Here is a 41248-nt window from a genome sequence, read left to right on the forward strand (position 1 = left end):
CACAGCAATCGTTTGGGGGTTTTGTGTTGCCGAATCTATCTTCCTTTCTCTCTGCTTAAATATCTGCGGAATGTGGGCTACAAAATATTGCTGCAATGGCAAACTTAGGCAAAGGACAGAAAGGGTACATATTTATCGGCGTGTCTGACAAAGAAAAAGATACTCAACGTATTAAAAGGTTAGACAATATTGTATCCCCTCGGTTTTACTCATTTGGTATCGTGGGTTTAGAGAGAGAAGCAGGTCTTAAAGGAACTGACATTGATGATTACGTTCTTTTCATTACTAGAAAAATTCGTGCTTCAAAATTACCTGAATGGTTAAAAACAGCGGTTAATACAAAGGTAACTCCCATCACATATATGGATCACACAGTATTAATGATTGAAGTAAGGGCTGGTGATGAGCCAGCATGGTATGAAGGTAAGCTGTATATCCGTGATGGACATGAAAAGAAATCGCAAGATGTACCGCAAGAAGTAGCTGGTGAGCAGATATCAGCAGTTTACAATCTCTTCAAGTAAATAGACGAGATTGCCCCCACCTTCATCAAATCAATCTACTTGAATGCGATCGCCCTCCGGGAAACTACAGAGTACGATCGCTTAATTGAACAAAAACAACCCCGGATCGACGTGAAAAAACCTCCCCAAAGCCTCAGCTTGTTTCTTGCTGATTTCTAGCCGATCGTTAATTACCTCAACTACCGCCTCACTCGAACCCATAATTTCTACTAAATCCTCTGCTTCTAGACTCCGAGCATCCATCAAATGCAGCAGCCTTGACTTTGGCGTTGATGTATTAAGTTGATAGTGCCGCTCTTCAAAATCCTCAATCAGTTTTACCAGCAGTTCCAACAGCGCATCTTCTTCTGGAGTCAGATTTGGACGTGAGAGTAATTCTTCAACAATTTCCAAAAATATCTCATTTTCCTCTTCAGTTTTGATAATTCGAGGCTGATATTGAGAGAGCAAGCTACTGTAAATTTTTAGGTCAAAAGTAATAGTCATTTTTCCAGGTTTCCTTGTCATACTCGGCGTGAGTGAAAACGTATTTTATATAAATAATTTGCTTTTCATAGTTAATACTCGCGATTAAGCGATATTTATTTCCTTTGATATTAAAAACTGTAAAATTTCCAACTGCTTCAGCTTTGAGATAAACAGCTTGAACTTCAACAAGATTAGTCCAGGCTGCTTTACTGGCAATTTTATACCAGTCATCGAGCGCTTCGCAGGAATCAGCGTGACTTTGGCAGTAGTCTCTTAATTTTTTCCGACTGATAACGTGCATTTAGCTATCATTATGATATTTTCTAGATGTCTGAATCCCGTCATCATCTATTATATAGCGCGTCTAAATCATTTCAAGCAAATTTTTATTGGCACTTTGATGGACAAGCTTTTCTCATCCCGCGCAAGCTAAGAGTTACTTTGAGAAGCTTTTTATAAATGCTGTTTAAGTGAGAAAAGAACGGACTGTAGCGATCGTCAAATTCAGATCCAGCGGCTTACTCAAATAACCACAAGCGCCAGCTTCCAAACATCGATCGCGATCGCCAGGCATCGCCATCGCCGTCACCGCAATCATCGGTACTGACTCCCAGACAGGATCTGCTTTAACTCGGCGCATCAACTCAAAGCCATCAACATCCGGTAACTGAATGTCCATCAAAATCAAATCCGGCAGCAACTCCGGGGCCGCAGAGGCGGCGAGAATACGATCGGCCATCGCCTTCCCATCCGCGAGTATCTCTACCCCATACCCCTCCAATTCCATCACCTCAGAAATTAACATTTGGTTAAAAGGCTGGTCTTCGACAACCAAAATCCGCTTCCTGGCAATTGGTAAAGCAATCGCAGAAGCAGGAACTAACTTCGTATCCAAAGCACAAGAAGCAAAGTTTCCCAACTGTTGACGCATCTCCGTTAAAGGCAGCCAAACCCGGAAAAGACTTCCCCGATCGCAAACAGATTGAAAAGAAACAGTTCCCCCGTGCAATTCTGCCAATCGCTTAGTCAAAGCCAAACCCAAACCTGTACCTTCGTGCCTCCGAGTCAGGGAAGAATCCACCTGTTGAAAAGGTCTAAATAACAAGTGCCAGCGGTCTTGAGGAATGCCGATGCCGGAGTCTTTCACCTCAAAACAAAAATAAGGAGTGCTGGCATTTACAGGAGAACAATCCGGTCGGTAGTCGCCGTCTATTTCGCTGCCGTAGGCCAGACGCCCGCTGAGTTTAACTTGTCCCTGTTCGGGGGTAAATTTGATGGCATTGGAAAGTAAATTAATCACAATTTGTCGCACTCGCCGTTCGTCGAGCCAAACTTTAGTAATACGGTTGTCGAGTTCTAAAGACAAACCGATTCGCTTTTTGTCTGCCCGCGGTTGCATCATTTTCAGGCAGTCTGTCGCGAGTTCTTGAACGCGAACAGGCTGTAAGTTTAGTTCTACTTTACCCGCTTCTATTTTAGAAAGATCGAGAATATCGTTGATTAGCTGCAATAAGTGCTGACCGCTTTTTTCGATCAGTTCTACATAGTTGATTTGTCGATCGCTCAACTGTCCGGCTGTTTGCCGCAGCAGCAAGTCAGAAAAGCCCAGAATGCTGTTCAGAGGCGTCCGCAATTCGTGGGACATCGAGGCTAAAAACTCAGATTTCAACTGAGAAGAATACTCTAATTGTTCGTTAACTTGGCGCAGGTTTTCTTGTGTCTGAGCCCGCTCGATCGCCGCCCCCAGAGTCCGGCAAGCAGCCTCCAGCACTTCTTGGTTGAGGGCGGTTTGCAGTTTTTTGACGTTGCGGGACTCCAGCGTCAGTACGCCGATAATTGTACCGTCGGTGGCTGCGATCGGAAAAATGCCCAGTTGTCCGATTCCCGGATGCCGAAATTCCGGCACGGCATTGGGATGTTGGGCATAATCCTCTACGAACAAAGGTTTACCAGTTTTCACCACTTCCCACAGCAAACCGATGCCGTAGGGAATACCTTTGTCGAGCAATTCTTGCATTGCTGCGACAACTGGTTCCCCGTAAGTAGCCAAAAATTGACTAGAAATTTGGTTGGAAATCGCCGCCGCTTGCCGGTCGTTTCCCTTGCCGTTAATCACCTTGACATCTCCGAAAGCTGCATTCATTGCCTCTACTAAATAGGTGAGGGCAAACTGACCTATTTCTTGCAAACTGTCAGACTTTTGCAGGCGTTCGGTTAAACCTAAAAGAAATCTCAGCCGCCTGACTTCTGCGTTCAAACTAGCTTGGGAGTTTTGATATACCGTAACGTCTCGAAAGGTAAACAGCCGTCCGCCACTGTTGGTAATCGTGGCGCACACCTCCAAACAAACGGCATTGGATTGCTCGAAATAAAATGATAAGCTTTCATGCTTAGATGTTTCGAGTGCTTGCTGAAAGTCTTGCCACTGTTGAACAGATAAGTAACCCCGATCGACAATTTCCGCAAACAGCAAGTGGCACTTCGGCTTTGTTTCCAGCCATTCTGGGGACAGTTCCCACATTCCGGCCAATTTTTTGTTAAACAAAACTAAGCAGTCAGACGAGTCGAACAGAGCGATCGCATTGTCTACTTGGTTGAGAATCAGTTCTTGGTCTGCCCTCAACTGGTGCAAGTCTCTCTCCATTTTCTCTGTGTGTGTAGCTCTTAGTTTCGTTGTCATAACTTTCTAGGGATATGGCAAGAGTTATTTTATAACCCCTTACTTAAGGTGACATAATTTTAGGTTTTTGGGCAGTGAGGGGGATCGATCGGCCTTGTGATCTGAGACACTTGCTGGTTTCCGATGGCGATTGGAACCCGCTTTGAATTGCGTCGGCTACATTGCTTAATCATCAGGCAATAAGGAGGGAAATCCTTATGACAGAAGCAGATTTTTTTAATAACAATGCTGTCGAAGTTGATGGCATCTGGCTTAAATTATTGTGTCCAACCCTGTGCTAAATTGACCCATCATAATAAAAACTAATTCCGGCGATAAGAAATCAGCATATAGCAATCCTAAATAATTGGTGAATTTCTTACTCGATCCCAGCGGGTTCTGGGAGGGTTGGGGTGAGGCAAAAAAAATACGACTCCTGCAAGGATTGCTATATGTCAAATGCCATCATGACCTTACCCTTAATTTTTATTAGCAATAACTTGGTTATTTGAATTAACTGCTCAAGCAAGTGTTGGATTCAAAAACATAGGGATAAGGCGCGCCTGGAGCAACCGGAGACAGTGATATCAGTTTCAAAAAAGCAACTATATGCCCGTGATCCCAACCCATACACAATCAGTTATTACCAATAATTTAATCTAAAATTGTGCGACCGCTCCCTCACACCGAAGTCGAAAATCTACAATGGTATGAGTTATTACGATCGTGCTTAATTGTAAGGCGCGCAGTTCGCACCCTACAAATGTGAGTTAGAGCGCAAGTATTGTTCATGTTTCTAATGCTTCTTAGGATTTTTCGGAAAAGGAATGCCCAAACTTTCGTGAAAAACAAGCTGAGTTTTATAAGTCAAGCGCCGGTTAACTTGTTTGATAATTTTTTCCAAAAGCGCATCGCCAGTTTTTTCTATCAAAGGCTGAGACATCGATCGAATAAACTTGGGAAAGCAAACCCCCACAGCCAAATCCAGCTTCCACGTAGCGCTGGTAATCGCAGGCGGTAGCTTAGCACGTTCCGAGCTCGGCCAATCGGCGGCAAACTCCTGAGACGGTATCTCCACTAGCTTCATTGCCGATCGAAAATCCACTTCATACCCAGGCGAGGTATAATCCGGAACCGGAATAGTCTTAATTAAATAGCAGCCTTCAGCGTCCGGCGGCAGCAACTCTAAACCAATTCTCGCTTCAACACGGTAGCCGAAAGCCCCAAAACGCCCTATTAATAAATCGTAGCCGTTTTCGCCAAGCGGCTGGGCCTTCATCGGCGAAGCGCACTGGCAAAACCAAGTCTTGTGGTTGTTCAAATGCTTCGCCACCGTCTCCGCATCGGCGTACATCTCCATGCTGTCTTCAAAATGCGTGTGAAACCAAATCGGCTCAACTTCCTCTGCTGCATCCGCGCTTCCACTTTCGGGCTGTCGGAAACTCGCATCTGAGTAGTAATTTTCGTCAGAAGCTTCAACAGTTTGATATTCAGCGGAATCCTGCTTCATCGTATGCTCTCCTGTTATACACGCCAATCGATCCGGTTGGGGATGTGTTAAGGGAGTTTCCTCCCTACAATTGAGAAATTGATAGTAACAAAACTTACCCTAATCCAGCATAACTCGACTTATGAAAGCATTTGTAGCAGGAGCCACAGGTCAGACTGGCCGACGCATCGTCGCAGAATTAGTCAAGCGAGGTATTCCCGTGCGCGCCTTAGTCCGAAATCTAGACACAGCTAGACAAATTTTACCACCAGAGGCTGAGTTAGTGACCGGGGATGTATTAAATGCGACTTCCCTGGGCGATGCTATCGGCGATAGTACGGTATTGCTGTGTGCGACAGGGGCGGCCCCTGGTTTTGACCCGACAGCGCCTTACAAGGTGGATTTTGAAGGTACTAAAAATTTGGTGGATGCAGCTAAGGCTAAGGGCATTGAGCATTTTGTGCTGGTGACTTCTCTGTGCGTCTCTCAGTTTTTTCACCCGCTGAATTTGTTCTGGCTGATTCTGGTTTGGAAGAAGCAAGCCGAGGAGTATTTGCAAAAAAGCGGTTTGACTTATACGATCGTCCGTCCCGGCGGTCTGAAAAATGAGGATAATTCAGATGCGATCGTCATGACTGGTGCGGACAAAATGTTTGAGAGCAGCATTCCCCGCACTAAGGTAGCCCAAGTGTGCGTGGAGGCGCTGTTTCAGCCGGCTTCTCGCAACAAGGTTGTGGAAATTGTGGCGAAGTCGGAGGCTCCGCAAAAGAGTTTTGAGGAGTTGTTTGCCAGTGTGATTTGATTGAATTAGCCTCGCTTGAGTTCGGTGCGTCAGAACAAAAACACTTTGATTTGGATCTGAGATGTTGCACCATTGTCAAGAACAGGCAAGATGCCTGTTCCACAAAAAGTGCATTTTCTTGTGGGGTGGGCATCCTGCCCGCCCAAAAAAGGCTTATCGAGAATGGTGCAAGATGTGATTTGGGTCAAAGATTGGGGGTGACGCACCCTACAACAATTTTCCGATCGCCAAATCTGGCAAAATCTTAATAGTTTTACCATTCGCCGTTGAAATTTCTCTCTCCCAGCATGAAAACTCTCAAGTGGCCAGCTTGGTTCCCCTATCCGATTTCGTGGTTAAGGGCATTTGCTCTCGCTCAGAGTTTTAGTTTTGTCCTTCGCAGGGGCATTCCTTTTGTCAGCGACGATATCGGCTTTCTGACTCTACTGCTGGCGGCTTGGCTGATTCAGTTGCCTGTGTTTTTTGTGTTTCACTTGTTCGCAGTCAAAATCTTAAATCCCTTACTAATTATGCTGCCGGGGCGCTTTCGCGTTGCGCGCAAGTTCAAGCGCAGGCACACTGGTATTCGATCGCACTTGCGAGAAGGCTTGAATGCTGTTGTAGTGATTTTTTTTGCCTTTAATCTGTCGCTGTTGGTGCAACTTGCGATTTTTTATTGGCCAGCGCGATCGATCGATCCCGCCCAGTTATTAACAGGAATATCTACCCTGACAAATGTTGCCATAGCAGGTGAATTAGATTTCTGGCTGCTCAAATTGGCGGGGGTTTTATCGAGTTTAACGCTGTTAGCGGCCCCCCTATATCAATACGATTTCCGGGTGCGCCGGATGCGGGTGGCTCGAAAATTAGCCGAAATTTCGGAAATGGAAATGACTTGGCTAGAAGCTGAGAAATTTGGCCGTCGAAAAAGAGGTTTGCTAAGGCAATCGGAGATTCAAATCCTCGGATTTATACTTTTAATCGGCGCTGTGATTGGCGGCGGTGTTTTTGTGGTTGACAGTTTGCGGGGAAATCAGCAGTTGTCGCAGTCGGTAAGTGGAGTGGGCAAATTGCCGCCGCTGGCTATGAAAACCGGCGATCCTTACATTCGGGCGCTGATGCGAACTATTTCTGCTAGCGAGTCGAATGTTGCTCGACCTTATCACGTTGTTTACGGTGGCAAATATATATTAGATTTGAGCCGCCATCCTGACTGGTGCGTGAAGATTGTTAATGGCCCGAATCGAGGCAAGTGTACTACCGCTGCGGGCAGGTATCAATTTCTGACTACGACTTGGAAGGAGAAGGCTAAACGCTATCAGGCGCGTCGTGCTAATTTTTTATTCTGGGAAGATTACAGTTTTGAACCAGAAGATCAGGATGCTGTGGTTTATGCTTGGTTGAGCGATCGCAAGTTTTGGAAAGCTGATATTCCTGAGATGTTGCGGCAGGAAAGATTAACCGACGTGTTGCGGATGCTTTCGGGAACTTGGACGAGTTTGGGATATGGAATTGAGAACAATTCTATGAGTTCTCGTTTGCCGAAAGTCTACCGGGAAATGCTGCGGGAAGAATTGGAAAATGCTGGTTCTTAAGGAGTTAAATGTTGACGGTTGACTGTTGACTGTTAACTGTTAATGCCTGTTATTGGTTATTAACCAGCCAAAGCTATTAAGAAATAACCACTAAAAAGTAACGAATAACTAACCCTTCAAGTTTGGTAAAAATGCTGTCAAACATTTGTACAATTCTAATCCCGGTCCAGCTTGCAGCGGATAAAGCCTGTCGAAATTAATGGGGTTTCCCGGTGCTAATTTCCACTCGGTTTTCTGTGCTGTTTTTGGGGAAATTTCGATCGCTACCGTGATGTTAATAATGTTGTTCTGCTGGGGGATTCCCCGGAAGCAGTAACTTTTGCCCGTGCGTTTGTCTGAATCGCTGCCGGTGATGTATCTGTCTTGTTTCCGAAATTGGATTTCTCTGAAAGGTCGATCGATCGCAAAGGAGTCTCGGTAGCGGTAGTCTCCGTCGCGCAAGCTTTCGACAGTCGGCCTGATTTGACTTATAAGTGTTGCTGCACTAAGAGTTAGCATCATTGATCCGGGTTCCTCTTGTGAAATCGGTGATTTTGCTTTTCCTGCGTGGTGTCTATGTCGTTGTGGGCGATCGGCTCAAACAAACGTGCGGCGTGTAACCAATTAATAAAAGTTGTTAAGCTGTTTAAGTTGATCCCTAGCTATCGTGAATAATTATTTCATAGTTTTATCTCTGTCACCTATCTGAGTAATAATAGAAACATACAGCAAGCCGTGAGAAAATTTACGGGCATATTTTAGGAATTAATTGACGATACTTAGAGGATACTGCTATGTTTTGCGTGACGGGAGAAACAAATAATTTAGGGCGGGTTGAAACCGGAAATTCCCAACGGCGAGGATCTTTAACCTCTGCGTCTAAAAGTACCCGTATTCTCCGATCGCGAGTTTACAAAGATGAGGCTTTGGTGTCTGCTACCCTTGCGGGACTGCCAAGTCTTTTGGCATCCCTCGAAAGCTTTCGCGATCAGTAGAACTTGGCATTTTCTATTGCTATATATGGTACATGGAGATTTGTGATAGTGGCTGTCAACCAAGCACGGGATGTTTTGATTGCACCTACCATCTTCCTTGATTTGAGTAGAGTTTTTCTGTACTAAACTCTTCCGGGACGCTGAAACCTGGTTGTTTATACAAAAACATTTTTACAGCCCTTTGTCATGGTATGAAAAATGGTATAAAAACCAGGTTTCTTGGTTTGTGTCCGTAAGTCTTGTGTTAACAAAATTTATTTGTTAGTGTCATCGGGTGCGATCGATGCCTCTACCTCTTGGGATGAACGGCTTAACATAGAGTCGTGCACGTGTTCGTTGTGCTGCCTTTCTTGAGCCATTAATTCTCGGGCTTTTTCTTCAGCAATTCCCTCGCCATGTGTTTCTAGCTCGTGGGAGGAACGGTTGAGCATAGATTCGTGCAAGTGTTCGCTATGCTGCCTTTCTCGTGCAATTAGTTGTCTAGCTTTTTCTTCCGCGTTCATGAGAAATTTCTCCAATTGCTGGTTAGAAGCGATTCTTATATTAAGATGCCACAATTTGAGGGTAAATGTAGCAAGATTAACATAAAATTTTACAAAAAAATGTATAAAAAAAATGTATAAAAAAAATTGAGTTTGCTGGCCGTGGGTATAGAGAGCCGTGGTTGCCGAGCTAATTATTGCCAGACGCCGGAAAAGATATTCTTGACTGCGATCGCAATTCGATTTAAGTCTTCCTTCAGCAGCGGTGGCCAAGAAACTCCTCTGCGGAGTCCAGCTTCAAATTGCTGCAAACCTTCTACTGACAGTAAATGCAGTGCCGAGATTAATTGTCGATCGAGCATTGGAGATTCTTGCAGCCCGTCAAACAATATTTTTAAAGCTAATAAAATCGATGTCACCTGTCCGGGTACGGGCGGTTGACCTTGTTTGAGACGCATCAGGAAGGCGTCGGGATTTTTCTTGGTTTCCAGAGCGGTTCCTTGGTCGATCAGAAAACTGCGGGCTGTTTTGTAATCCATTTGACGTGCGATCGATCTCCTGCAATTAATTAGCTGGCATTATATCACTTTTTGTCTCGCTCAATTTGGTAATATATTTCCATACAGGCTAAACTACAGCTACTGGTGAGGCCCGCCCATAAGCAAGCTACAGCTACTGATAGAGGCGTAGCATTCATCCCACAGTCGCCTCGATCGAAGTGAAACGGACAGGGAAAAATCAAACAATGGCAAAACACCAAGGAAATAGCAGAAAATCCAAGATTTATCGCTACTTGTGGCTGCTTTTTTTGTGTCTGAGCTTTCTGTTAGTTCCGCTTATCAAAAAAATAGCTGCCGATACGCCATTCCCCCCACCCGCTCCTATTGCAAATAATGCTACTTTTGGAGCGAGGATTCAAAGGACGATGGGGCTACTTGCGGCTAGCACTCCAACAGACCGCCGCCAAGTACGCATCCTATTCTACGGTCAATCCATTACTCAGCAAGATTGGTGGAAAGATGTAGTGAAGGATTTGAGACAGCGATTTCCCTATGCAGATTTGATTGTGGAAAATCGGGGAATCGGAGGATTTGACGCCCCAATTTTAATCCGTCCCAGCGAACACGATTTGTATCCTTTTTATCCAGACTTGCTCATTTTTCACGTCTACGGAGGCGGTGAAGATTACGAAGCCATAGTTGCCAATGTCCGCAGCCGCACTGCTAGCGAAATACTCTTGCATTCAGACCACATCCAGTGGCTGCCCACAGGCAACAGCGACGATCCAGAAGAAGTCAAAAGATACGAATGGCACAACACTCATTCTACTCAATGGCTGCCTGAGTTAGCCGATAAATACGGCTGCGAAATCGCGGAAATTCGCGAACCTTGGCGCAGGTATTTGAAAGACAATCGCTTGCAACCACAACAGCTATTAAGCGACAGCGTTCACCTCAACGATTGGGGAAATTTTCTCCTAGCTGCTCTCATAAAACCGCATCTGCGATACAAACCAAATTCTCCTCAACCGCCGCAGGATTTAGTGAAAACCTATACGGTTGGCAGCGATGTTAAGTGGCAAGATGGCAAGTTGGTTTTAGAATTTGAAGGAAATAGAATAGATGCGATCGCCGATAAAACCTTCAACGGCAAGGCAATGTCTGCTAGAATTGCGATCGACGGCAAAAAACCCTCAGAATTTCCTGAACTTTACAGCATCACCAGACCTAGCGCTAGTCCTGGCGTTCCTTGGCCGGCAATCATCCAAGTATCTAGCCAAAAACCGCTAATCGTCGAAGATTGGAAAGCTGTAATTACTGAGATTAACAGCGACGCCAGCAAGTTTAAATTTGACGTTGTAGGTTCTAAAACAGGTTACGACGGCAGCGGTACAAATGACGAAATGTTTGTCTCAAACTCCGGCCGCATCGTTATTGAACCGAGAAACTGGTGGCTTAAAAATTCTTATGAATACTCTAAAAAACCGACGCCTAAAGGCTTTGAGATTTCCTGGCAGGTGCGGCCAATGTTTGTTGATTCATACGTTCCTCCACAAATTGCAGATTCAAGCCGCGAGTATTCTACAACATTGGCTCAGAATTTGAGCAACTCCAAACACACCCTTGAAATCGTCCCCGAAACAGATAGGGAAGTTCCAATCGAGGCAATTCAAGTGTATCGCCCTCCTTTCTCCAATCTAAAATCTCAAGTTGAGAGTTTTAAACCGCAGATATCAGCGGATGAAAACCGATGAACGCTGATGCAATTTTATCAGCGTTTATTTGCGTTCATCTGCGGTTTAAAAAATCTTCATGTTAATTTTTTTATAGCAATCGCCTTGGTGGCGCAGGGCGTTGATGATTGTTCAAACCCTTAATATTCAAGCATCTTGACTCCTGACTCCTGCTATAATCGCCAAGATTATCAAGTTCTAGGAATCCCCAACTCCTGAGACATCAACAGCGATAAACATAAATCCGCCATAAAAATCAACACCCAAGAAGTTACCACCGCCGCCGTGGCAGCTTGGCCTACTCCTTTCCCTCCGCCCACCGTCGTCAATCCCCAACCGCAACCGACAAGGGCAATTATCAACCCAAAAATAAAACTTTTAATCGCCACAGTTACTAAATCCCAAGGCGCCAAAAAAGTCCGCACTGATTCCAAAAATACTGACGGTTCCAAATTATAAAAATTAACCGCTACAAATAGCCCGCCCAAAATCCCCACCGCTACCGCAAAAATTGTTAAAATCGGCAGCATGATGCAGCAAGCTATCACCCTCGGCACTACTAAATAATCAACCGGATTTGTTCTTAACATATACAGGGCGTCTATTTGTTCCGTCACCTGCATTTCTCCTATCTCCGCCGCAAAGGCCGAACCTACTTGTCCCGCCACCACGCCCCCCGTTAAAAGCGGTGCTAATTCCCCACAAAATGCCACAGCAAAAGGACCTCCCACCGCCTCAACCGCCCCAAAGCGAACCAATTCTCGGGCGGATTGAAAGGTAAAAATCATGCCCCCAAACAAGGCTATTAGCAGCACGGATCGGAAAGAATCCAGGCCTACTGTTACTAAATGTTCCATGATTTTGCGGTGGTCAATTTTGCCTTGGAGTATGCGTAGCAGCACTTGGCCGCCCAGGAACAACGTCACAAAAAAACGCTGAAACCACCTGTTATTGAAGGTTTCATCTAAATGTCGATCGTGCTTTTCTTGGTGTTTTTTAACCACTGACTGAGGGCTCGCGATTAATTGCAAACAGGGCGAAGCACTGCCACCTACTGATTTTTGGCAATCCTACAGCAATTATTGCACGATTTGTCAATATATATTTTCAGTCTGCCTGCCCTGCGGTTGGTACGCTATACCATTTTAGACTTTAGATTGGCAGTGATTGATTCTGTGGTAATCATCACTCATTTCCCAATCTAAACTCTCAAATCTAAAACCCTCGGACTACTCCGCAAGTAATAAGTCGATAAACTTATCCAACTCTTCATTATTCTTGTCGGCTTGATCCTTGCCAATTCTCAGCAGGTCTGATATTTTTTCTTCCGAGGCATCATCAATGGGCAGCGGTTGTTCGTGGCTCAAATCGGGAGTAATTCTTAAATATTGATTCGGTCTTTCAACCGCATCATAAATTTGAATGAGTTGATAATTTACAGTTTCCGCAACTCCAGTCATCATGATATTAATTAAAGGCTCAACCCACTCAACTTGACCCCAATTTTTGACTTTTTCGTAGGAAAATTTTTTCTGAGCTTCTCCAGTTCCCAAGGATAAAATTACCATATCTTTGGCTGTCGGGCTTTTTTCGGGGCTATCGTCAGGAATTCTGAATTTATTTCTAACTTCAGCATAGGCACAAAGTGCGGGATTGTTTGCGAAGACTCCCCCGTCAATTAAAGCATAGCATTCATTGCTAAAAGAGTAGATTTTAGAAACCTCAAAATAAGAGGGAGCTGCCGATGTTGCTCTGGCGATATCTCTAAGGAAATAGTCTTCTGCGGGACATTGTTGACCATCTATTTGATCGAAAAAGTGAGCTTTTCTCCTTTCGATGTCGTAACTGGAAATTAAACAAGGTTTTAGCAGTTCGCTGAGTTTGCAATCTCTAAAATGTTCCCAAAATAATTTTTCTAAGGGATCGCTGGGATATTTCTCATCTCTCAAACCATTTATAGATCTGACTTTTTGCCAAAATGAAGTCTGAAAAACGTCGCGCCCACTCTTAATGGAAAAATTAACAGCGTCTTGGGCTGCCCACCGAGGCCTGCTGGGATTTTCGGCATCGGGACACAAATAGATGCAAGTTAAAATTCCTCCCGCACTCGTGCCCGCGATTAAATCAAAATAGTCAGCTATTCTCGCATCTGGATTGCCACTTTTTTGTTGCAGCTTTGACTCAACGCTAACTAAAATTTGCGCGGGAATAATTCCTCTAATTCCGCCTCCATCTATTGATAAAATCCTGGTATATTTAGCCATAACTGTTGTCTATTCCCGACGTTTGCTCGTTTCCTAATTTCAAATCCCTAAGCCTCGGGATTCATGCACCGCTCACTCTCAAGTCCCAAATCTTCAATCTAAATTTAATTGGCGGGCTGCGATCGTATAGCGAAAAATGTATTCTACAATTTCTACGTAATTGTAGGCAGCGGCTGGCGATTCTGCCCAGACTGTGATGCCGTGATCGCGAATTAACAAAGCGGGTACAGAGGGCGTACAAGTGGCAAAGAATTCACAAATTTCCTTGGCTATCTTAGGGACTTCTAAATAATTTGTAAAGAGGGGTATCGACACTTGCGGGTTTTCCTCCCACACCCCCAAACCTTTCACCATTTCGATCGGGGGCAAAGGCACTGCATCTCCTGCTGTTAGCCGAGAAACTAAATTTGCCTCGATGGAGTGGACGTGATAGCAAGCTTTAGCGTTTGGAAAACAATTGTAAACGGCTAAATGAATGCTGGTTTCGGCCGAAGGTCGGCTGTCGGCCACAGGTTGTTCGACAATTGCGCCGTCTGAGTTTATTCTGATAAAATCTTGTTCAGTTAATTGCCCTTTCGCGCGGCCACTAGCAGTAATCCAAAAACTGCCATCTGGTAAGCGGGCTGAAAGATTGCCAGCAGTCCCAACCATCCAACCGCGATCGTAAAAATGTTTGGCTGCTGCAATTAAATCCGATCTCAAATCGCCACTCATTCTTTACAAATCCTCAGTTTTTAATCTACTTTTTACGTTAATAGGAATTGCGCTGGCCTATCTAAACCTAGGGTAATCCGTACAAAGCTTACCAATACATATAGCTCTAAACGTAGGGCGAGCCATCAGCATCTTACTAAATACACATACCGTCTAGTGCGATTTTTTGGTCGAAATTCCTAATATAGTTTCAATTCCATTTTTGGGACAAATTTTCCAAGACATCAAAAAAATTATCCCATTTAGTATAAGGCTTTTGCTGTTCGTCTAGATACTCGGCAAGCCGATCGCGCGCAAACACCGACGAAGCCTGCAAAGCCATATTAAAATCCGTCAGCGAATCTCCAATCGCCACCTGTTCTTCGGCCGGGTGCTGCGCCATCACCCGCACCTTAGACACCAATTCCTCATCTCCTTCCAACTCAGAATTGACTTGCAACCGAGGGCCACTAGCGTCCACATCCACAGCGTAAATAACGCTCGCCCGGTTGACCAAATCGCCCATTACCGTCTCTACCATAATCCGAAGACCGCCGGACACGATCGCAAAATCTACCTTTTTCTCGTCCAAAAAATCCAGCAATTCCAACAATCCCGGCCGCATCAGCCTTCCCCTAGAAAATTCCACAATTTCCCCGTAACATTCAGAGGGAATAGACTCTAGTAACTGCCGCACTCCCGATCGCAAACTCAGCCTTCTAGCGTATATTTCAGGCATTAGTTGAGACGACAATTCCGGTGCGAAATGCTTGAGCATTGCCACAAAAGTTTCTTCAACGGTTATCGTACCGTCAAAGTCGCAGAATACCACCCGTTGCTGATTGTTCGAGATTGAAGATTTTTGCTTGTCATCGGTCATTGTCAGTCGCACCTTTCGAGAACGGGAAAAGTTTACACAATTCATCGTACACTGTCGAGCGATCGAGCGCGACTGCCCAAAACTAATAGTGACGAGCTGTTTGTTGGCAAATTCCCCCCAGGATTTTATGCAGATTCTTCGAGAGAATCTTCCAGAGAATCTTCCAGGGAATCTTCCAGGGAATCTTCCAGAGAATCTTCCAGAGAATCTTCTAAGTCCTGCTGTTGGTTTGTTGTCTTTTGGGGGTTAGACTTAGCCGGCAAACAGATTAAATTATCATCCTCAGTATTAATCAAACCTTTCGATCGCAACTTACCCATCAGCCGCGTCACCGTCACCCGCGTTGAGCCGATGGCGCTACCAATTTGAGCGTGAGTCAAGGCCCAAGGCAGGCGGTAGCCCCGAACCACATCCGGTTCGCCGTCACCTACGTAAGGTTCGCCGAACTCCTCGATCAACAAAGTGAGAAATCCCAACAGTCGGTCGATCGTCCGGCGCTGTCCCAAAGTGCTCAGCCAGAGAAGTTTCCGCTGGTGTTGGTAGCGAAACGCATCCAAAATTTCCCTACGAAAGTGAGGCCAATTATCCAAGTCGTGCCAGTACATCCACACTACGTGAGTTTGATCGGCATGAGCGTAAGCTTGGAGAGTAAAAGGAGACTGAGCAACCAGTTCAAAGGGCTGGCCAGCGCCGACGAAGCCCAAAAAAGCTTCTTCTGTAGTTTTGTCAGCGGATTTTGACTTCGCCCCTGCAGCGCTAACTTGAGCGCTGCCTACGAGCCGCACAGAACCTTTCTGAACTAAATACAGCAGTCCGGGTCTTGCGGGAATCCGCTCGTCTTTGCTAAAAGTCCGGCAGCGGTAGTGTTCCTGGGCCCAGTCGATAATTCGCTGCCAAGTGATAAAAGGTCGATCGATAGTCTCTAGAGGTGTGGAAGTTGATTGCATAAGTGAGGCTCTGGGATATATTTAATAGTGAGACAAACAGTTTCTGCCAGCAGTGCGATACAAAGTGAGATAACCAACCCCCGATCGAGCTTGTACGCTTCTTACCTGTGCTGACTTTTCTGTGTTTTACCGAAAAATTAAATGTAGCAAAAAATACATCAAAATGGTAGAGATCAGCAAAAAATTTGTCTGAAATAATTGTATATTTAGCCCCAAAATCGCTACAAAGCCCATTAATTCGATTTAGCCCCGTCCGAGGGAGGCGATCGACTATCCCTGACATCCGCATTTTAACGTACAAGAAAAATGCAAGCGGTCACAGTTGATAGTTGCTTTTACGGTAGGATGAGCCGATATGGATACAGCAAAGATCTCACAGTGCCCGGAAGTTACAGTGAAGTGTTTCTTGCTTTCAATGTTCCAAAGCGCGATCGCCCAGCAGGGAACACTGGTCCAAATTCCGTTAAATCCCATAGGTGGCAGCCTTTTTAAGAACAGGCAAGATGCCTGTGAAGCGAAGAGTGAATTGGATTGTGGGGTGGGCATCCAGCCCGCCCATAACAAGCTTATTGAGAAGGGTGCAATAATTCCGTTAAATCGAAGTAAAGATAGCGCGCGGGTGCTGTACGTCTCTGCGATCGCCCTGAAATTGGCTAAAACTTGGCAGCAGACACCGCAGACAATCGCCGCCGAGTTGGTCGAAACACTCGAACCGCTGTGCTACCCAGATTTCGCCGTTAAAGTAGCGCCGGGGGGAATGATCGAGATGGAGTTGACTGATGCAGGTTTAGCCGTCTGGTTGCAGCGTTTAGCTCAAACGAACCTTCCAGTTTCAGGATCTAAAATATTAGATTCTGTTGTGTGTGCCGATCGACTGTTTCCCATTCAGTACAGCCACGCGCGCTGCTGTTCCCTGCTGCGAATGGCCCACCGCGATCGGATAATTGCGATCGCCCAGCCCGATGTGGCTACAGCGCCGCAAATTTGGTCCCTAGCGAGTCCAAATCCTATCCCTTGGATTGACGAGGGCGATCGACTGCGGTTAGTGCATCCAGCAGAACGCCGTTTAATATCGCAACTGTTAACAGTGCTAGACAATTTATATCCTACTTTTGATGTAAAAAACCGCGAAAAACCTGTCAATTATTTCAAATTAGCCGATAGTTTGAGCGAAGCATTTCAGATTTTTTACAGCCAGTGCCGAATTTGGGGTAAAGTTAAAATAGAACAGCGCCAACTCGCCCAATCCCGCTTGGGCTTAATATTAGCAACTCAATCTTTGCTGCGATTTATTTTAGAAGAGTTATTGAACGCTCTTGCTCCTTTAGAACTTTGATTTTGTTCTCATTTTTAGCAACCTTTATTCATAATAAAGGTTGGTTTCCGAAAGTAACCTTGACTTCTTCCATCTGAAAAGCTATCTATTTTATATGGTTCATCCTGAATAATCCAGTAACCTACGGTCGCAGAAAAAAATATAAAAACTTAGCTATTTATATAATAATTAATAATATTTTGGTAATTTGGGCATTCTTATTTTTTCTAATTTATTTAAGTAATCTTTCTTTTGGCTTTTGATAGAAATGATTTTTAGCTTGCATCTATGGCTGTGCTCCTTAAAATACTTAACTTTATATTATACAATTAAGCTGCGTAGCAGCTCATCTATTGGCTATCCAGTATGCTCGAAACACAAGAAGAAGATTACACCTTAGTGGGAACGAATCCTATCCCTCTTCAGGAAATCCAAGAGGATATAGCCTTACCAGAGACGGTACTTCTGACCAATCCGCCTCTAAAATTTTCCAAACCGGAAACTCGGTTAAGCCTCAGATCGCTAACTTTGGAGAGTGTCTTCGCTACGCTTTTTTACAGCATCATCGGCGGCGCGTTGCTCAGTAATTTCTTGCTGGATTTAGGAGCTGGCCCAGTCGAAATTGGTATGCTCGCCTCCATTCCTCAACTGGTAAATCTGCTCCAACCGTTCGGAGCTTATATAGGAGACCGACTGCAGAGCCGCCACTGGTATTCAATATGGATTTTCGGACTGTCGCGACTGCTGTGGCTGATTATCGTGCCAGCCATTTGGTTGGGAGGCTCATTTCAGCTCGCTGGAGATCGGCTAGTGCAGTTGACATTGGCAATCATCTGGGTAACTCAAGTCTTAGAATCTTTAGGTCGTGCTTCCTTCTTGAGCTGGTTGGCGGTTTTAGTACCTCAGCGGTTGCGCGGGCGGTATTTTGGCTTTCGCAATAGTGCTGTCAGCTTGACGAATCTCATTGGTGTGCCGTTGCTGGCTCTAGTGGTATCGAACTGGCCCGGTGGAAGGCTCCAAGGTTACAGTGCCGTCTTGGTTTTAGGAATTGTGCTTGGCATCATCAGTCTAGGTTGTCAGTTCTTTATGACCGATGTGAACCCAAAGCTTGTACACGTCACGCATTCAGATAGAGGCGAAAAATCATCCATTGGAACAATTTTTAGCTTTCTCAAGGAACCCAATTTTTTAAAGTTTTTGCTTTACTCTGCTCTATGGAGCTTTGCCGTTAACGTCAGCGCTCCCTTCTTTAACCTCTATCTGCTGGATAACCTAAGTATAGATGTCAGTGTGGTAACGCTCTACAACAGCTTAGGAGCGGGTGCTAACTTACTGCTGCTGGTTTTTTGGGGCAAACTGGCTGACCGGGTTGGGAACCGCCCGATCATGATAATAGTGGGAATCTTGGTGGCTCTGACCCCTCTGCTCTGGCTAGAAGCTGGAACGGCTCCAATTTTTATATGGGTGTGGTTCCCGCTTTTGCACATCATCGGCGGTGCAACGTGGGCGGCGATCGACCTGTGCAGTGGTAATCTGATGATGTCGGTGGCACCACTACGCAATCAGTCGATATACTTTGCGATCGCGGCGGCGGTTCCTGGTGTCACTGGGGCAATGGGAATAACGCTTGGTGGCTTTATCGCCACTTTGACTAATCTCGGTGGCTTGCCAGGGGTGTTTGCCCTCTCAGCCGTCTTACGAGTGGCGGCTCTCCTGCCCTTGGTTTTTGTTGGCGAGCAGCGTTCTGTGTCTTTGGGTAAGTTTTGGCTGCTCTTGTTGCCACCTTGGTGGAGAAAAGTGCCAATTGAACCTGGAAACATCAGGTTTCAACCATTAATAGTTGAACAGTTTGACTCTGGGCCTGAAAGCTCAGGCGATCGCTCTTCAACTCTTGATTGATTGTAGTCCGACAATAATTCAGAAAAGAGTTGATTAACCATTTTTAAAGTGTTAAAATCCTCATCATATCATCTAAGATGTGACGGCTGTTAGGTCGCTTTTTTTCAGAAATATAAAGTCTGGCAATTCGGGATAAGTTTTGTATGGCATCTAATTATTTTTGGGTGCCTTCAACATTTTTTACGATGGCGATCGTTCGTCGCAGCTCGATCGCCAGTTCTCACCCTCGTCAATAGCTCCTAGAACGACGATGCTCAATTTAATCACTTGACGAGCGGCTGTTAAGGGTTCTTCAAATTCTGGCATTGTAAAATAGCGAGAGTTTTATTCAGTTTTTTGAGGATAAATCTCATGGTCACACTACCACGTGTAGCCTCACCCAGGCGTCAAATTCATCGATGAATATCGTAAGATAATGCCTGCATCTAGTTTAAGGCGTTGCAGGCGAGATTTGCTTTTTTTCAGGTTTTGCGATCGGCAGCGTTACTGTAAATTTACTGCCGACGCCTTCTTCACTGATCAAAGTAATTTCGCCACCGTGCAAGTCCACGCATTTTTTAACAATGCTCAGCCCCAGTCCAGTACCGGGAATTCGACCGACATTTTTAGCCCGGTAAAATGAATTAAACAACCGTTCTTGGTCGGCGACAGGTATGCCAATTCCTGCATCCAGTACCGAAAAAATCGCCTCGGTTTCAGTAAGTTTTAATTCAAAGATTACTTCGGTATTAGGGGGAGAATACTTAATAGCATTGGACAGCAAATTCCCCAGAATGCGCCGGAGCAAGCTTACCTCCAAACACGCCATCGCTGATGGATTGTGATTTACAAAAATCAGCGTCACCCGGTCATTTTCAGGTTTCAACTTCAGGCTGTTCTGAAATTCCCCTACCAACTCATTACAAAACTTTGTTAAGTCTATCGGTAGCAAGGAAAACCCAGTTTTTCCTGACTCAACACGCCCCAGCAGCAGCACATCATCTAATAACAAATCTATGCCTTTTGCTGCTGCTTGAGTTTTGTCTAGAAGTTCTTGGGTTTTCTCCTCTGTTAATGTCAACTTGTACTTGCTAAGAAGTTGTGTAGTGCCGATGATGAAATTCAAAGGATTGCGAACGTCGTGGGCAATCATGTACAGCAGAGATGTTTTCATCTCGTTGAGTTCTTGGGCTGTTTGCAGAGTGCGATCGAGTTGGTCGTGAGACAATTTGAGAGTTAAAGACAACTGGCGCGATCGCAGCAAAATCTCCACCCGCGCTTGCAATTCTATCTTCTCGATCGGAGCGATAATCAAATCGTCAATACTTTGCCAAATAAATTGCGTTGCCATCCCTACATCCGAGCGGGATGTAATCAAAAGAAAAGGCAAGCATACCGGGTGTTCTGCCTGTTTTTGTGCTGCTACCCATTGCCAGTGGCGTTTCAGGGCAAGACCGTCTATTATCCCCAGGTCAAAAGATTGATTAAATGGTAAAAAATCCTCACTATCTGTTGAGTTGGGCAGCAATACCTCATAATAAACTGCTAGCCATTCTAATAACAAGCGGCGATTTTCTTTCTGTTCGACAAGCAATAAAATTTGACTCACGCACTTTCTCCTAGCAAGCTGTGAACAATTCCCAGCAAATCTCTAACGATCAAAGGTTTTACCAAGATATTCCGAGCCCCGTGACAGAGGCTTTCGTGCTGAATGGCAGCGCTTTGTTTGGGCGAGAGTATCAGAAAAGGGATTTGGTGATTTCGCAGTTGTTCGCAGCACTCCCAAATCCGGCGGTCGAAACCAGAAATATCTACTAAAGCCATCCCGATCCTAGCAGGCTGACTGATAGCTTGTGCAACATCTTCAAAGTTATAAGCCGCGATCATCTGGTATCCTTCTTTATTAAGAAATTGTGCTAATAGTTCCAAGTTTCGCTGATTGCGGTCTACGGCTAAAATTATTGAAGTGCCAGTCATTTATCAGCTTCCTGTGAATACGGGTTATACCATTTTAGATTTGAGATTTGAGAATGGGGAGTGAGCGATTATATATGGGTTGGGAGGTCACCTAAACTTAGATTTTTTTTATCTGGTATTAGCTTACTTTTCGGCGAGCTATTACATAGGTTTTCAGTTGAGTGAAGTACATATGCTGGGGTACAGGAAACGGCCGCGTGTCCTGTGCCCCTACTGTATTTCATAGAATTGAAAACTAAACTACGATAAAAGTCGAAAAATACACAAATTTACCAATATATTTAAGTTTTCCAGGACTTAGGCTAGTTGTGAGGTGCGCGGTGCGCCCCCTACTCATTAGTAGATTCACGACTCCAAAATTAGCTGCACTTGCCCCAAAACAGCAGGACAAACCCCGATTCAATCTTCATCCGCTCCCCCCTCAACCCATACCGGCGCCGAACTCAAAATGCCGCGCAGCCCCCGTATCGGTTTGCTGACTTTGATGCCGTAGCGAGTAATCTCAAGTTCTCGCAGAGTTCTCTCGAAATTGCTGACTCGTTTTTTAATTACTCCGATCGCCTTGCGGATTTCTGTCCTATTATGCAGTTGGCGTTCCATATAGCGTATAAACAGAAGATTATCCGCCAAATAGCTAATCCCGATCTCGGTCAGCCGAAAATCTCCGCTAATGGCTTCTACCTCATTAATCAAGATAACGGTGACTCCCATATTCTTCAGATACTTACACAAAGCGTGCAAATTGTTCACCAAATCTTGCCCCTGCATCGAAAGCTGATAGCCAGAAATACTGTCAAGCATCACAATCCGCGTCTTTTCCTGCTCCACCTCCTGGCGAACCATACAGGCAAACTGATCTGGCGAGTACAGCAAAGGTTCCACGGGTATCACCGAAAGACTTCCTTGCCCCATCATCGCCCCAACCGGGATGTTAACTGATTCGCAGCGCTGCAGCAGAGTAGAAGTTGACTCCTCAAAAATGTAAACTACCGATCGCTCCCCCCTTCCTGCAGCTTCCTTCATAAACTGAATGCCCACCGTCGTTTTACCAACGCCGCTAGGCCCGCTAATCACCGTCACAGTCCCCCGTTCCAGCCCCCCGTGCAGTAGTTCGTCAATTTGTGGAACCCCAGAAGAAATTGCTTCAGCCACAAAATCCTGTTGATAGTTGTCCGGCAGCAGTCGCGGATATACCTCCATACCAGCCTGAGTCAGGCGCAGCGAATGGCGGCCGCTGCGGAAGTTGGAGCCTCGCAGCTTGGTGACAGAGAGGGCGCGTCCTTCTGTCAATAGTTCTAAATAAATTACTCCGTCGCTGATGAATTGCAAATCGTCGTCGGGAGAACTTGATGTGCCTTCGGAGGTGAACACCACCGTCGCCCCCCCTTCCACCAAAAACCGCAGAAAAGACAAAACTTGCTTGCGAAACTGAAACTCATCTGCCGCTAAGTAGCGAAATTGAGTGATTGCGTCCAAAAACACCCGTTGTGGCTTGACAGCTTGGACTCGCTCGATAATCTTTTGTGTAGTCGGTTCTCGCTCAACCTCGGAGGGGGAGAAAATGTCATAAGTCTGAACTTCTGTAAAGAATTCTGACGATGGACTCAAATCCAGGAACGCCATCGCTTCCATATCAAAACCGAGACTTGCGGCATTGGCCCGCAATTGCGCTTCCGGTTCTCCTAAAGTAATAAACAGGGGGGTTTCTCCCAGAGCCACACCTGCTGCCAAAAAGTGAAAGCCCAGTGTAGTCTTGCCAGTACCCGGGCCGCCGCGCACCAGATAAGAGCGTTGAGAAATTAGGCCGCCGCCAATCACTTCGTTGAGACCGGTAATTCCCAGAGAAATTCGGTTTTGAGACATTTGTTTTTTCATGTTTTGAATATCGGGCCCGTATTAATATTTAATGGTTTTAGGCAGTGTTTTGATAATTTTTTTTACCGGGCGTCTGATAACCTTCATGAAATCTTTTTCTACCGAAAATTACGTAAGCATACAAGAATTAGAAAGTATTGTCGGGGCTGCTGGCATCTGTCGCTGGCAAGATACAGAGCCATTTTGGCAAGAACGGGTAGAAAAAGCAGTTGCCCCGGACACGAAAATAGATTGTACCGTTTACCCGAATACTCAGGAAGAACTGGCGGCTGTTATTGCTTGGGCGCAGCAACATCGCTGTGCAGTCTTGCCTTGTGGCAGCGGCAGCAAACTTGATTGGGGCGGTTTAGTCAAGGGAGTCAAAATTGCCGTGAGCACCGCGCGGCTGAACCGGCTTGTAGAACACGCTGTGGGCGATTTAACCGTAACTGCAGAAGCGGGAATGAAGTTTGCGGATTTGCAGGAAATTTTAGCCGCAGCAGGTCAATTTTTGCCGATCGATCCAGCATATCCGCAAGAGGCAACTTTGGGCGGCATTGTCGCTACTGCTGATGCGGGTTCCTTGCGCCATCGCTATCGGGGGGTGCGCGATTTGCTGTTGGGAATTACCTTTGTGCGATCGGACGGTAAAATTGCGGTAGCCGGGGGTCGAGTTGTTAAAAATGTCGCCGGCTACGACTTGATGAAACTGCTTACTGGTGCTTACGGCACCTTGGGCGTCATTTCTCAAGTAACTTTCCGAGTTTATCCGCTGCCTGAATCATCGGGAACCGTAGTGCTGACAGGGGAAATAAATGCTTTGTCCCAAACGGCTCAAATCTTATTATCCTCTGCTTTGACACCAAGTGCCGTTGATTTGCTCTCACCTGAATTAGTTGCAAAATTAGGCTTAGGAAAGGGCACGGGATTAATCGTCAGATTTCAAAGTATCGCAGAAAGTGTTAAACAACAATCAGCCCGCTTACTGGAAGTTGCCGAAAAGTTGGGTTTGCAAGGCAGTAGCTGCTGCGAAAATGATGAGCATCAGTTATGGCAAAGATTGCCAGAAACAATGCGGGATTCTGCCACAAAGTCGGCAATTATTTGCAAAATAGGAATCCGACCGTCGGAAGCTGTAACGGCAATTAACGAATTGCCCGTACAGGACGCTTGGATTCATGCAGGCAGCGGTTTGGGGGTTTTGCGGTTTGAGACTGCGACGGCCCAAACGCTGTTGCAGGTACGCAGAGGGTGCGAAGCTAAAGGCGGTTTTCTGACTGTTTTAGCAGCGCCGACCGACATCAAGCAACAGTTAGATGTTTGGGGCTATACTGGAAGTGCGATCGATTTAATGGGCCGGATTAAACAGCAGTTTGACCCGGAAAATCTTTTGAGTCCCCATCGTTTTATAAGCGGTATTTAGTTTAAAGTTTGTAGTCAGGACTTGATTCGTTCAGGACTTCTGTAAAAAGTGGTTTTACACGCTACTTATAGCGGGAAATTTCGCGCTGCAAACCTACATATAAAGGTTCAGGATAAATTCCATTAAGCTGACTAAAGTCCTTGCTACGAAGAAAAACAATTAGGTAATATATATATGCAAACTTCAGAAAAATCTCCAGTTCCCAGCGACGATTTTAAACCAGCCAAAGAAAGTAATTTTTTAGCACAAAATCCCCACTTACAAACCCTGGAAATCCCCGGTTTCGACGCCAACAATCCGCCAGATCCAAACTTAATCGATACTTGCGTACACTGCGGCTTTTGCTTGTCCACTTGTCCGAGTTATCGCGTACTCGGCAAAGAAATGGATTCCCCCAGAGGTCGCATTTATTTAATGGACGCAATTAACGAAGGCGACGCACCTTTAAACGCAGCCACCTCACAGCATTTCGATACTTGTTTGGGCTGTTTAGCCTGCGTTACAGCTTGTCCGTCGGGAGTTCAATATGACAAATTAATTTCCGCCACTCGCCACCAAGTTACTAGAAATCAGGAACGCACTTTTTCCGACAATGTAATTCGCACTCTGATTTTTAATCTCTTCCCTTATCCTCACAGATTGCGGCCTTTGCTTGTACCCCTGTTTATTTATCAAAAATTAGGACTGCCAAAACTTGTTCGCAAAACAGGTTTACTGAAAAAAGTCTTTCCCCGCTTGGCGGCGATGGAATCAATTTTGCCGAAAGTTACTGTCGATTCTTTCCGGGATAATTTACCAGAAGTAATTCCGGCACAAGGGGAGAAACGCTATCGAGTCGGCGTGATTTTAGGCTGCGTGCAGCGGCTGTTATTTTCGCCGGTTAATGAAGCTACGGTGAGAGTTTTGACGGCTAACGGTTGCGAGGTTGTGATTCCGAAAAGTCAGGGATGCTGTGCTGCTTTGCCGGAACACCAAGGGCAAGCGGAACAGGCGAAAGCTTTGGCAAGACAAATGATTGATAGCTTTGAAAATACTGGCGTTGATTTTGTGATTATCAACGCTGCTGGGTGCGGTCATACTTTGAAAGAATACGGTCACATTTTAGCAGATGACCCGCAATATCGGGAGAAAGCTGAGAAATTTGCTGCTAATGTTAAGGACGTGCAAGAGTTTTTGGCAAGTGCGGGAATTACGGCCAAACTCAATCCTTTGATTGAGGGAGATTTGACAATTGTTTATCAGGATGCTTGTCATTTGTTGCACGGGCAAAAGATTAGTTTGCAGCCGCGTCAGTTGCTGCAACAAATTCCTGGTGTCAAGTTAAAAGAACCTGTGGATGGGGCTTTGTGCTGCGGGAGTGCCGGGGTTTACAATATGCTTCAGCCGGAGATTGCTGATGAATTAGGAGTCCAAAAGGTGGAGAATTTGCTGAATACTGGCGCGGAGTTGATTGCTTCTTCTAATCCGGGTTGTTCTTTGCAGATTAAGAAGCATTTGGAGTTGCAGGGAAAGGAAGTTACTTTGATGCACCCCATTGAGCTTTTGGATTATTCGATTCGGGGCGTGAAGTTGCTGAGGAAGTAGTTTTGTAGGGCGGGTGGTGTCCGCCCTATTTTCGATGCGCTCTTTTGTGAATGAGATTTTTTTTAATGAATTGCATGAATTCACAGGCGGGGCGCCGGTTCCACAGAGGAGCGTCGGGTGAAGAGTTCCAAATTTCTCGCCCTGACGGCGAACTGTTTGCAAGTTAGGAGGAGGTTTCTCGCAGGTTGGAACAAGCCGAACAGCGGGCAGAACAAGCCCAACAGCGGGCTGCTGTACTGGCAGAAAGACTGCGAGCGATGGGAATTGACCCGGAACAATTGTAAACTAGATGGGGGAAAGACCGATCGCACTTTTAAATTTTAGCAAAAGTGCGATCGGCATAATAACTAATGACTAATAACTAATGACTAATGACTAATGACTGATCACTAATGACTATTTCCCCTCTTCTAACCTTAAAAAATGCACCTGTCCCGAAGCTTCCGCCGCCACAATTGTCACCCCATCAGGTGCAATAGCGCAAGCTTTCAAAGCACTATCTCCCCTGAAACTAGCAATTACTTCTCGAGTTAACAAATCCCAAACTTTGAGAGTATTATCGTCGGAAACAGAAATTGCCTTTGTTCCCATAGTCGCCACAGATGTTACCGCATCAGCATGACCTGTCAAAGTAAAAACTTCTTTTCTACTTGACAAATCCCAAACTTTCAAATTGTGTTCCCGCCCGCCAGAAATTGCCCATTTGCCGTCCGCTGTAACTGCGACAGCATTCACAAAACTCTCATGACCTTTGAGAGTGAAAAGTAGATTTTTGACGGCTAAATTCCATAAATTTGTCAAAATATTCTTTTCTTTCCCCAAACTCCAAACTTTCAGAGTTTGGTCGCCGGAAGCCGAAATTACCCGATTGCTGTCGGGAGTAACTGCCACCGCTTTTATCCCGTCTTCATGACCTGAAAAAGTAAAAAGTTTCTCTCCTGTTTCTAGATTCCAAACTTTAATAGTTTTGTCTGCCGAACCGGAAATCGCCATCGTTCCGTCTGCCGTCACTGCCACAGAATTTACCCAGTCTGTATGACCAGTGAAAGTAAAGATTTCTTTTCTGGTTTCTAGATCCCAAACTTTCACAGTTTTGTCGCCGGAACCCGAAACTACTCGCTTGCTATCCGGTGTTATTGCGATCGCTTTTACCCAATCTTGATGTCCCGAAATAGTAAAAATTTCCTGTCCGTTTTTGAGATTCCATCCTTTAATGCTGTTGTCTCCTGAACCGGAAATCGCTTTCGTACCGTCCGCCGTCACTGCTACAGCATTTACCCAGTCATCGTGACGTGCAAAGGATACATTTTCTTTGCCTCTTTCTAAGTGCCAAACTTTGAGAGTTTTGTCAGAGGAACCAGAAACTATCCGCTTGCCGTCGGGGGTAACAGCCACAGCATTCACTGGGGCGATGTGATTGGTAAAAGTGAAAAGTTCTTCTTTTGTTTCCAGATTCCAAACTTTGAGCGTTTTGTCGCCGGAAGCCGAAATTACCCGTTTACCGTCGGGACTGACTGCCACAGCTTGAACGAAACTGCTGTGTTTTCCTAAAGTGAAAAGTTGCTTTCTTTCTGACAAACTCCAGACTTGAACAGTTCCGTCGTAACTGCCGGAAATTATTTGTTCGCCGTCGGGAGTAACTGCTACACTTTTTACCCAGTCTTCATGACCCGTGAGAGTAAAAAGTTCTTTTCCAGTTTCTAGGTTCCAGACTTTCATGCTGTTGTCTCCGGACCCGGAAATCAACCGTTTGCTATCAGGAGTTACTGCTACTGACTGGACAAAACTGCTATGACCTTTGAAGTTAAAAATTACTTCCCTAGTTGTCAAATCCCAAACTTTAATACTGCCATCCCAAGAACCTGAAATTACTCGCTTGCCGTCGGGAGTTACTGCTACTGCTTCTACGGCAAAAGTATCGCCTGCAAAGGTAAATATTTCTCTCCCAGTTTCTAAATCCCAAATTTTAATGGTATTGTCCCAAGAACCGGAAATTACTTTAGTGCCGTCGGGGGTGACAGCTACAGCATTGACGTAGGTAAGATGACCTTTGAGGGTGGAAAGTTCTTCTCCTGTTTCTAAGTGCCAAATTTTGAGATTGTGGTCGGAGGACGCAGAAATTGCCCGCTTGCCGTCGGGGGTAATTGCTACAGCTTGTACCCAGTCTGTATGTCCGGTGAGGGTACGCAGCAATCGCCCGCCAGGAGGAGTAAAGCTGGGCGTTAGCGGTCGCAGCCAGGGGGATGTTTGGTGTTGTGCCTGTGCTAGCAGTGCTTGAATTTCTGGACTTTCAAAGCACATCAAGCGGGCTATTAGTTGGGTGGCTAGTTGGCTTTTATCTGTGGCTAGAATGTGGGCAGACAGCCGAATTGCTTCTTGGATTAATTTGAGTTGGTCGGCTTTTTGGTCTGAGATAATAATATCGGGAGTTGTTGCTAAATCGTAATCTTCTATTAGCGCCTGTACTCCCGATGCTGACAGCTTGGCTTTAATAAAATTGTAATCTGTTAGTAAGCTGTATAATTTTTCGGAGTCTGAAGTCGCTGCTAGCTGACTTGGCAGGATTCCCAGGTAGTGCCTCTGTTCTGCGGGCTGCATTTTATCCAGCCCTTGTTTAAACTCGGTCATAAATTTACGGATGTGTTTTTAAAATGTATGCGATCGCTAGCTGCACCCTACCGAAAAGCCGATCGAGAATCTTTTCTCTTGACTTAGCATGACATATTTGAATGCTATGTGCTACGGGCTTGCTGTCCTCGGTTTGGTGATGGTTCGATGAATTGCTGGTTTTTTAGTCGAAGTCTGCTTTGAGAATTTTCAAGCAGTGCGATTACAATAAATCGCCGCCAATATCATTCGACTCAGCAACGCCCAATTTACCGATCGATCGATAAAAGTTCGCATATATCGTTGTTTTTCTTAACATACCTGGTATTTGGGCGACGATGGTCGATCGATCGACACTGTCAAAGCTAAAAAATTTCAGGTATCGCAATCCTATTTAATGTGCGAAAAAGACTTTTTATAACGAAATATGATGGCGGATGCTCTAATTTTCTGTCAAGTCGGCCGCATCAGCAAGGCAGATGTCCCCCTGGTTGGGTTTTGTACCTCAACAGTATCTGCAATCTGTTTCGCCCACAGCTCTCAGAAAGCTTTGCAGGTGCGCCCCCTTCCTCTAAAATATAGAAAAGGACTTGCACTCTTAAACCGGGTTTCTAAACAAAATCATTGGTTTGACCGCTAGGTACGCAGGAAGAAACCGGATTTCTGACTCCAGAGCGCGCAAGTCACGATCGCAAATAAAGCAGTATTGACTTTAGAGACAAATTTCATGGATGTTATCGAGTTTTTCGAGTTAAGTGCAGGCAAATGGTTTTCCCAGCGTACCGTACACAATCTCCATTCTGGCGAATTGCAGGCGGGTAAATCCGACCTCAAAATAGAAATACTGACAGCTAGCGATGCAGCAGTCGTCAAACTTTGCCAACAACACTCGATTAACCCGGCTTCAACTGGGCTAAAGGGGGTTCGGATTAGTTGGGACGGTATTCCCGATCGCGACAAAGCTAAACAAATCGGTTCTACAATATTAGCGATCGTACCAAATCCCGACAATCCCAGCGAAGGCAAAGTGTTGCAAGACAAGGGTAACGGCCGCTACGTGATGGGCGACGACGTGCTGACATTGATTACAGAATCAGACACCCTCCATGCCGAAGAAAGGCTGTGGTATCTCATGCCCAACCTGCGGCTGCGGACTAGCATTGTTAAGCAAGCTAACGGTACCGAACAAGCATCTTTTTGTTCGGAGATTCGGATGGGAGGAAGTCCGAAAAATTAACTCTCACAAACAACTATGTAATTCCCAAACATTACACCACTTCCACAAAAAAATGCAACTGTAGGCAGCTCCAAATCACGAGCTTAATCAGTCATTCCTAATTCTTTTATCGACAATCGAAAAGGATATTACACCCTATTTCTGCTTTCTCCCTTCTTTCTTCTGCCTTCTCTGGCAATCGCTTTTAACTTGGTATGAAAATCAGTGTGTTTGACAACTGGGAATGATTTTGCCACAGGTTTGTCCGCTAATTTGTGCTCGGCTTCGGCTCGATCCGCGAGGGCGGTAACAGCCACATCTTCATATACTACAAATTCTGTATTTTCTTTTGTGCGATCGTCGGCGGCAGGTAATTTTCCTGTTTCCTCTGCCTCTGTGTTTGGGACTTCTGCATGAAGCCCCACATCAAGTTGCGCCTCTGACGGCCCACGCAAATCTAACTCTGCGGCAGTTACTTCCGATTCCGGGTTAGATAAAAGTATATCTTCCGGTGACAGTTGAGCAGCACTTTCCCCGGTTAAATTTTGAGGAAAATTATTGCATACCAAGCGTTCAAACTCGCGATTGAAATGATAGAGAGGTTGACCTATCCGATGCCACATACTCAATAGCTGTCCCACAGAAACAGCCTTGTAGCGGCCTTGATAAAGGGCTTCAACCACTGCTAAACGCAGCCAATAGCCGGGATACTTGGTCAGCCATTCACCCGCCAATTTCTCGGCTTTTTTGCCACCTAGGTCAAAACCGTAGTGAACCAGCAGAGCCGCTGCTTGTGCAGATATTGCCGTCACTTCTGTCATTTGTTGTCTGTTGACTGTTGACTGTTATCTGTTGACTGTTATCTGTTGACTGTTGTCTTTTGGTTCCAATTACCCAATTACCAATTCCCCATTACCTATTACCAACGCCCAATTAGCCAATTGAATTAATCGGATAAACGCACGCCTCCTTCTACAGTTCGCGCGTCCCCGGAAAAAGGTTCGGGAGTCCCATTCCAGTTGAAGTCGCTAACTCTAAAAGTCAGGCTGCCGACTTGACGCTCAGGATTAAAACGCAAAATGATTGCGTAGCTGCGGCGACTGTATTCTAAAGTGTAATTCGTACTGATAGTTTCCCCGCTTTCTAAATTAATAGCACTTTGAAATCCAACTCGAAACCCTCCGTAAACTTGCTGGACAAGCCCAAAAGACAGGACTCTCAAATCTACTAAGCGATCGAATAAAAACGGCGATATACCGTCGCGCCCCACCTGGGTATAAGTCACGTTAAACCCAGTGTAATCGAGGAAAGGGCGGGAGAAATGACCGAACTGCCCTTGAATGCCGACACTGCCAGCGAGCGAATTTTGTCTGTCGCCACTGCTGTAATAAGTGCCAACTCCCCGGAGTCCCAAGGCCAGTTGCAAGAAAGGAACCACCGGCGTCCGCGTATACCTCAAACCCTGGGTGGGAGTGCGGGGCAGCGGTTCGCCCTCCCACAAGTTGAAGCCGCGACTCAAGGCGAAGCTGACTTGGGCGCGGCCGAGATCGATGCGGTTATTTTCGCGCACTGGTTCGAGCAAGTCTGCTCGATCGGTGTCAGCATTGATAAATTGATACCCTGCTTGGTAGCTGAGATTGATGCCAGTGCTTCCGAGTTGGATGACTGGGGAAGTCAGGACTGCCCCGAGGCTGCTCTGCACGGTTTGATAGCCCAGAGAACCGTTAAACAGCCGATCGCGATAACTGTATTCTGCTGCCAGAGAGTGAGTGCCGATCAACTGTCGGAGGCGCAAATTGCCCCGAAAGCTGTTTTCCGGCAAATTCGGGAAATCTTCCAAACTCAGAAATATTGCCGATCCGTCCAGGCTGGTGCGCGGGCCGAGACTAGCGCGTAACCTCGCTTTCAGCCCGTAGCTGTCGGGAGAAAACGGATTACCGCCGTTCTCTGCCACAACCCGCTGCAGGTAAATTTGGGGTGTCAGGGTTAGCCGCACCGGCCCGTTTTGCAACACCTCAAAACCGCACTCGGCATACAAACCGCCTCTGTCGCCCCCGTCGTAGCCAAAAGTCAAACACGGGCCGTTTTGCTGCCGGCTGTCAAACACTTGCCTGCGGGGATACACGGGTATTTTCACCCGGTTGTCGAACACCAAGCGGGGTTTAGTTGTGACCAATTCCTCTGCGGTGGGCGAAATCCTTCTAATCGTCGCCCTCCGGGCCCTGTATTCAAATTCCGGCGGGGAAAACGGGTCGTTAGTAAGCCGAATGTTGGTTGCTACCCTCGCGCCGTCTGGCAGCAGTTCGATGCGTTCTGCTTCAAAGCGGACGCGGTTGACCGCACCAGTAACTTGGGGGGCTGCTAGCTGTCCGCCGCCGCCGATAGTCACTGTAGCAGCGCCGGGGGATTTTACTCCGCGCAGGGGCTGCTGGCTGGTAATTCGATCGCTCAGCGGCTGTTCCAGAATCGTCCCGGCACTGATATCTGTGGGCAGTGTGGGAGTCAATTCGGTACCTGCTGCGGGCAGGAATATTTCGCCCCTTGCTTGTTCGACTGCGCCGCTGTTGAGGCCGAGATTGAACTCCATCCGCTGGCCGCGCACTACTTGTTGGCCGCGGGTATAGGCGACATTGCCGGATGCTACCACTTGGCGGGTGACTAAGTTGACGATCGCTCGATCGGCATCAATCACAGTTTGCCGGAACCGCACAACGACATTACCAACCGCCGTGACAATTTGCTGCTTGTCGTCGAATTCTTGGCTGTCAGCCTTAACTTCAATAGTATCGGCCGGAGTTACCGGAAAAGGTACAGTCCGCCCAGAAGGGGGGGTGCGGACTCCCGGCCGGGCGGCTGGTTTAGGTTTCGGTGTCGGCGCAGCGGGTGTTCTGGGTGCGGGGGCAGTTCCTGGTGTGGGAATGTCAAACTGCTGTTGCCCGCTGGGTGCTGGTTCCGGGGCGGGTTCTGGAACGGGAATCTCCGCAGGTTCGGGAGAGTTATTTTCTAACTGCCGGCCTTGGGCCTGATACCAACTTTCCTGCTTTCCGACAACATTCCTCTCCTGTTGTTTCTGCGCCTCTGCGGTTCGTTTTCGATTGCGAATGGCAATAGCATTTTCTACCGAACCCAATTGGTAAGCCGTAAACGAGGAATCTTTTGGAGTTTCCGCAGTTTGGGGTTCTACCACAGGATCCCGACGCTGAAATCCCACCACTGCCTCGCCGCTTTCCACTGCTGCTAGGGGGTCGGCGATTGCTGGAGGCTGGTCGGTGGCCGGAGTAGTGCCGAGGAGTGTGGCTGCGGCTTCTGCTGGGGCTGGTGTGGGTTGTGGCTGAACGATATCTGGGCTTGGTTCCGGTATTTCTGCGGGGTTGCTGCGGGTGTCTCCATCGCCGGCCGCGACAGTGAGGGCGACTTTTTTTGGCTTTGCGATGTAGATGATGCCAGGGGGTTCTGGCGGCGGTACCGGATAGGGCATAGTTACAACAGGTAAGTCATCCGATTTTAGATTTTAGATTTTAGATTTTATAGGGTGCAAATTATTGAAAATTTTTGCATCTAAAAGGCAACTGTTTAGAGATTAATCTGACATCTAAAATTTGCAGTGGTTTTGGCGCGCCGGAATATGGCTGCTTTGAGAACTTGCTTCCGCCACAAGATAACCTCGCTGCTGGTGCGAGGTCAAGTTTTGTTCGACTAATTTTTGCGGGATTGTCGGCTGTTGCAGGGGCTGCGGTGACGCGCCCCCAGCAAGCGGCCGGAATAACTTGTTTATTCCATGTCTCTGCGGTTGGGGTTCCGGGCCGGGTCATTGGACAAAAATCCAAATATGAACAGGGAAACAAAAAATAAAACAACTACATTAACTACGATTTTGAGGGTTAGCACTGTGGGAGTCTCCAAAGATGGCATAATACTGAGCTGATTTGCTGCTGTTGCAGCAACTTTTTTATCATAAGCTAAAGATTAGTCAATTTTATCTTTGCTTTTGAGGATTTTTGGCAAGTTGATTTTTGCCCAATTCCAGAGTTGCTCGGCGATGTTTTCTAGCCGCAGCATAACTCGATCGAGCCATTCGAGCACTTGTTCTAGGGGGTGCTTAATGTATCCCATCGATTCAGCTTTTGTTTCTAAGTATTCGCCCTCCGGTGGGACGCCTGCGCTGGGATTTTTGGGTTCAGCAGCAGCGCGGTTTGCGGGGGTTGCGGGGGTGTATCTGCTAGTTTGCGCGGTGATTGCTGCTGGGGATTGGTGGTTTTGTGCGGTGTTCGGGTTTGTGTTTTTTGGCACTTGGGTTTCCGGCGCGCGCCCTGGGGTTGATTCTGCTGCTAGTGCAGAGCTATTTTTTTGAGTAACTGCTAAATCAGATAAATCAGATGCTGTTTGGGGTTGACTTGTTGGGCTTTTTGCGACGAGCAAGCTCTGTTTTAGCTGCCCCAGCAGGCGGTGAAGTGCTTCGGGGTAAGGGGATATGGAGACTGCGGTCGATCGACCTTCGGGCAATTCTCCTAATTCGGCAATTTCATGCTTGACTTTGGGGCGGGTTTGTGATATTACGCTTTGAACGACTGCCTCTGGTTCGGAACTGCCGTCTATTAAATGCGGAGGTGCTGCTTCCCCGAATAAGTCTTGCCAGTTGAGCCAAGGCCGATCGACCTCTGGGCTATTTTGTGTGTTTTCTAGTTCTTGTCGCTGTTTCAAATAATACTGAATTGCGACTGATTTCTCCGTATTATCACTTGCTGCCGTTTCTTTGCCCAAAAGGTGGTCTACTGACGACCAAATCATTTGTTCTATGTTGCGAGCGTATTTTTCGAGGATGTCGCGGGCTGACAATTCTACATTGGCGTCTGTGCCGGATGTATTAAGTTTGACTCCGGGGGCTTCTGTGGGTGCGGCGGTTGTTTTTGCCGATGGCGGCAGGGTTAATTCCTCAATGTTGACGGCGGCGCGATCGAGTAATGTAACAAAGGAGAGAGGAGTAGGGGGTCGATCGAACTTGCTGTTAAAATTAGTTTCTAGTTTTGGGGTATTGTGGTCGATCGAATTCGATGCCGCAATTGACTGCTGTGCGGTTTTTGCTTCGATCTGGGCGCGGGCTTTTTGGACTAGGATGGCATTGCGGTCGATCGATTTTTTAACTGCGAGGATTGATTCTCCAAACTGATTTCTTTTCAGAGCAACCGGACTCGTCTGAAGCCATGCCATCAATTCCCAAAAACGACGCACCGGCGGCAACTGCGCTTTTTTGGCCGCTGATTCCAAACCGAGATTAAATTTTAATTCTTTTTGGGTAATTTCCCGCCGTTCGGGCCCGCAGTTGGCTACTTCCCAAGTTATGCGACCTTCGAGCAGTTCCTGCTGTTCGGGTGTCAAAATATCTAATATCTGATTTTCTTTTCCGACCAATACTAAAGTGCGGGCTGGGATAAAACTGGCAATTCCCTCAACTTTCGGTTGCGGTTTTAATTCAGTTTTAGCCAGCGGGTGTTCTAAGACGGAAGTTGTTTGATGCTTTGTGATTTGTCCGCTAAAATTGATTGCCGGATGTAAATCGCTAGCAGTATTTCCCTGATTAATTAACAGCGGGAAGCTGGCTACAGTTTTCGCAGTTTGCGAGGATGTTAGTAAATTTTCGGCTAGGTGTAAAATTTCGGCGAGCGAACTTTCCTCGGAAGTTTCCCCCTGATACCAATTTTGTGGCAAATCGGCATTTTCGTCCCCGCCAAATTCTTGCAATTCCGGTAAATCTACTTTTTGACTTGATTCCCGCAACTGTCGGCCTAGCAGTCGGGAACTTTGCACCAGCAAATAAGCTGGATAAAGCAGAATTTGGGTGGCGGTGAGAGTTGTTTCTTTAATTTGACGCCAAGTTCGATCGCAATTGTCAGCGAGTTGGCGGGACTGTTTCGATATAAAATTTAATAGTCGGCTTTGGTATGGGCCGTAGTAACCGTTGGACATAAGTTTTATTCTTGAATTCAGATTTTTGATTCGCGCTGGAATAGCTGAATATTGCTGTAAAATCAAAGCGAGATCTTAATCGCAGCTTCAAACCCTCTGAAACCTTTATTTCTTCGCGTCCTTTGCGTCGGGGCGGTTCAATCCAATTTTTGATTAATACACAATTCCTATTTTAGCGAAATATGAGCGCTTCTGTGTCACCTGCTAGCAACAATATTTCTGCCACTGTCGAGAAGTTGCGCCGCCTCAGCCAAGTGGAGGTTCAGTCTGGTTGGAGGTACTGCGATTCTGACTCGGCTGTCTCTTCGGTAAATATTTGTAACAGCCCTGTTGCTGAACTTAACAGCAAAGGACATATTGCTTGGCCGTCTGGGAAGCAAGTTTTGTATTTAGGCCAGCAATTTGTAATTCCTGACAATTTGTACGGCTATCCTGTGGTTGGTTTGCGGTTGCTGCTGGGCTTGACTTGGTGGGCAGAAGATGCTCAAATTTTTGTCAACGGCGAGTTAGTCGGACAGGGAGATTTATTTGATTTTGCGGATCGAGTTTTGTTGAGTTCGTCGGCCAATCCCGGAGATGAATTTTTAGTAATTTTGCGGTTGGTAAGTCCGGGTCACGATAAAGGTGCTTTAGTGCGATCGATTTGTTTGTATGAAGCTGCTGACTCTTCTTGTTTCGATCCGGGTTTTGTGGCTGCCGAATTAGAGATTTTGCAAAATTCGTTAACTCACAATTTAGAAAATCTAAATTCCCAATACCTCTCCACCAAAACAATAGCAAATCGCCCCATGTTTGTCAAGGGGGAAACGCTCAAATCTGAGATTGATTTGGCGATGGATTTAATTGATTGGTCGGCGGTGGGCGATCGCGAAAAGTTCGATCGCTCCCTGTCTGTTTTGCGACAGAATTTACTTGGATATCTGCGGGCTTTTTCTAAGGATTTAGATGAGGGAACAGCAGAGGCCACAGAGGCCGCAGAGGGAGGAAGAAGGGAGAAGGTTTTTGAGGTTGGAGAAAATGGCAAGACTACATCTATATATATAGGAGAAAGTGGCGATGGGACATCTTTTTCTAAGGATTTGGATGAGGGAACCGCAGAGGGCACAGAGGGCGCAGAGGGAGGAAGAAGAGAGGAAGTTTCGGAGGTTGGAGAAAACGGCAAGGCTACATCTATATATATAGGAGAAATTGGCGATCGGACATCTATATATACAGGTAAAATCTATTTGGTCGGTCACGCTCATTTAGACTTAGCTTGGCTGTGGCCTGTCCCGGAAACTTGGGAAGCGGCAAAGCGAACTTTTGAGTCGGTATTGAAATTGCAATCGGAGTTTCCCGATTTAATTTTCTGCCATTCAACTCCGGCGCTTTATGCTTGGATGGAAGAACATCGGCCGGACTTATTTGCTGCGATTAAAAAACAGGTGGCGGCCGGTTGTTGGGAAGTTGTCGGCGGGATGTGGGTAGAACCGGATTTAAACTTGATTTCCGCTGAATCAATGCTGCGGCAAGTTTTTTACGGACAGCGTTACGCAAAAGAAAAATTTGGGGAATTGATGCGGGTGGCTTGGCTACCGGATACTTTCGGTTTTGGGTGGCAATTACCTCAGATTTTGCGGCAAGGCGGAGTTGACTATTTTGTGACGCAAAAGTTGCGTTGGAACGATACAACGGAATTTCCCCACGGTGCGTTTTGGTGGGAAGGGTTGGACGGTACGAAAATATTTAGCATGATGTCTCCTCCAATTGGCGAAAGTATAGAATCTGTGAAAATGGCAAGTTATGCTTTTGACTGGCAAGCTAAAACTAATTTGCAAGATGCTCTTTGGTTGCCTGGGGTTGGCGACCACGGCGGTGGCCCGACTCGTGATATGTTGGAGGTGGCGAAACGCTGGAAAATGTCGCCTTTTTTCCCAAGGTTGGAGTTTGCGAAAACGGTTGATTATTTGTCTTTGATTGAGAGTCAGTTTTTGCCGGAAGTTACGACAACTAAGCCAGAAAGCGATGTTCCAGAATCCGACAATCAGGAGAATTTGGGGGCGCTAGAATTTTCAAACTTGTCGGCAATGAAGGATGCAAATCCTCCCATCTCACAACTCAAAACTCTTCCCATTTGGAAAGACGAACTGTATTTAGAATTCCACCGGGGTTGCTACACGACTCACGCCGACCAAAAACGCCAAAACCGTCGCTGCGAAGAATTGCTCTACCAAGCGGAGTTGTTGTCTTCGCTGGCAACGATTGGTACTGGTGCGGTTTATCCGAAATCCGAGTTAGAATCTGCTTGGAAACAGATTTTGTTTAACCAGTTTCACGATATTTTGCCCGGTTCTGCGATCGCCCAAGTCTACGCCGATGCTAATCTAGCCTTTACCGAGGTCGATCGCACTTGTCGCGAAATCCTGTTAAAATCTTTGGATGCAATCTCGGCTAAAATTTCTCTGCCGAATCCTCCGCAGCCCGACGCTCAACCGATTTTGATTTTCAATACTCTCAATTGGTCGCGCTCTGAGGTTGTCGCTGTACCGCTTCCCGATGCTGCTGATTCAGCTTGGCAAATTTACGACTTGTCCCGACGGCGACTGGCTTCGCAGATTGTCAGGGGCGATCGACTCGAATCTGAATCTAAACTATTATTCTGGGCAAATAATCTCCCTGCCGTTGGCTACCAGGTGTTTTGGCTGTGTCGCGAAGACGCTCAAACTGTGGATAATGCGTCCGCGAGTCCAGAAACTGAAAAAAAGACAGAGTTATCAAAACTTACATACGGTATAGCACAAAAAAACACAGTTAGTCAAGAAACGCCTTTTGCCGCCGCACAAATGGTTTTAGAAAATGAATTTATTCGGGCAACAATAGACGGACAAACCGGGGATTTATCCAGCATTTGGGATAAAGTAAATAACCGAGAAGTCCTGAATGCAGCAGGCGGCAATCAACTGCAAGCATTTCAAGACAGCGGTCAATATTGGGATGCTTGGAACATTGACCCAAATTATGAAAAACATCAACTACCAGCGCCGATACTGAAAGATATTTCCTGGATAGCACAGGGAGAAATACGGCAGAGTTTGCGCGTAGTCCGACAAATTGGCAAATCGGAGTTTTGCCAAGATTATATAGTAGAAATAGGTTCGCCGCTGCTGAAAATCAAGACAGTTGCAGATTGGCAAGAAAAGCACGTTTTAGTAAAAGCAGCCTTTGGGTTAAATGTAGAAGCAGATTTTGCAACTTGCGAAATTCCCGGCGGTGCGATCGCACGCACAACCAAGCCGCAAACAGCCGCCGAAAAAGCCAAATGGGAAGTGCCGATTTTGCGCTGGACTGATATCAGCAATGACGGTTTTGGAGTGAGTTTGCTCAATGATTGCAAATACGGTTGTGCCCTTCAACCGAATCGCATTCGGCTGACTTTGCTTCGCGCCTCGACTTGGCCGGATGAACAAGCAGATGTAGGAGTTTCCGAATTTACTTGTGCAGTTTATCCCCACAGCGGAAATTGGCAGGAGGCAGGTACGGTTCGACAGGGGTACGAATTGAATTTACCACTGCTAGTAAAGGTGGTACCCAAGTTAGAGGAAAATAGCCACAAGACTCTGCCCGCAGTTGGCAAGTTTTTGGATTTGTCCGCCGAAAATTTAGTGCTGATGGCTTTCAAACAATCGGAAGACGATTCTAATGTCTGGATTTTGCGGTGTTGCGAGTGTCATGGTGAAGAGGCGAAGTTGGAATTCAAGAGCGATTTTGGTTTGGCGATTAGCCAGCCTGTCGATTTATTAGAACAACCCATAAATTTGCCTCAGAAGTCAGACGATGGGAGAAGTTTCAGAATATCACCGTGGAAAATAGCGAGTTTTGCAGTCAATTTATCCTAAATAGTCCTGGACGCATCAACTAATTATGTAAGGTAGGCAGCGTGCACCCTACCACTACCAATTGAGAATAGTACCCATCGCAAATTTATCCAACCTTTTGAGACTTTGCGAACTTAGTGCGAACAAAATTTGCCAATCGGCGCCAATTAGCCCTCACAACTTTCTTCTGATCTATAATATGCAAAATCGCGAACGCTAAAAATGTGTACGCCAGCCAAAAATGCAAACTCCTAGCCATATCAACTATTGCGGAATTGTGGGGAAACATATCCGGCAAAACAATTCCGAAAAATTTCACATTGTTACTTTTGTAAGAGTTAGAAAGCAAGAAACCAGCAACCGGAACTAGCAACATAAAAACGTACAAACTTGCGTGCAGAGCAAAATTTTTGTACCATTCCTTTGTAAACTTTGGCAGGCGTTTCGTATATTTTTTCCACCATACCCGCAGCAGAGTTAAAATCCGCCAAGTCAGTAAAGCCATTGTCAGCACTCCTACGGATTTGTGAAAATCGTAAAGGGGGCCTCGAATAAACAATTGTCCTGGCAATCGAGCCATAGAAATACCGCCAATAAACAGCACTAAATAGCAACCTGACATTACCCAGTGTAAGGACATCAGTTGTTTGAACGCAGAATTAAGTCTGGGTTTCGCAGCGGGTTGGGTACTCACTCTTCCTTACCTCCTTAGCGTTTGCTGGACAAGATTAAGTATAAACTATCGGACTAAAGCCCGTAGCACATTGTGCATTATAAGATTTACTTAACTTACTTATTACAAATATTTATTAAGTCGAATTCACTAGACCTCTTGCCAAAAAAATATATGTTATAATTAAAGTCTTTAAATTTAATCGCCTAGAGCTAACTCATAATTGTAAATTGCTGACAACAAATTATAATGCAAACCATAACGGCGACGACGATTCCGATAACGACTCGACTAAATGAGAGAAAATTTTGAGAGTCCGATTAACGTGTTCAATTCCCTATTCTTTTCTGGGCTAGAGTTAGATTAAAGTTTTTTGCTAAGAGAGCAGGCTGCCCATTTTTAGGTTTATTTCTGGGAATATAACTATTCTGCCGATCGTCCTTTATGCCTTATAGCCACTATCTTGTAAGGTATCTGTTGCGGGATGAAAATGATTTTTTCTTTTTTAAACAACCTGAAATCGTGGCAACGCCCTGTCCAAAAGCAGTGCAAATAATCTCTTTGGTTTCTAGAGAAATTAATAATTTAAGTTTTTAGAGTCTGCTGCTTTTTATTGAGTGAATAACATTTTATCTGTTTATTTTTGGGTTTTTCAATAGCTGTTTTCGTGACATCCATCACCGCGACTTTTGGATAATCAGAATTTTTGAGTAATGCTTTTTTCCCCGGAATCCGGAACTTTCTTGTTTTCATTAAAGTTGATTCGATGTTAGTTACAAGCGGGAAAATAGTTGATTCAGACGCTCCCCAACTTGTCCCAATATGAAAATATGTTCGCTGACGGGGTGACAACCCCGTCAGAACTCAGAGCAGGTGAGGCGTTGACCAACTTGTGATAAAAAAAGATAGGTCAG

33 protein-coding genes and 1 pseudogene are annotated in these 41248 nt (G+C 45.9%); 10 read left to right on the forward strand and 24 right to left on the reverse strand.

From position 1 onward, the window contains the following. Window positions 1–86: 86 nt before the first annotated feature. Window positions 87–524, forward strand: coding sequence for an RNA-binding domain-containing protein (locus QUA53_RS22230; protein ID WP_333099858.1), 438 nt, complete (start codon window positions 87–89; stop codon window positions 522–524). Between the two features lie 81 nt (window positions 525–605). On the opposite strand, the gene QUA53_RS22235 is transcribed toward QUA53_RS22230, so the two are convergent. The 4 genes from QUA53_RS22235 to QUA53_RS22250 all read right to left on the reverse strand — a co-directional run bounded on the left by QUA53_RS22235 (window position 606) and on the right by QUA53_RS22250 (window position 5161). Continuing rightward, window positions 606–1010: a transcriptional regulator gene (locus QUA53_RS22235; RefSeq protein ID WP_333099831.1), complete on the reverse strand. Its 405-nt coding sequence runs from the start codon at window positions 1008–1010 to the stop codon at window positions 606–608. Further along, window positions 994–1293, reverse strand: a complete 300-nt coding sequence (locus QUA53_RS22240) for a type II toxin-antitoxin system HigB family toxin (RefSeq protein WP_333053113.1) — start codon at window positions 1291–1293, stop codon at window positions 994–996. Before QUA53_RS22240 ends, QUA53_RS22235 begins: the two co-directional genes overlap by 17 nt. Window positions 1294–1458: 165 nt before the next feature. Beyond that, a complete protein-coding gene (locus QUA53_RS22245) occupies window positions 1459–3672 on the reverse strand; it encodes an ATP-binding protein (protein ID WP_333099832.1) in 2214 nt (737 codons plus the stop codon). Window positions 3673–4447: 775 nt separating this feature from the next. Further along, window positions 4448–5161, reverse strand: a complete 714-nt coding sequence (locus tag QUA53_RS22250; RefSeq protein WP_333099833.1) for a DUF1997 domain-containing protein — start codon at window positions 5159–5161, stop codon at window positions 4448–4450. A 121-nt stretch (window positions 5162–5282) separates the two neighbouring features. Between QUA53_RS22250 and QUA53_RS22255 the strand changes: the two genes are divergently transcribed. Then, the gene (locus tag QUA53_RS22255; RefSeq protein WP_333041137.1) at window positions 5283–5942 is read left to right on the forward strand and encodes an NAD(P)H-binding protein; all 660 of its coding nucleotides are present in this window, start codon (window positions 5283–5285) and stop codon (window positions 5940–5942) included. A gap of 287 nt (window positions 5943–6229) precedes the next feature. Further along, entirely contained in the window at window positions 6230–7516 is a 1287-nt protein-coding gene (locus QUA53_RS22260; RefSeq protein WP_333076533.1) for a glycoside hydrolase family protein, read from the forward strand. A gap of 108 nt (window positions 7517–7624) precedes the next feature. On the opposite strand, the gene QUA53_RS22265 is transcribed toward QUA53_RS22260, so the two are convergent. From QUA53_RS22265 to QUA53_RS22275, 3 genes are all read right to left on the reverse strand, one after another. Then, on the reverse strand, window positions 7625–8017 hold the full coding sequence (locus tag QUA53_RS22265; RefSeq protein WP_333099834.1) for a hypothetical protein: 393 nt from the start codon (window positions 8015–8017) through the stop codon (window positions 7625–7627). 727 nt (window positions 8018–8744) lie between these two features. Beyond that, on the reverse strand, window positions 8745–8993 hold the full coding sequence (locus QUA53_RS22270) for a hypothetical protein (protein ID WP_333099836.1): 249 nt from the start codon (window positions 8991–8993) through the stop codon (window positions 8745–8747). Between the two features lie 173 nt (window positions 8994–9166). After that, window positions 9167–9511, reverse strand: coding sequence for a Dethiobiotin synthetase (locus QUA53_RS22275; protein ID WP_333071279.1), 345 nt, complete (start codon window positions 9509–9511; stop codon window positions 9167–9169). A gap of 206 nt (window positions 9512–9717) precedes the next feature. On the opposite strand from QUA53_RS22275, the gene QUA53_RS22280 reads away from it, so the two are divergent. Beyond that, on the forward strand, window positions 9718–11226 hold the full coding sequence (locus tag QUA53_RS22280; protein WP_333099837.1) for an SGNH/GDSL hydrolase family protein: 1509 nt from the start codon (window positions 9718–9720) through the stop codon (window positions 11224–11226). A gap of 170 nt (window positions 11227–11396) precedes the next feature. Here QUA53_RS22280 and QUA53_RS22285 read toward each other — a convergent pair whose 3' ends face one another. The 5 genes from QUA53_RS22285 to QUA53_RS22305 all read right to left on the reverse strand — a co-directional run bounded on the left by QUA53_RS22285 (window position 11397) and on the right by QUA53_RS22305 (window position 15989). Further along, entirely contained in the window at window positions 11397–12209 is an 813-nt protein-coding gene (locus QUA53_RS22285) for an MlaE family lipid ABC transporter permease subunit (protein ID WP_333099838.1), read from the reverse strand. A 225-nt stretch (window positions 12210–12434) separates the two neighbouring features. Beyond that, a complete protein-coding gene (locus QUA53_RS22290; RefSeq protein ID WP_333099839.1) occupies window positions 12435–13469 on the reverse strand; it encodes a patatin-like phospholipase family protein in 1035 nt (344 codons plus the stop codon). 93 nt (window positions 13470–13562) lie between these two features. Further along, window positions 13563–14183, reverse strand: coding sequence for a methylthioribulose 1-phosphate dehydratase (mtnB, locus tag QUA53_RS22295; protein ID WP_333099840.1), 621 nt, complete (start codon window positions 14181–14183; stop codon window positions 13563–13565). A 190-nt stretch (window positions 14184–14373) separates the two neighbouring features. Further along, window positions 14374–15042: an HAD-IB family phosphatase gene (locus tag QUA53_RS22300; protein ID WP_333099841.1), complete on the reverse strand. Its 669-nt coding sequence runs from the start codon at window positions 15040–15042 to the stop codon at window positions 14374–14376. Between the two features lie 125 nt (window positions 15043–15167). Beyond that, the gene (locus QUA53_RS22305) at window positions 15168–15989 is read right to left on the reverse strand and encodes a Crp/Fnr family transcriptional regulator (protein WP_333099842.1); all 822 of its coding nucleotides are present in this window, start codon (window positions 15987–15989) and stop codon (window positions 15168–15170) included. 355 nt (window positions 15990–16344) lie between these two features. On the opposite strand from QUA53_RS22305, the gene QUA53_RS22310 reads away from it, so the two are divergent. Both QUA53_RS22310 and QUA53_RS22315 read left to right on the forward strand, forming a co-directional pair. Beyond that, window positions 16345–17325, forward strand: coding sequence for a DALR anticodon-binding domain-containing protein (locus QUA53_RS22310; protein ID WP_333099843.1), 981 nt, complete (start codon window positions 16345–16347; stop codon window positions 17323–17325). Between the two features lie 345 nt (window positions 17326–17670). Continuing rightward, window positions 17671–19203 carry an MFS transporter gene (locus QUA53_RS22315; protein WP_333099844.1) on the forward strand — a complete coding sequence of 511 codons (1533 nt, stop codon included), beginning with the start codon at window positions 17671–17673 and terminating at the stop codon, window positions 19201–19203. 180 nt (window positions 19204–19383) lie between these two features. On the opposite strand, the gene QUA53_RS22320 is transcribed toward QUA53_RS22315, so the two are convergent. From QUA53_RS22320 to QUA53_RS22335, 4 genes are all read right to left on the reverse strand, one after another. Next, window positions 19384–19509, reverse strand: a complete 126-nt coding sequence (locus QUA53_RS22320; protein ID WP_333099845.1) for a hypothetical protein — start codon at window positions 19507–19509, stop codon at window positions 19384–19386. Window positions 19510–19633: 124 nt separating this feature from the next. Next, window positions 19634–20791, reverse strand: coding sequence for a HAMP domain-containing sensor histidine kinase (locus QUA53_RS22325; protein ID WP_333099846.1), 1158 nt, complete (start codon window positions 20789–20791; stop codon window positions 19634–19636). Further along, window positions 20788–21159: a response regulator gene (locus tag QUA53_RS22330; RefSeq protein WP_333099847.1), complete on the reverse strand. Its 372-nt coding sequence runs from the start codon at window positions 21157–21159 to the stop codon at window positions 20788–20790. Before QUA53_RS22330 ends, QUA53_RS22325 begins: the two co-directional genes overlap by 4 nt. Window positions 21160–21558: 399 nt before the next feature. Then, window positions 21559–23022, reverse strand: coding sequence for an ATPase domain-containing protein (locus QUA53_RS22335; protein WP_333099848.1), 1464 nt, complete (start codon window positions 23020–23022; stop codon window positions 21559–21561). A gap of 97 nt (window positions 23023–23119) precedes the next feature. Between QUA53_RS22335 and QUA53_RS22340 the strand changes: the two genes are divergently transcribed. Further along, the gene (locus QUA53_RS22340) at window positions 23120–24436 is read left to right on the forward strand and encodes an FAD-binding oxidoreductase (RefSeq protein WP_333099849.1); all 1317 of its coding nucleotides are present in this window, start codon (window positions 23120–23122) and stop codon (window positions 24434–24436) included. Window positions 24437–24610: 174 nt separating this feature from the next. Further along, on the forward strand, window positions 24611–26020 hold the full coding sequence (locus QUA53_RS22345) for a heterodisulfide reductase-related iron-sulfur binding cluster (RefSeq protein ID WP_333099850.1): 1410 nt from the start codon (window positions 24611–24613) through the stop codon (window positions 26018–26020). A 396-nt stretch (window positions 26021–26416) separates the two neighbouring features. Here QUA53_RS22345 and QUA53_RS22350 read toward each other — a convergent pair whose 3' ends face one another. After that, on the reverse strand, window positions 26417–28648 hold the full coding sequence (locus QUA53_RS22350) for a hypothetical protein (protein WP_333099851.1): 2232 nt from the start codon (window positions 28646–28648) through the stop codon (window positions 26417–26419). A 202-nt stretch (window positions 28649–28850) separates the two neighbouring features. Continuing rightward, window positions 28851–29015 (reverse strand): hypothetical protein, encoded by a 165-nt coding sequence (locus tag QUA53_RS22355; protein ID WP_333099852.1) that lies wholly within the window; start codon window positions 29013–29015, stop codon window positions 28851–28853. A gap of 339 nt (window positions 29016–29354) precedes the next feature. Between QUA53_RS22355 and QUA53_RS22360 the strand changes: the two genes are divergently transcribed. Next, on the forward strand, window positions 29355–29864 hold the full coding sequence (locus tag QUA53_RS22360) for a phycobiliprotein lyase (protein WP_333099853.1): 510 nt from the start codon (window positions 29355–29357) through the stop codon (window positions 29862–29864). Between the two features lie 128 nt (window positions 29865–29992). Here QUA53_RS22360 and QUA53_RS22365 read toward each other — a convergent pair whose 3' ends face one another. The 4 genes from QUA53_RS22365 to QUA53_RS22380 form a co-directional block, all read right to left on the reverse strand. Continuing rightward, window positions 29993–30664: a hypothetical protein gene (locus QUA53_RS22365; protein WP_333076657.1), complete on the reverse strand. Its 672-nt coding sequence runs from the start codon at window positions 30662–30664 to the stop codon at window positions 29993–29995. Between the two features lie 125 nt (window positions 30665–30789). Then, window positions 30790–33321, reverse strand: a complete 2532-nt coding sequence (locus QUA53_RS22370) for a DUF3769 domain-containing protein (protein ID WP_333099854.1) — start codon at window positions 33319–33321, stop codon at window positions 30790–30792. 293 nt (window positions 33322–33614) lie between these two features. Then, window positions 33615–33731, reverse strand: coding sequence for a photosystem II reaction center protein I (locus tag QUA53_RS22375; protein WP_039887172.1), 117 nt, complete (start codon window positions 33729–33731; stop codon window positions 33615–33617). A 78-nt stretch (window positions 33732–33809) separates the two neighbouring features. Continuing rightward, window positions 33810–35807, reverse strand: coding sequence for a hypothetical protein (locus tag QUA53_RS22380; protein ID WP_333099855.1), 1998 nt, complete (start codon window positions 35805–35807; stop codon window positions 33810–33812). Window positions 35808–35989: 182 nt separating this feature from the next. Here QUA53_RS22380 and QUA53_RS22385 point away from each other — a divergent pair, with 182 nt between their 5' ends. Then, the gene (locus tag QUA53_RS22385; protein WP_333099856.1) at window positions 35990–39682 is read left to right on the forward strand and encodes an alpha-mannosidase; all 3693 of its coding nucleotides are present in this window, start codon (window positions 35990–35992) and stop codon (window positions 39680–39682) included. 85 nt (window positions 39683–39767) lie between these two features. On the opposite strand, the gene QUA53_RS22390 is transcribed toward QUA53_RS22385, so the two are convergent. Beyond that, the gene (locus QUA53_RS22390) at window positions 39768–40355 is read right to left on the reverse strand and encodes a cytochrome b (protein ID WP_333099857.1); all 588 of its coding nucleotides are present in this window, start codon (window positions 40353–40355) and stop codon (window positions 39768–39770) included. Window positions 40356–40532: 177 nt separating this feature from the next. Continuing rightward, window positions 40533–41171 (reverse strand): annotated as a pseudogene (locus QUA53_RS22395) (transposase family protein); the annotation flags it as partial. Between the last annotated feature and the right edge of the window lie 77 nt (window positions 41172–41248).

Origin of the sequence: Microcoleus sp. Pol12B3 (assembly GCF_036701355.1) — a bacterium.
Taxonomy (GTDB): Bacteria; Cyanobacteriota; Cyanobacteriia; order Cyanobacteriales; family Microcoleaceae; genus Microcoleus.

What these genes read in the sequence shown, in the direction of transcription:
- QUA53_RS22235 (WP_333099831.1), bottom strand. Translation starts at nt 1,010, where the DNA reads ATGACTATTACTTTTGACCTAAAAATTTACAGTAGCTTGCTCTCTCAA.
- QUA53_RS22240 (WP_333053113.1), bottom strand. Translation starts at nt 1,293, where the DNA reads ATGCACGTTATCAGTCGGAAAAAATTAAGAGACTACTGCCAAAGTCAC.
- QUA53_RS22245 (WP_333099832.1), bottom strand. Translation starts at nt 3,672, where the DNA reads ATGACAACGAAACTAAGAGCTACACACACAGAGAAAATGGAGAGAGAC.
- QUA53_RS22250 (WP_333099833.1), bottom strand. Translation starts at nt 5,161, where the DNA reads ATGAAGCAGGATTCCGCTGAATATCAAACTGTTGAAGCTTCTGACGAA.
- QUA53_RS22255 (WP_333041137.1), top strand. Translation starts at nt 5,283, where the DNA reads ATGAAAGCATTTGTAGCAGGAGCCACAGGTCAGACTGGCCGACGCATC.
- QUA53_RS22260 (WP_333076533.1), top strand. Translation starts at nt 6,230, where the DNA reads ATGAAAACTCTCAAGTGGCCAGCTTGGTTCCCCTATCCGATTTCGTGG.
- QUA53_RS22265 (WP_333099834.1), bottom strand. Translation starts at nt 8,017, where the DNA reads ATGATGCTAACTCTTAGTGCAGCAACACTTATAAGTCAAATCAGGCCG.
- QUA53_RS22270 (WP_333099836.1), bottom strand. Translation starts at nt 8,993, where the DNA reads ATGAACGCGGAAGAAAAAGCTAGACAACTAATTGCACGAGAAAGGCAG.
- QUA53_RS22275 (WP_333071279.1), bottom strand. Translation starts at nt 9,511, where the DNA reads ATGGATTACAAAACAGCCCGCAGTTTTCTGATCGACCAAGGAACCGCT.
- QUA53_RS22280 (WP_333099837.1), top strand. Translation starts at nt 9,718, where the DNA reads ATGGCAAAACACCAAGGAAATAGCAGAAAATCCAAGATTTATCGCTAC.
- QUA53_RS22290 (WP_333099839.1), bottom strand. Translation starts at nt 13,469, where the DNA reads ATGGCTAAATATACCAGGATTTTATCAATAGATGGAGGCGGAATTAGA.
- mtnB (WP_333099840.1), bottom strand. Translation starts at nt 14,183, where the DNA reads ATGAGTGGCGATTTGAGATCGGATTTAATTGCAGCAGCCAAACATTTT.
- QUA53_RS22300 (WP_333099841.1), bottom strand. Translation starts at nt 15,042, where the DNA reads ATGACCGATGACAAGCAAAAATCTTCAATCTCGAACAATCAGCAACGG.
- QUA53_RS22305 (WP_333099842.1), bottom strand. Translation starts at nt 15,989, where the DNA reads ATGCAATCAACTTCCACACCTCTAGAGACTATCGATCGACCTTTTATC.
- QUA53_RS22310 (WP_333099843.1), top strand. Translation starts at nt 16,345, where the DNA reads ATGGATACAGCAAAGATCTCACAGTGCCCGGAAGTTACAGTGAAGTGT.
- QUA53_RS22315 (WP_333099844.1), top strand. Translation starts at nt 17,671, where the DNA reads ATGCTCGAAACACAAGAAGAAGATTACACCTTAGTGGGAACGAATCCT.
- QUA53_RS22320 (WP_333099845.1), bottom strand. Translation starts at nt 19,509, where the DNA reads ATGCCAGAATTTGAAGAACCCTTAACAGCCGCTCGTCAAGTGATTAAA.
- QUA53_RS22330 (WP_333099847.1), bottom strand. Translation starts at nt 21,159, where the DNA reads ATGACTGGCACTTCAATAATTTTAGCCGTAGACCGCAATCAGCGAAAC.
- QUA53_RS22335 (WP_333099848.1), bottom strand. Translation starts at nt 23,022, where the DNA reads ATGTCTCAAAACCGAATTTCTCTGGGAATTACCGGTCTCAACGAAGTG.
- QUA53_RS22340 (WP_333099849.1), top strand. Translation starts at nt 23,120, where the DNA reads ATGAAATCTTTTTCTACCGAAAATTACGTAAGCATACAAGAATTAGAA.
- QUA53_RS22345 (WP_333099850.1), top strand. Translation starts at nt 24,611, where the DNA reads ATGCAAACTTCAGAAAAATCTCCAGTTCCCAGCGACGATTTTAAACCA.
- QUA53_RS22350 (WP_333099851.1), bottom strand. Translation starts at nt 28,648, where the DNA reads ATGACCGAGTTTAAACAAGGGCTGGATAAAATGCAGCCCGCAGAACAG.
- QUA53_RS22360 (WP_333099853.1), top strand. Translation starts at nt 29,355, where the DNA reads ATGGATGTTATCGAGTTTTTCGAGTTAAGTGCAGGCAAATGGTTTTCC.
- QUA53_RS22365 (WP_333076657.1), bottom strand. Translation starts at nt 30,664, where the DNA reads ATGACAGAAGTGACGGCAATATCTGCACAAGCAGCGGCTCTGCTGGTT.
- QUA53_RS22370 (WP_333099854.1), bottom strand. Translation starts at nt 33,321, where the DNA reads ATGCCCTATCCGGTACCGCCGCCAGAACCCCCTGGCATCATCTACATC.
- QUA53_RS22380 (WP_333099855.1), bottom strand. Translation starts at nt 35,807, where the DNA reads ATGTCCAACGGTTACTACGGCCCATACCAAAGCCGACTATTAAATTTT.
- QUA53_RS22385 (WP_333099856.1), top strand. Translation starts at nt 35,990, where the DNA reads ATGAGCGCTTCTGTGTCACCTGCTAGCAACAATATTTCTGCCACTGTC.